The sequence below is a fragment of the Metabacillus mesotrionivorans genome, assembly GCF_052171315.1.
In the GTDB taxonomy this organism is placed as follows: Bacteria; Bacillota; Bacilli; order Bacillales; family Bacillaceae; genus Bacillus_P.
This window is the reverse complement of record NZ_JBQMFF010000005.1, coordinates 57672-115342: the sequence shown is the minus strand read 5'-3', so window position 1 is coordinate 115342 and position 57671 is coordinate 57672. Positions and strand designations below refer to the sequence as shown.

Sequence of the window (57671 nt, the reverse complement as noted above, 5' to 3'; positions counted from 1 at the left end):
TCGAATCCACTGCAGCCGCCGCACAGGCTTTTACCTCCCGGAACAGCTGGCCGCTGTCCTGTTCATAAGGGGGGATGCTCTCCATCACGCCGTAGTGGAGAAAGTACGGGGTAAAGCTCTGGTCAAAAAGAAGATTCTCGGGACAAACAATAAGATGTATGCGTGAAAGTGAGTGATTTTTTACCTTTTTTACCAGCTGGTAGGAAAAATTCCACTTGCTTCGTTCATCTTTTTTATTTAAACTGGAAAAACCCAAATAAGTTCTAGGCGGCTGAACATGAACCCTCAATTCATCTTCAGCCAGTGTTACATCACGCTTAATCGACGGATCCATTTCTTTGATCATTTCGATCTCTGATACATGATCAAGCTTTACTTTTTCTGTTTGAAAGACGAATGTATAGCCGTCTTTCTCTTTTTCGATGACAGCATCAAGCTGCTGCTCCAAATATGCCGGTTTTTTTTCTGACATTGAGAATGACTCCTTCATAGGATTTCAAATCGGTCTCCTGTTGTAATTCCGCATTCTACAAGCTTATGGTTGCCTGATAGGACAATTTGCTTATTGGGAACGCGCACCCAGTACCCTTCTCGAGGTGGGTCAGAAATGCATTTTGCCTGCCACACAATATCCACTGCTTTTTTCACAGAATGATAGTTCGACAGCCTCAGATCAAATGTTTCTCCTGTATAATGCTTCAAATCTATCGTCACTTCTATATACATGCCTTTTCACCTCAAAAATGAAGAAGCGCCTTCATCTAAAATAGAATCGGCGCTCCTTTTTAGCACTTCACTAAATTGTCTTTCAGATGCTATTAGCCGCGGATTTGGCCAGCAATGTTTGCATCCGCTTCTTGAAGAGCGTGTGCTGTTTTGTCCAATTGTCTTGAGATATCTTCTACAAGATTCTGCATTTGCACGAAAGAAGGCTTAAGCTCCTCGTACTGGTCTCTGAAAGCGTTGCTCGCTTCCCCTTCCCACATAGCCTGAAGCTGACCGATCATGCTGTCAAGACGGCCGATCATTAGACCAAGTTCTCCACCCTCGTTGCTGTAGCGTTTTGACATATCGACAAGTTCTGCTGGTGTTACGCGAATAATTCCTGACATCATTATCTCTCCTTTTACATGAATTTACATTAATTGTATAAACAAAGACCATGAAGGTCAATTGTTACTTGGGTGATACTAGTAAAATGGTACAAACTATCTACTAATATGTAAGAGAGGAAAAAAATCTCACTACTAGTAAAATCTATTTATAAATACCCACTATTAAATGGATAATAAACCTATATTAAGGAAAAAATTTAATAAAAATTCCAGTTTGTAGTTGGTAAGTCCTTTTTGCTTTCTGATCCTTAATGTCTTATTTAGTGGAATAACGTATTAGACTAGCTCACTGGTTCTTTTTTATCATAGCGGATTGTCACGCTCTGAGTGCGGATTTCTTCTATTAAAGAAGCGTATTGGTTCGAAAGCATGTGATTCATGTAGGTATACAGATTGACAGCATGTTCATTCTCCCGCTGAAGCTGACTCAGCTCTTTAAACACTTCATCAATGAACAGGGCGGAGCTGCCTGCCAGTTCATTTGTGATATATGAAGTTAGAGCTGCATCTTCAGAAGCGATTTGGTTCAGCTGGGCATTGATATGATCTGCTTTGTGAGGATGTTCCGAAATCGAATCATACCGGTGCCTTTTATTGACCTGGTTCATCAAAATAACCCCTTTCTATCTCAGCTCAAAAATGGCGGCAATGTCCTTTTCTTCATCAAACATTTTTTCAATCGAGGTTTTAATGGAAGTCACAAGCCTTCTTCCTTTATCAAACTGATACTGAAAATGATGCACAGCTTCCTCCATACGGTCAGCAAATGCAGAGGGGAGAGGCGGGATGTGCTCATGGACCTGAATGCTGCTGATCTCTGAGTCCTCAAGGTTAAACACACTCCTGAAAGCGCGGGGGTTTGTCTCCATATCCTGAATCTGATTGAGCAGATGTCTTTTTCTCGTCTCAAAATCATCAAGAAATACGGCATCATAGGCAGCCCGATATCGCTTAAGCGATTCCTCCCGGGCTTCATAGCTGTCCATGCCCCTCTGATAAATCCGTACCGAAGAGGAAAGATTCACTTCAATTTTCTTCCCGTCTGCACCCGTCTTATAAAGAATAAGATTTCCGCCTTCATAGCGCCTTCCTTTTTTCGCAAGCGCGTTTGAAACCTGCTGCAGGCTGTGGCCCTCGACAGCTGCCCCGAAATCAAGCTTCGCTCTGTCAATGGCAGCAAAGATCTTGTCGAATCTGTCCATTAACCCGTTGATCTTTGAATGGATTGCTTCAAACCGTTCCGTCATATCCTTGATATTTTCATAGAAGGTAAAGGGATTAAGAGTAAGCAGCTCCTCCATCGTGCTCATGCTCATCAGATCTGTTATCATCGAACGGATTTCAATCACATCACTCTCCATGCCCGCGAGCTCACCCTCAATGACTGAAATCTCTTCACTCGTTAAGTCCGTGAAAATACTGAGAATGACCGGTATATTTTCAGCAAGCACAGGCAGCTGCTCGATGAAATCTCTTAAACTTACAGCCATCTCATCAAACTTCTTCATCGTCTCCCAGGCAGAATCCAGCGTATCAACAGGATTGTCCGTGATGCTGAAACCCTCCCACTCGTCCTTTAAATCCTGCATCAAAACAAGATCAATTCCCGTCATCGCCTTAATCAGTCCGTCGTAGCCGCCTGCCTTGTACGCAGGGGCGTACTTCACAAGGAACTTCTGCATCTCATACAAATCCTCATCCGATAGATTCGCAATCCGCTCTCTGATACTCTCAAACTCAGGATTCGAATCCAGCATCGTCCGGCTCCCCAAATCCAAAAATCCGCGCAGCTCAGAAGCAGCAAAGAGCATATCCTCCTCATTCGTAAGGTGGTGGATGTTCTTGCCTTGTTCTTTGTAGTAGGATTCGGCGAAGGCTTTCAGGTCTTTTGGGGGGATGGTGTAGATTTGGTCGAAATCCCGCCTGTTAAATTCAAAGAAATTAGCCAATTCGTAATAAAAGTCTCTATCTAGCTTAGCCAATTGATATGCACTTGGAGGAGCATCATTTATTGCATATACATTATCAAATAAATTATTATTCAATAGGTGCAGCATTTGTATTAAATTACCTCCAAGAGAGTGTCCAATGCCTATGTTTTTTAACTCAACAGAAGTTTTACTTTTAATTTCGCTCGTTACAATTTTATTAAATAAAGAAGCGTGTCTATACTGATTAGTAGTTTCACCAGTATAAATGCCTAATGCATTGTAGATCCAATCAAGTGGGGCATTGTCTTTTAGATCCTTCTCGTTATGTTCACTTCCGCGCGTAATTGTATAAGCTTGGTTAATTCCTTTTTTTGCATCATAAAAGTGTATGATTGTACCATCAAATCCAGAATCAAACTCCCCATTAAGATACTGTTTTTTATACTCTTTTGAATGGTATACTTTAATATTTTGAGGCGGTTCGATACCGGTTTCTTCGATTAATATCCTTCTAATATCTTCCTCAGTTATAAGGGTGCCTCCCCCTCCATATTCTAGCTCTGCAATCCTCGCTCTAACTATGTCAGTATTTATTATTTCCACTGTATTAGAACCCACGTTTCCACCTCAATTTAAAAAGGTAATTGATTCCATCAAGTCCAACGTCTTAATTTGTTCTTCTGTCAGATCCAAATTACATCCTTTATCCGTTTGGAGACAACTAACTGCATTTGTAAAACTTACAGCTTGATTACTTTTTTTGGATTTTACATATCCAAAGACTTCGTAGAAAGATGTATTACCATTTTTTGATTCGTTGATCTTTGATGCAAAATAGATTGTTTTATCATCAAATTCTTTTTTATTGTAGTTTCCTTCATAATTTACACTGTCGGAAATTAAAGATAGGTTTGCTTCTACTTTTTCTGTAACAGGCTGGTTTTCGTACGTATTAATAATAGAATAAGTTGTATTTTCTTCTTCATCATCCGCACCAAAAATTATATTCTCGAAATGTTCTCCTTCTATCTCATAAAATGATTGATCTGTCGTAGCCCCAACTGGAAATTTCATAGTATAGCCCTTTGTTTTTGATTCAAATAGGTAATATCCATCTTCAATTTCCTCAGCTGAATTTAAAAATCCTCTAGTAAACTCATCTTTAAAAGCTTCTGTCTCAGGCATAGATTGTTGTTCTACTTTACCGTTATCCTTTTCTTTACTCATTCCGCAGCCTCCTGTAAATGCAAGCATGGTCGTTAAACACAGCAGTAATACTTTTTTCATTGTGTGTGCTCCTCTCCGGAGATGAAATTTAATATAATGTGAAGTTGCTTGGTCTGCTTTAGGCGTCTTGTTCAACTAACCTGACGTTTACTTCTGTTTAATTGTTTCATCCTTTATTTAAAGATAAGTGATTTCACGATCTTCTCAAAGATTTCATTTCTATTATTAGAATCGAGGCCGCAGCTCTTTTCCTGATCTGTACAGCCTCCATTGAAATTGAGCGATATTGCTTTATCTGTCCCTGTATCCTCTATATAAGCTAAGTGAGTAACAGCTTTTTTCCCATAACTAACTTCTTCTTTGGCTGCATAATAAATATCATGTTCTTTACCAGATTCTTTCCTGTACTCACCTGTATAGCCCGCCATATCAGATAATACATTTAACTTTGCAGAAATATTATTTGTCGTCTTTTTATCTTCGAAAATGACTTTTATGTAGTAGGAATAATTCTCTTCCTCCTTGTCTTCGCCAATTGTAAATGCTTCAAATGAATCTCCGTTAACCTCGTACTCTATATCTGAGATCACTGCATTAACGGGAAAAAGCATGGAGTACGCTTCTGTCCTTGACTCAAATGTATAAAAACCTTCTTCTGTTTCTTTATTTGATTTCATAAACTCCCGAGTGAATTCATCTTGAAATGCTTCTGTATCAGGGATTGATTCTTGATTCATTTTTTCACTTTTTGAACCAGAACTTAACCCGCAGCCGCTTGTAAAAGCTAATAAGATAATGAGGTATAACACTGTCATTTGTTTCAATATTATGGCTCCTGTGTATTATTGATAAAATTTCAGGCTTAAATTTTTTCTCATATAAACTTAATAGATTCCGTTACTCTTTTTATTCTATCTTTTATTACAAAAGGTGATGGTTCACACGATTTTGGTTCATCAATGCATCTTCCAGAAAATACAAAGCGGATACCCTTATCTGATTGATTGGATACGATATAAGCATTATAAAAATACAGCCCGCTATCACGATCATTATATTCCCCGTAATAGATGGTCTTATCGTCAAGTTTATAAGGTGTATACTCACCGCTGTACCCTGTTGCAGCTGACAATTGCTTAGTAAACGTCGAAGTGTTTTTAGCATGAGGGGTTTCTTCAAAATTGATTGTGATAAAATACGTTACGTTCTCTTGATCTATTTTTTCCGCAAAACTGAGTGCCTCATAATCGGTGTCAATCTGTTCGTAGTCTCCTATGGATATTTTCCTATTTTCAGGGAAAAGCATTGTATACCCCTTAGTCTTTGACTCAAACGTATAGTATCCTTCTTCTGGTTCTTTCGTTGATTTTATAAACTCTCTGGTAAATTCATCCTTGAACGCTCGAGTTTCAGGTAAAGATTCCTGATTTTCTCTTCCGCTTCCCTGTTCACTATTCATTCCGCAGCCGCCTGTTACAGCTAGTAAAACAAGAATAAACACCTGTAAGATTCTCTTCAAAATGTCGGCTCCTGTCATGATAAATAAGTTCCTATATGAATGCTTACTCAACAAACTCGATAGAATAAAGTATTTTATTAATCCGTTCTTCTGTTTTTTTCGTTATCCGCTCACAGCTTTTCTCTTCAACAATGCAGTTGCTTACATAGGAGAAGCGAATAGCTTTATTAGAAGCAGTGGATTTTACATAAGCCAAAAGGTAATAATATTCTTTATTTTTAGGACCATCATCTGAAAGGTAGATGACTTTATCTCCCTTTTCTATTCTCTTATATTCCCCTTCATAATCAGTACCGCTGGAAAGCAACTTTAATTTCGTATCAATTTCATCTGTGATTTCATTATCTTCGTAGTTTAACTTAATAAAGTATGAGATTTTCTCACTCAATAGTTCTTCTCCAAAGGATAAGCTTTCAAGTTTATCTTGCTCTGCCAAATAGTCACCTACTGATACTGTAGCATTTTTGGGAAACAAGATTGTATATCCCTTCGTCTTTGACTCAAGCGTATAGTATCCTTCTTCTGTTTCTTTCGTTGATTTTATAAAATCTCTAGTAAACTCATCTTGAAAGGCTTCTGTCTCAGGCATAGATTCTTGATTTGCTTTCCCGTTATTACTTTCTTTACTCATTCCGCAGCCGCCTGCAAAAAGAAATAAAAGAATGAAGAACAGCATGATGATTCTTTTTTCCATTATGATATGGCCCCTGTCAGAAGAATAAGGCTGCTTCACTTTAATGAATGAAAGCAACAGATTCCATTAAGTCTAAGGTATTCATTTTTTCTTTGGTTACATCAACCCCGCATGTCATTTCTGTTTTTAAACAGCTGACAGCGTTTGTGAAGCTTACAGCCTGATCACTGTCAGCCGATTATGCATATCCGAAGATTTCGTAGAACGCTGTCTCACCATATTTGGACTTGCCGGTTTTTTCAGCGTAATAAATGGTTTTGTCAGGGAGTTCTTCTTTGAGGTATTCGCCGCTGTAATTCACGCTGTCAGAAATCAAAGATAAATTTGCTTCAATTTCAGCTGTAACGGGCTGATTTTCGTAGGTCAAAAACATTGAAAACGTCGTATTTTCATCTTTGTCGTCAGCACCGAAGAGCATATTTTCAAAATGGTTTTCATCTATTTCATAAAACGCCTGACTTAAAGTAGCATTTTCGGGAAAATTCATTGTAAAACCACCCGTTTTTGATTTGAATAAATAGGATCCTTTTTGTGGTTTAGTGTCGGGATCAATAAAACTACTGGTAAACTCATCCCTTATTGCATCACTTTCTTGCCGGGGTTTTTGTGCTGTTTCAACGCTTTTGCGGTCTTCTCCTGATTGACATCCGCCTGTAATCACCAGCAGAATCAGGCATAGGAATATGGCTCTAATCAAAATAACGGCTCCTGTCAGTAATGAATCTGCTTATCATTTAAACTCTATTGATTCCGCAATTCTTTTTATTTTTTCTTTTTCTCCTGGACCGGGTAATTCGCACGAAGTTCCTTTATCTAAACACCTGCTGTGGTAATTAAGGCTTACTGCTTTATCAGATACATCAGAATTTATATAGGCTACGTATGAATAATAACCATCTTCTCCATTTCGTTTTTCTCCAAAGTATATTGTCTTTTCACCGCTTGTGTATTCTTTGTAGTCTCCTCCATAACCTGACACATCTGAAAGGATTCCAAGATTTATTTGAATATCATCTGTATCTGAACTGTCTTCAAAATTTACCGTCATAAAGTATGAAATGTTCTCTTTATCTACCTTTTCACTGTAGCTTAGAGCCTCATATGAACTTTTAATCTGTTCATAATCCATAGTAGAGATCTCTGCGTTGACCGGGAACAGCATCGTATACCCCTTGGTTTTTGACTCAAAGGTGTAAAATCCATCTTCTGCTTCCTCCGTTGACTTCATAAATTCTCTAGTAAACTCATCTTTGAACGCTCTAGTTTCAGGTAAAGAATTCTGATTTACTCTGCCGCTTCCCTGTTCGCTATTCATTCCGCAGCCGCCTGTTACAGCTAGTAAAACAAGAATGTACACCTGTAAGATTCTCTTCAAAATGTTTGCTCCTGTCATGATAATATGTGATCACTTACTCAACAAACTCAATAGAATCAAGAATCTTATTGATCCGTTCTTCTGTTTTATTAGTCATTAGCTCACAGCTTTTTTCTTCAACACTGCAGTTACTCATATAAGTGAAGCGAATAGCTTTATTAGAAGCAGTGGATTTTACATAAGCCAAAAGGTAATAATAATCTTTATTTTTAGGACCATCATCTGAAAGGTAGATAACTTTATCTCCTTTTTCTATTTTCTTATATTCTCCTTCATAATCAGTACCGCTGGAGAGCAACTTTAATTTCGTATCAATTTCATCTGTGATTTCATTATCTTCGTAGTTCAACTTTATATAATATGAAATTTTCTCATCGACTAATTTGTCCCCAAAAGATAAACTCTCCAAATTATCTTGCTCTGCCGAATAGTTACCTATTGATACAGTAGCATCCCGGGGGAACAAGATTGTGTATCCCTTCGTCTTTGACTCAAACGTATAATATCCTTCTTCTGTTTCTTTGGTTGATTTCATAAATTCTCTAGTAAACTCATTTTGAAAAGCTTCTGTCTCAGGCATTGAAGCCTGATTTACTTTGCCGTTACCCTTTTCATTACTCATTCCGCAGCCGCCTGTAAATACAAGCATGCAAATCAATAAAAGCTGAATGTTTATTCTCAAAATGTTAACCCCTGTCGAGTTGATCTTAGAACTGAATCGACTTCATCATCAGCAGTGCTCTTTCCTCTTCAACTTGCTCATTAATCTCGCATGGTTTATTTGCTTTTCTGCATGTCGTCTCATAAAAGAAGTGAAGTCCTTCTTGATCCTTTTGCGAATGAATATAGGCTAAATAACCGTAGAACTTCACCTTCTTGTTTGTTTCATTATGGGTGAGTTCTTCGTTGCCCTTACCATAATAAATAACGTTGTCCCCAGCTCTGATTTCTTTAAATTCCGACTCGTATCCAGTGTGCTCAGTCAGTAATTCAAGGTTAAATTCAATATCTCTGGTGGAGGGTTTATCTTCATATGTAACCGTGAAATATCTTGATAGATTTTCCTCATCAACACTTTCACCAAAATTAAATGTTTCAAAATAATCATCTTGATAATCATGGGCTGCAGATGAGATCGTTGCATCTACAGGAAACAGCATTGTGTATCCTTTTGTCTTTGACACAAACGTGTAGTACCCTTCTTCTGCCTCATCAGGAGACTTGATAAAGTCACGTGTAAAGTCGTCCTTAAATGCCTCTGTTTCAGGGATCGACTCTGGATTCGTTTTTTCACTTTCTGAACCACTACTGATTCCGCATCCGCCTGCAAAAACAAATAAAGGAATGATGAACAGCATTGTTGTTTTTCTCATCACAATAAGGCTCCTGTCAAAAAATAGTGAGCGGATCTGCATGTCAGTTAAACTCTACTGACTCTACGATTCTTTTTATTTTTTCTTGTTCTTCTGAACCGGGTAATTCACAGGAATTTCCGCCGTCTAAACAGTTACTGTTGTAAGTAAGGCTTACTGCTTTATTAGAACCATCAGATTTTATATAGGCTATATATGAATAATACCCTTCTTCTTCATTTCGTTCTTCTCCAAAGTATATTGTCTTTTCACCGCTTGTGTATTCTTTGTAGTCTCCTTCATAGCCTGACACATCTGAGAGGATTCCAAGATTTATTTGAATATCATCTGTATCTGAACTGTCTTCAAAATTAGCCGTCATAAAGTAATGAAATGTCCTCTTCATCTACGTCCTCGCTATAGCTTAGAGCCTCATATGAAGTTTTAATCTGTTCATAATCCATAGTCGAGATTATCGCATTTACTGGAAACAGCATTGTATACCCCTTGGTTTTTGACTCAAAGGTGTAAAATCCATCTACTGTTTCTTCAGTTGACTTCATGAATTCTCGTGTAAATTCATTTTTGAATGCCTCTGTTTCAGGGATGTATTCCTGTTTTTCAGCTTTGCCAGCAGAATCCGTCCCGCAGCCGGCTGTCAAAGTTAGCATAATGGCCAAGTTCAGTTTTATAAACTTTTTAATCATAGATTCTCCTGCCAGAAGCCGGTTGGACTGTACATTTCAATTGAACTGAATGGAATGCACAATGTTCGTCAGCCTCCGATTTAATTCATTAGAATTTACACTACATTCTGTTTCTCCGTTTGAACAGCTGCTGTCAAACGTTAAGCGGATTATTTGGTCTGTGTCTTTCGCTTTTATTACGGCTATATAATAAAAAAGACCTTTTTGTTCATTATTTTCTCTGGCAGAATAGACTATATTATTATTGAATTCTTCTCTTTTAAAATCTCCTTTGTAGCCGGAGGTAATGGTCAGCTGTTCCTGATGTACATCAATGTCATTTATGTTTGGAGCCTTTTCATACGTTAGTTTTATATAATAAGAGGTATTCTGATTTTTCATTTTCTCTCCAAGACTTAATGTCTCGTATTTGTCTTCATGAGATTCGAAATCACTTTCAGATACTATCGCATGTTCCGGAAACAGCATCGTATATCCATTCGTCTTTGACTTAAATGTGTAGTACCCGTCTTCCGTTCCCCCACCTTCCTTTATAAATTCCCGCGTAAATTCATCCTTAAAAGCTTCTGTATCAGGCACTTTCTCCTCTGAGCATCCCGCAGCAAACAAAATAAACAATATAATATAGAAATAACGCATGATAGTCTCCTGTATTATAATTTCCTTAATTTACAATTTACACCTACCAATTCCCCAGTGGCGGGTGTGATGAAACTCCTTTATTATCTCTTTTTTCCAGAAATGAGAAAATCCCGCATTGTTCCTAAAATGCGGGATGGGACTTTCTTCTTTAGTTTCGTTTGAATTCGATCGGGCCTTCGTCCATTTTGAAGGTGCCGTCCGCATAAAGCATGGGGGACCGTTCGGATCCGCTTTTTGAATAGGTTTCAACGTGGCTGACGCTCATGCTGGCAGGATCCGTGAAGTCCAGGTGGGCAATGGCGACCCAGTAGGAGAACCAGTTTTTGCGAAAGAGAGGGGCTGTGACGACCTGGCCCTGGTGGTTGTCGACGACTGCCCGCGCTTTCATGGATTTGAAGCTGCCGAAGCCGTTTGAGATGGCGCTGTATGCGGCAAAAAGGGCGTAGCGCAGCTCTTCAGGTTTATGAATGATAATCGTTTCGCTGCCCGCCAGTTTTGAATCGCCGTCAAGCGTGATGAAAGGTGCCTGGTTCGCCTTGCCGAGTTCCTTATAGTAGACTTTTCCGGACTCACCGTTTTTCAAGACGTAAAAGCAGTAGAGGTCAAGGTCTTTTTTGCTGTCCCATTTGAGGACAGTTGTGACTCTGGCTGATTTTTTGATGGAAACGGTCTGCTTTTTTTCAAGATTGATCTTAAGGGGCTGGACGGGTTCGGGCTCTTTAGCAGGCGGTTCCTCTATGGCGGCTGCTGCTTCTTCCTGCGGCTCGTCTTTTACCTCAATGCCGAAGTTTGCGCACAATCCTTCCAGGCCATTGTGAAAGCCGCTGCCAATGGCGCTGAATTTCCACTCTCCGTTATGAGCATAAAGCTCACCTGCCACAATGGCCGTTTCAAGCGAAAGCTCCTCTCCGCATTCAAATCGGATAAGCTCGGCACCGGAGGCGTCTGCAACCTGAAGATAGATGCCGCTCACATCCTTGAAATGATGGCCGCGTTCAGCCCCCTCGTGAATGGTCAGTGTAAACGCGATTTTCCGGACATCATCTGGGAGGGAGGAGAGGGAGATTTTCACTTCTTCCTGACTTCCTCCGCTTCCTGCAGAGTGCTCCACTGCTCCGTTTCGGCTGAGCTGCTGTCCGTAAAAAATAAAATCCTCATCTTGTCCGCATGTGCCGTTTTCCCCCAGCAGAAAAGCTGCTCCGTCAATTTCCATGTCCGGATTTGCTGATCGAAAGCCCAGCCTGACCGTCAGACGGTCAATCTGTTTTCCTTTCGTGACATCCGCTTTTTGTCCCCTTTGTACAAGCACGTTTTCTCCTCCTATTTATCTGCAAGCTGTAAAAGGGATTCTTTTACTGTCTGCACCCCTTTTATACAGTCCGGCAGAGAGGTCCACTCTTCAGGAGAGTGGCTTTTTCCGTTTTGGCTCGGCACAAAAATCATACCGGACGGAACGTATTTTCCAAGTGTCATTGCATCATGCCCTGCACCGCTCGGCAGTGAGAGCGTAGAAAGGCCGCTTTTTTCTGCCGCTTGCCGGATGATGTCCTGAATGTCATCCGGGACAATGACCGGCGCAATGGAAATGCCGTCTCTGATTTCAACTGTCAAACCGCGGGATTCTGCAATGGTCTGTGCGGCTTCCTTCATTGATTGTATCACAGCATCCCGGGCCTCACGGTCGATATCCCTTACATCTGCCACTGCTTCTGTCCGGCCGGAAATCACGTTCGTGCCGTTTGGAAAAACGTTCAGTTTGCCGACTGTCGCAACAGCCGTTTCGCTGAATCTGCGAGGGATTTTTTCAACAGCCAGAATGAATTCGGCTGCTGCGGCTACTGTATCTTTCCGGAACTCCATCGGCGTGTTCCCTGCGTGGTCCGTTTCGCCGATAAACGTGAAGGATGTCCAGGAAGGACCGGCAATGCCGCTTACAACGCCGATGTCCTTCCCTTCTGATTCAAGCCGTTTTCCCTGCTCGATGTGAAGCTCAAGGAAGGCATAGATTTGTTTAGGATTTCTGACGTCCCCTGCTATCCTTTCAGGCTGATGGCCGTTCCGGATCATTTCATCATATAAAGAGTGACCCTGTTCATCGTGAAAGGTTTTGTAATCCTCAGGGCCTGCTTCTCCCATCATCGTCCTGCTGCCGAATATGCCATTTTTAAACCTGGCTCCTTCTTCATCCACAAAAACCGCGAGTTCAATGGAGCGCTTAAGTCTGCCGTTTTTTGCAATGGCCTTCATGGCAAGCAGGCTGCTCAGGCAGCCGAGCGGACCGTCAAACGCACCTCCGTTCGGCACGCTGTCGAGGTGAGAGCCTGTCATCACAACGGGAAGCTCAGGCGATGTTCCGCGAAGGGTGCCGAACAGGTTGCCCACAGCATCCTCCCTAACCTCAAGGTCCGCTTCCTCCATCCAGGATCGAAACAGCGCCTTTGCTTTGTTTTCTTCATCTGTATAAGGAAATCTTGTGACACCGCCCTCTGGCGTTTTTCCTATTTCAAAAAGGGCTGACAGTTTTTCTGCAAGCTCCAGAGGATCAATTCCTTCATAATAAGGGGTCTGATCCAGTTCCTTCAGCAGTCGTTCTTTTGAAAACATGCGCTCAGCTCCTATTGTTTATTTTAAAAAGATATCAGCACCCGGCCCGAGCGGAATGCCGAGGTAGTACCAGGCGATAAAGAACAGGATCCATGCAATACCGAAAAAGATCGTGTACGGAAGCATCACGGAGATAAGGGATCCGAGACCCATGTTTTTATCAAACTTTTTGGCACCTGCAAGAAGGATGGCAAAGTAGGCAAACATCGGCGTGATCGGGTTTGTGATGCTGTCCCCGATCCGGTAGGCCACTTGTGTAAAGGCGGGGTCATATCCAAGAAGCATGAACATCGGAACAAAGACAGGTCCGACGATTGCCCATTTAGCTGAAGCACTAGCGATAAACAGGTTCAGCGTTCCGCAAAAGAGAATAAATCCAATCAGCAGCGGCAGTCCGGTAAGTCCGAGGCCTTTAAGAACATCAGCTCCCGATATGGCCATGATGATTCCGAGGTTGCTCCAGTTGAAATAGGCAATAAACTGGGCCGCGAAAAAGGCAATCGCCATGTACATGCCCATTGTGCCGAGCGATTTGGCGATTTCCTGTGCAATGTCCTTATCCGACTGGATGGATTTCGTGGCTATTCCATAGGCAAGAGCCGGGAACAGGAAGAGACCCATGATGATCGGAACAAGGGAATTCATAAACGGTGATATAATGACCGCACCGTTTTCTCCTCTCAGCCAGCCGTTTTCAGGAACGATGGTGACGGCAACAAGCAGCAGGAAAATAAGTGTCGCAGCACCCGCATAGCGGAGCCCTTTCGCTTCCTCAGGGGACAGCTTGTCCATCGGCATGCGGGGCCCCTTATATTCAGGCAGCCGCGGTTCAACAATTTTTTCTGTGACCCAGATGGCGAGCGGCACAAAAAACACACACGAACCCGCGAGGAAGTACCAGTTCATCGCAGGATTTGTCTGAAAGTCAGGGTCTACAATCTCTGCGGCAGACTGTGTGAAGCCTGCAAGGAGGGCATCAAGCATATTCACAATTAAATTTGCACTGAATCCTCCCGCGACAGAGGCATAGGCAACGACCATACCAGCTATCGGATGCCTGCCGACACTCATGAACACTAGCGCAGCGATCGGAGGCAGCATGATAAATCCTGCATCCCCTGCCATATTGGCAAGAAGACCTGCAAATACGATTGAAAACGTAATAATCCCCTTTGGCGCTCCGAGAACGAGCTTTCGGAGAAGAGCTGAAATCAGTCCGACACCTTCTGCAAGCCCAACCCCAATCATGGTCACGAGCACAAGACCAAGCGGCGGGAATTCCGCGAAATTTTTCACCATATTCGTCATGATTTTCTGGAAGCCTTCCTTGGTAAGAAGACTGACAGCCTCAACCGTTTCCTTCGTGGCAGGATTCACTGCCTTTACACCCAGTACAGCTGCAAGATGTGAGGCGAGAATGACAATCACCGCAAACAAAATAAACAAGGTGACCGGATCGGGAAGCTTGTTCCCTGCTTTTTCCACTCCGTCCAGCATCCGGTTAAAGATGCCGCGGTTCTTTCTGTTTTCTACTGATGATGTAGCTGGTTCCATAGACATCCTCCTGAATACTGAAAATTTTAATATTTCTTATTATAAAGTTTTCTTTTGCATACGCAACCTTGAAAAGCATTTACGGAAGCGCTTAATCGCAGCTCCCCCAACGGAGCATATTCTTTTTGAAAAATTCTGCTTCATTTTCAAAAATATAGGGTAGAAAGTAGGATAACAGATACAACACAAGAAAAGGGGAATTTGGGATGGAACAGAATCACACGATGATGCAGTTTTTTGAATGGCATGTCAGACCGACCGGAACGCATTGGAACAGACTGAAAGAGCTTGCGCCTGAGCTGAAGGATAGGGGCATTGACTCGGTATGGATTCCGCCTGTAACAAAGGGGCAGTCCGGGGATGATGTCGGATACGGCGTCTATGATCTGTATGACCTCGGCGAGTTTAATCAAAAGGGCAGCGTCCGTACAAAATACGGCCTGAAAAAAGAACTGATCGCCGCCATTGAAGCGTGCCATAATGTCGGCATTAATGTATATGTAGACCTCGTCATGAACCACAAAGCCGGTGCTGATGAGACCGAGCTGTTTAAAGCCATTGAAGTGGACAGGGAAAACCGGACCGAGGAACTGTCTAAGCCTAAAAATATTGAAGGCTGGACGAAATTCACCTTCCCTGGAAGAAAAGGAAAATATTCTGATTTCGAGTGGAACTTCGAGCACTTCAACGGGACAGATTATGATGCAAAGAATGATAAAATCGGTGTATTCAAAATCGTCGGCGACAACAAAGACTGGAATGACAATGTCGACAGCGAGTTTGGAAACTATGACTATCTGATGTTTGCAAACCTTGATTATGACAATCAGGCCGTACAGGATGAGATGATCTCTTGGGGCAAGTGGCTGGCGGATACACTGAACTGCAACGGCTACAGACTCGATGCAATTAAGCACATCAACCATGAATTTGTTCACCGGTTCGCAGAGGAATTGTATGAAGACCGCGGCGATGACTTCTTTTTTGTCGGGGAGTTCTGGAAATCAGACTTAAAAGCATGCCAGGATTTCCTTGATAAAATCAATTACAATATGAGTCTTTTTGATGTGTCTCTTCATTACAAGCTGCATGAAGCTTCAAAGTCAGGGAAGGATTTTGACCTTTCAACAATCTTTGAGGATACGCTTGTAGGATCACACCCGGAGCATGCGGTCACATTTGTTGATAATCATGATTCACAGCCGGATGAAGCACTCGAGTCATGGGTGGAGGACTGGTTCAAACAGAGTGCCTACGCGCTGATTCTGCTGCGTGAGCACGGTTACCCGTGCGTATTTTACGGCGATTACTACGGAATAGACGGCGATAACCCTATAGACGGCAAACGGGAAGCCATTGATCCGCTCCTTTACGTAAGGCAGACAAGAGCCTACGGCGAGCAGGAGGATTACTTCGATCATCCGAACACCATCGGCTGGGTCAGACGCGGTGTAGATGAATTTGAGCGTTCCGGCTGTGCGGTCGTCATTTCAAACGGAGATGACGGCGAAAAACGCATGTGCGTCGGTGAACACCATGCGGGCGAGGTTTGGGTCGACATGACCGGCACGCGCGAAGAGCACATTACCATTGAAGACGACGGCTTTGCGGTATTCCCTGTGAATGGCCAGAGTGTATCCGTCTGGGCTCGACCGGAAGAAGATGTAGAATAAATATGAAAACAGCCGGTCTCACTTGAGACCGGCTGTTTTTTGGAAGTTATTTGGAAAATTTCAAGTAAATCTGTATGCACTTCAAGTAATATGCCTTGTTTTTCATGTAATACTGGTTCTTTTTCAAGTAAGAAGGGGATTTTTCAAGTAAATGTATCTCTGCGGCCCAACTGAGCAGATTTTCGTGCTAAACCGCGTCCAAAATCATTGTTACCTTGAAAAGATCGCCATCAACATCAATTTCAAGCTGGCCTCCATGCAAATCGACAATTGATTTGGCAATCGTCAGGCCCAGGCCCGATCCTTCTGTATGACGTGATGAATCTCCGCGCTTAAACCGTTCAAACAATTCATCGGTATTCTCGCTCAGTTCGTATTTCGTCACATTCTTAAAAGAGATGACCGCCTGGCTGCCTGACTGCTTCATGGTAATATAAACGCGCGTGTTTTCCATAGAGTATTTCAGAATATTTCCAATCAGATTTTCAAATACTCTCCACATCTTCTGCCCATCGACTACCGCATAAACCGGTTCATCCGGATACGTTACCCGAAAATGCAGCCCTGATTCACCGATCGCTTCGTTGTACTCTGCAAGCGCCTGCTGAAGCAACTGGGAAACGTCCACCTTCTGCTTGATGAGCTCGATGCTGCCGCTTGCCATCTTTGAAGCTTCAAATAAGTCCTCAATCAAAATCTTCAGGCGTTGGGACTTGCGGTCAATGATTTCTATATAGGAGGCTCTTTCATCCTCGGTTAAAGCAGGATTTTTCAAAAGATCGGTGTAGCTGATAATCGAAGTGAGCGGTGTTCTGAGATCATGGCTTACATTAGTAATCAGCTCCGTTTTCAGACGCTCGCTTTTCACCTGCTTTTGCTGCGATGTTTTCACGCCGTGCTTTAAAGCATTCATATTTGACGCAAGTGCAGCGAGCGCCGACTTCCCTTTTACAGGCAGGTCTGTTTCCAGGTTACCGAGCATAATCTCATTTGAGTTTGCAACAATCTGATTAAAATAGCCGATCCGCTTAAACATAAACAGGACAGCCGGAATGCCGATCAGGATGAAAGCAGGAACGTAAATGAGCACAAAGGCAGGCTCATAAAGAACGGCAACGACGCCGATACCAAACCCAAATACAATGCCAAGCAGAATAACCAGCTGAATTCCAACTTTTTGAATGAGAAAAGCATCTGCAATCGCTTTTGACATCCTGTAAAGAAGAGTCGTTTTCCATTCTTTTTTCAGATTTCCTTCGATTCTAACTTGGTGGACAAGAAGGAAGGATTGAATGATCAAAGCAGAGATGAAGCATGCTCCTAAAACCAGAAAGATAAAGGAATAGAGCCATTCGTATCCATAGCGGAACGGATAGTAGTCGATTACTCCAAACAGGGAAATTAAGCTCCCGATAAGCGCAATTCCGGCAAGCAAAAATCTGACATCCAGCGGCAAGCGGTTATACCTGTCAGACCAGACGCTTTTCAGAATCGGATCAAACAGACGGCGTCTCTTTAAAAGGAGGACACTGATCATCAGTGCCAGCACTCCGCTTATAGAGTGTGCATAGTAGATCGTCTGTGATTTTTGAAAATCACGAAGTTCAATCATGGTTACACTGTCTGACGGTGCGTTTTTAGGCAGGGCAATCTGGCCGGTAAATTTTTTCTCCTGCAGGCCGTCAAATAAATTCATTACTTCTCCGCTGCCGAAATAGTTGAAACCATCAGTCGAATAAATATATCCTCTCGCTCCCGAATAGTTCTCAACATGATACATGTCTTTTTTAGTTAAGAATGCTTTTGGATCATCCTTGGCGGATAATGGCAGGTTCGTGTAAATCTCTTCTGAATCTATACTTTTTAAATAATAGAAAAATTCCTTTTTAGTTGCTTCAAATTCCGGTTTAGGATCTTTATAGATTTCTTCAAAAAACCGGTCAATTTCTTTCTGTTTTTCCGCCAGAATCTTTTCCCTGACATGCTCATCATCTTTGAAATTCATGGTGATATCCGCAATCTTTTTATTCTTTTCTTCCGTCAGGACTTTTTCCACCTCGGTGTTGCCGTTTTCCTTGGCGGCTGAAATATCCGCATCATACTGTCCTTCAATATTCATCATCTGCTCGCTTAAACTTCCGTATCTGTAGCGGTGTTCATCGATTTCTTCCGCAGAAACGGTGACGTTCTTTTTTGCTTCTTCTTTTGTCAGACCGTTCAGTTCATATAAGCTTAAAAGATTCGCAAAGTAGTTTACCCGTTCCTGATATTCAACAGATTGAAAATAGTTCTTGAATAAGTATCTGTCTCCGTTTCCTATAGCGGAAAACACACCGCTGATTCCGTAGGTCAGCACCATCATTACCAGAATGAATGCCATACTATTTTTCCATTTTGTACCCAATTCCCCATACCACCTTTAAATATCTAGGATTTTTAGGATCAATCTCAATCTTCTCCCTGATTTTGCGGATATGGACAGCAACCGTTTTTTCGGCGTTGTAGCCCGGCTCATTCCATACGCGCTCATAAATTTCATTAATGGAGAACACGCGCCCCGCATTCAGCATCAGCAGCTCGACAATGCTGTATTCAATGCGGGTCAGCTTGACGTTCTCGCCGTTTACAGTGACTTCTTTAGCTGATTGATCAAGGGTCAGTCCGTTCAAATCAACGGTCTTCTGTGCACCTTCATAAGTGCCGAGTGTCACAAAGCGGCGCAGCTGGGATTTGACTCTCGCAATCAGCTCCATCGGGTTGAACGGCTTTGTCACATAATCATCCGCTCCGACCTGCAGGCCGAGAATTTTATCGGTATCTTCGCTTTTTGCACTTAAAATGATGATCGGTATGTTCTTTTTCTCACGGATTTTAAAGGTTGTGGAAATGCCGTCAAGCCGGGGCATCATGATGTCCAGCAAGATAAGATGAATCTGGTGCTCGTTCAGTTTTTCAAGGGCTTCGACGCCGTCTTTCGCCTTGATGACGGTTATGTTTTCATTTTTAAGGTAGATTTCTATCGCATCGCGGATTTCTTTTTCATCATCTACGACCAGTACGTTGTAATTTGTCATTTTTTCTCACGCTCCTTTCAAAAGTATAGCTAAACCGGGTGAATAACTATAGTGTAATTGGAAATTCTTAATAGGCAGTCGTTGTAATGATTAAGAATTTCTTAAGAATCTTGCTGTTTTGTATAAAGTAGTCCGGTTTCTGCTCTACACGTTCCTTTCCGCTCCAGGATTACCGCAGGGATGAGAAACTTTTCAAACTAAAGAAGACGTGTTCCCAATCTCTTCTCTTTTTAATGGCAGGCTGTTTTTATGCTGAATATAAATCTCAAATTGCACCTGTTCCCTTGCACTCCAGTCACTTGCTTTCCGCGGGGAGTGCCTGAAGCTTCCTCGCTGCGCTTGCGGGATCTTCAGTGCCCTCTTCATCCCGCAGGAGTCAAGTGCCTTCCGCTTCAGTCCACTGGATTGAAAGCTCTAAAAAGCTTTCCATTTAAAAAAGCCCCTGCAAAAGGGCCTTTCAGCTCTGATTATTCTTTTTCGTCCCTGATACAAAAGGATTTCCGCTCACCCAGAATCTCCATGGATACCCCACTGCCTCTCCGCTGTTGTCAATGCCGATGCGGGGACCCGCCGATATGCTGCCAGGGCTAATGCCGCTTGCTATGTATAATGGACTTTCCCACAGCGGGCGGCCGTAATCCGCTATTGTGATGCCAAGTGCTTTTGTCAGCTTGCCGGGTCCGTTTGTCATGTCGTGGTCTTTTTTAGCTGCAGGGCGTCTTTTTCTCATCAGCTCTTCTCCGGTGACCGGCTCAACTGCCCGGATCAGCACGGCTTCAGGAGCATCCATCTCCCCGCTTACTACGTTCACGAGGCAATGGGTATGCATAACGTAGGTGTAGGCATGTCCGGCATGTCCAAACATGACTTCCGTTCTTGCCGTCCGTCGTCCGCCAAAGCTGTGGGCTGCCCGGTCTCCCGGACCGATATAGGCTTCCGTTTCAACGATCATGCCGGCAGCTGTTCCTTCAGCGCTTTCTTTTACGAGAATTTTTCCCAGCAGCTCCTCTGCAAGCTGCAGTGTCGGCATCAGGAAAAACGATGATTCTACCGGTTCAAATTCCATATTTCTTCCCTCCATCCGTCTGTCTCTCTTACCTTACCCAAAAGATGAAGATTGCTTCAAGCTTTACTGGACCCTATTTTTCTTAATATAATTAATTATCAGTAATCAGCAAAGGGGACAGGATATGATACAGGCAGCCATTATCGGCTTGGGAGCCATCGGACAACGCGTATTGAGCAGCTTTATAAACCATCCGGAAATCAGGATTTCTGCAATTTGCGACCGGAATCCTGACGTTACACGTGAAACATTAGAAAAAACAGGAGATATTCTGTCATTTACTGACCATGTTCTTCTTTTGAAGGAAGCAGATATTGACCTTGTCTACATCGCCGTTCCGCCGAAATTCCATCACCGGATTGCAGCAGATGTGATGCTTGCCGGAAAACATGTACTATGTGAAAAGCCGCTGGCAAACTCGGTTGAGGAAGCAGAAAGTCTGGCAGCACTGGCTGAGGAAAAAGGCATCGTTCACGCCATGAATTTCCCTCTGCTGTACAGTGCAGGCAGCAGCACCTTCGCATCGCTTATAAAAGAAGGCTATATCGGAAAGCTCAGACGCATTGAGCTGAAGATGCATTTCCCTGCATGGCCGCGTCCGTGGCAGCAAAATGAATGGGTTGCGGGCAAAGAGCAGGGAGGGTTTGTGCTTGAAGTCGGGGTTCATTACATTCATCAAATTCAAAGGATCTTCGGACCTGTTACCGTTATGGACAAGTCCGTTCAATACCCCGAAGATCCAAACTCATGCGAAATCGGCATCCTTGCCCGGCTAGAACTTGAAGATGGCACACCGGTCATACTCGATGGACTGAGCGGGATTGCCGGAGACGAAGAAATCCGCTTCACTGCCTACGGAACAGAGGGAACACTTTCCCTGCTCAACTGGGCTGATCTCGAAGGCGGAAAGCTTGGGGAGAAGGTGCTGCCAATTGAAGCAGACGAAAGTCTTGCCGGCTCGCTTGTTTTGGAGCTCACAAAAGCGCTCAAAGGCGAAAAGGCAAATCTTGCAGACTTTCAAGAAGGGCTTCATGCCCAGAGGGTTTTGGAACAATTAAGAGGAGAGTGACCACTCATGAAACAAGAGATCATTGAACGTTTTACATCCTATGTAAAAATCGACACACAATCAAACGAAAGCAATGAATCCTGCCCGTCAACGGAAGGACAGCTTACACTCGGGAAAAAACTTGTGGAAGAACTGAAAGCAATTGGACTGGAAGATGCCGCGATGGACGAGTTCGGCTATGTGATGGCGACGCTTCCGGCCAATACAGACAAGCAGGTTCCGACAATCGGATTTCTGGCGCACACAGATACAGCCACTGATTTCACAGGAAAAAATGTGAACCCTCAGATTCACGAAAACTATGAGGGAGGGGACATTGCGCTAAACGATGAAGTTGCCCTGTCTCCGAAGGATTTTCCGAATCTTGCAAACTATCAGGGACACACTCTGATTACGACTGACGGCACGACTCTTCTCGGGGCAGACAACAAAGCAGGCATCGCCGAGATCATGACAGCTATGGATTACCTGGTGAAAAACCCGGATATCAAGCACGGCCGGATCAGAGTCGCTTTTACACCTGATGAAGAAATTGGCCGCGGCCCCCACAAGTTCGATGTTGCGGCTTTTGACGCCAAGTACGCTTATACAGTGGATGGCGGTCCTCTTGGAGAGCTTCAGTATGAAAGCTTCAGTGCAGCCGGTGCACAAATTACCATTAAAGGCACAAACATTCACCCTGGAACGGCCAAAGGTAAAATGGTCAACTCCATCAAAATCGGCATGGAGCTGCAAAGCTTGTTGCCAGCCGCGGAAGCGCCTGAGCTGACTGAGGGATACGAGGGGTTCTTCCACCTTCTATCTTTCAGCGGAGATGTGGAGCAGACAAAACTGAGCTATATTATACGGGATTTTGACAAGGAGGCCTTCCTGCAGAAAAAACAAACGATGGCAGACGCCGTTGCCAAACTGAAAGAGAAATACGGAAGCGACCGCATCCTGCTCGATATGAACGATCAGTATTACAACATGAGAGAAAAGATAGAGCCGGTCAAACACATTGTTGACATTGCATACAAAGCTATGGAGAACCTGGACATCCAGCCTGTCGTTGAGCCGATCCGCGGAGGAACGGATGGTTCCCAGCTTTCCTACATGGGACTTCCTACACCGAATATCTTTACCGGCGGAGAGAACTTCCACGGGAAATTTGAGTTTATCTCCGTTGAAAACATGATCAAGTCGGTTAACGTGATTGTGGAAATTTCAAGACTGTTTGAAGAAACAGCAGAGTAATAACAAAACGCTTTGGAGTCTTAGCTCCAAAGCGTTCTTCTTTTTAATTTTTGCCGTTTTCTTTTTCTTCACTTTCTTTTTCTCCGGCCTTTTCAGGTGCTTTTTCTTCAGCAGGCTCTTTCTCGTTGCCTTCTTTTTCAGCCGGCTGTTTTTCTTCCTGCTCCTGGCCTTCTTCCTCAGTTCCTTTTTCTTCTTCTAGCTCACCTTTTTCCTCTTCTTCCTCGCCAGCCTCACCTTGCTCTTCACCCTGGCCTTCTTCTTCTCCAGCTTCTTCACCTGTTCCGCCGTCCTGGCCTTCGCCTTCTCCGGCTCCTTCACCTGTTCCGCCGCCCTGGCCTCCGCCTTCTCCTGCTTCTGCTCCGCCGCCTTGGCCTCCGCCTTCTCCGGCTCCTTCACCTGCTCCTGCTCCGCCGCCCTGGCCTCCGCCTTCTCCGGCTCCTTCACCTGCTCCTGCTCCGCCGCCTTGGCCTCCGCCTTCTCCGGCTCCTTCACCTGCTCCTGCTCCGCCGCCTTGGCCTCCGCCATTGCCGGTACCTTTACCTGCTCCGCCGCCTGATAGGTTTTTCACTTTGGCATACGCATAAAGCAGAGACTGAAAGGTTCTGTCATCTACAGCTCCCGTTACCGGCAGACCGTATCTCTTTTGAAAATACTTTACTCCCTGAACTGTTACGCTGTCATATTTACCTGTGATTTTACCGGAATAGCTTCCCACTGATTTAAGCATCCCCTGAATGACAGATACATCTGATCCGCTTGCTCCTTTACCGACCGCAGAGCCGGAAAGAGGCATGCCGACTAATAGGATAAGAGCTAATACAACACTGCTGACTGCTTTTTTTACTGCTGATTTTTTTCTGAACATAAAACACCTTCCATTTCTGATTTTTTAACAACCCTTACTATCCCCAAAAGCGGGTGGATTTTGCACTGAATTTGAAATTTTTTCATGGAAGAAGCTTGACTTATTTTCTTGCGGTCGCTTCAAAATGAGTTCATAATGTCATATGTGGCTTACAATTCCCAATTTGGATATACTTGTGTCTTTTCATGTATAATTATTCACATGTATACCCGCTGTAAATGAACGTTTTTTCGTATTTTATATAGATGACTACTTGCTATGCGCGTGAGCAAACGAAGAGGGAGAATGATCATGACAAACACCATTATTCAGTTTAAGCAGGTCACGAAGCAATACGATAATGACACTGCTGTCCTTAACAATGTCAGCTTTGAGATTGAGCGCGGAAAGTTTTACACCCTGCTCGGTCCATCGGGCTGCGGGAAGACAACAATCCTCAGACTCATTGCCGGATTCACCGAAGCGTCTGAAGGTGAAATCCTTTTCAACGGCAAAAAAATCAACGATGTGCCTGCCAATAAACGTCAGGTGAATACCGTTTTTCAGGATTACGCTCTTTTTCCGCACTTGAATGTTTTTGAAAATGTGGCATTTGGCCTTCGCATTAAAAAAATGAACAGCGCCGACATCAAGTCGAAAGTGAAGGAAGCCTTGAGCTTCGTTAACCTTGACGGCTATGAAAACCGCGAGATCAAGGAGATGTCAGGCGGACAGCGCCAGCGTGTTGCAATCGCGCGTGCGATCGTCAACGAGCCGGAAGTCATTCTTCTGGATGAACCTCTTTCTGCCCTTGATTTAAAGCTGCGGACGGAAATGCAGTATGAGCTCCGTGAGCTGCAGCAGCGCCTCGGCATCACTTTTATCTTTGTCACGCATGACCAGGAAGAAGCACTTGCCATGTCCGATGAAATCTTCGTTCTGGATAAAGGGAAAATCCAGCAGAGCGGAACGCCTACAGACATTTATGATGAGCCGATCAACCGGTTCGTAGCCGATTTCATCGGTGAGTCTAATATTGTCAGCGGCACGATGGTTGAAGACTATCTAGTGGAATTTACCGGCAAACAATTTGAGTGTGTCGACCAGGGGCTGAATCCGAACGAACCGATTGAAATTGTCATCCGTCCTGAGGATCTTGAAATCACGTCGAAAGAGCGGGGGAAACTGCAGGTACGCGTAGATTCCCAGCTCTTCCGCGGTGTTCACTATGAGATCAGCAGCTACGACGCGGACGGGAATGAGTGGCTCGTTCACTCGACGAAAAAAGCGGTTGTCGGGGATGAGATTGGTCTTTATTTTGATCCCGAAGCCATTCATGTTATGAGATTTAATGAAACGGAAGAAGAATTTGATAAGCGCCTTGAGGCTTACGAAGACGGAGAAGAGCATGGAAAATAAGCTGACCCGCAATTTGTACATGGTTCCTTATGCACTCTGGATCGCGCTTTTTGTTATCGCACCGATTGTTCTTGTTCTTTACTACTCATTTATCGATATTGAAGGCAACTTATCGCTCGCCAATTACCAGAATTTCTTTACACCTGTGTATTTGAAAATGACGCTCAGCTCCTTCTGGTATGCGTTTTTAATAACGGCTCTATCTCTGCTGATTTCGTATCCGACGGCTTATTTGCTCACTTATACGAAGCATAAGCATTTATGGCTGCTGCTGATCATTGTTCCTTCATGGATCAACCTTCTTTTGAAGGCATATGCGTTCCTTGGAATATTCGGAACGTACGGTGTGGCCAACAGTTTCCTTGATGCGGTCGGAATCGGTTCTCAGCAGCTGCTGTTTACAGATTTCAGCTTTATCTTTGTTTCCGTTTATATTTTCATCCCGTTTATGATTCTGCCGATTTTTAACTCGCTGAATGAGCTGAACCCGACTTTGCTTGATGCGGCGAGAGACCTTGGTGCATCAAGCTGGACAGCTTTCCGGAGAGTCATTTTTCCGCTTACGATTGACGGCGTGAAGGCAGGCTGCCAGCTTGTATTTATCCCGGCCCTGTCCCTGTTCATGCTGACAAGGCTGATTGCCGGAAACCGGGTCATTACGCTTGGAACGGCGATTGAACAGCATTTCCTAGTTACGCAGGACTGGGGAATGGGTTCGACCATTGCGGTATTCCTGATTATCTTTATGTTCCTGATTATTTTCCTTACCGGAAACCGAAAGCGGGGTATGTAAGTTGGATAAAAAAATATCCCCTCTGTCACGCATCTTTTTAGTGCTGATTTTCATGATTTTGTACACGCCGATCTTCTTTCTTGTCTTTTACTCGTTCAACAGCGGCGGCACGATGTACAACTTTGAAAGCTTCACGCTTGACTGGTACAAAGAGCTTTTTACAGATACAAGGCTATTGATTATCGTGCTGAACACCCTTGTCATTGCGCTTTTGTCCGCTTTAATTTCAACGATTATCGGGGTTATGGGTGCTCTTGCCATCCACTCGTTTAAAAGCAGACAGACCAAAAATACGCTGCTTTCGCTTAATAACGTGCTGATTGTAAGTCCGGACGTAATCATCGGGGCATCATTCCTGATCTTGTTCACGATGGCAGGAATCAAGCTCGGATTTTACTCAGTGCTTCTTTCTCATATTGCCTTCAGCGTTCCGATTGTGGTGCTGATGGTGCTGCCGAAACTGATGGAGATGAGCCCGACGCTGCTCGATGCAGCGCGCGATCTTGGAGCAAGCAGATGGAATGTGATGACAAAGGTTGTCCTGCCGTTCATCACACCCGGTATTTTTGCAGGGTTCTTCATGGCCCTGACGTTTTCGCTTGATGACTTTGCGGTAACCTTTTTCGTGACAGGGAACGGATTCACGACGCTTTCTGTTGAAATTTACTCCCTTGCACGGCGCGGCATCGCCTTGAACATCAATGCGCTGTCCACTCTGCTGTTCCTGTTTACCGTACTGCTTGTGATTGTCTACTACTTCATCACCCAGCGGAACAGACAAAACGGATGGGGGGTTAAAAAATGAAGAAGCTGGTTCGCGTCTTTATTGCCATTGCTCTCGTTTCCGGTATTCTTTTATATGCCATTTCCGAGCTTAACTCGTCTCAGGGTTATTCAGGCGGCAACACCCTGACCATTTTCAACTGGGGGGACTATATCAATTCTGATTTAGTCGACCGTTTTGAAAAAGAAACCGGCATTAAGGTCATTTATGAAACCTTTGATTCCAACGAAGCGATGATGACGAAGATTGAACAAGGCGGGACAACGTATGACATTGCCGTTCCGTCTGAATATATGATTGATAAAATGCGGCAGGAAGACTTGCTGATCCCGCTTGATCACTCAAAGCTTCCGAACTTGAAAAATATTGACCAGCGCTTTATGGACCTGCCCTTTGACCCTGAAAACAAGTATTCCATTCCTTATTTCTGGGGAACAGTCGGCATCGTCTACAACCCGTCCATGATCGGCGGGAAGAAAATCGAGAGCTGGAATGATCTTTGGGATCCGGATCTGAAAAACCAGATCCTCCTGATTGACGGTGCGCGGGAAGTCATGGGGATGGGGCTGAACAGCCTTGGCTATTCCCTGAATGATACGAACCCTGAGCATCTGGAGGAAGCAAAGCGGAAGCTCGATACCCTTACGCCTAATGTAAAAGCGGTTGTCGGTGACGAAAGCCGGATGCTGCTTGAAAATCAGGAGGCGGCGATCGGTCTCGTGTGGTCAGGTGTTGCTTCTGAAATCATGTACGAAAACGAAGCCCTCGAGTACGTTGTACCTGAAGAAGGATCCAATCTCTGGTTCGACAACATGGTCATCCCAAAAACAGCAAAGAACGTGGAGGCAGCGCATCAATTCATCAACTTCATGCTTGATGCCGAGGTGGCTGCAGAAAACACAGAGTACGTAAGCTACTCCACTCCAAACAAAGAGGCACTGAAATACATGCCTGAGGACATGGTCAGCGACGAGCGCTTCTATCCTCCGCCCCAGCTGACGGAAAAGCTTGAAGTGTACGAAAACCTCGGAAAAAAGAACCTCGCTTACTATAACGAGCTATTTTTGAAATTTAAAATGCATCCGAAGTAATTGGGAGAAGCGCCATTCTGGAGAATGGCGTTTTTTCTTGTGGATTAGGGGATGAATACCTCTTTTACTAGCAAAATCTTGGCCATTTATTAGTTGTTTGCGGTCTTGGACTGCGTAAGGCAGCTAAATCATGAACCGGCGCAAATCCGCTCATCCGGTCAGGACGCGTTACTACCGACAATCCGGACAACACAACCAGCTTCGTTCGTTTTACAACCAACAATCATTGCGTTACAACCAACTTTCCTCGTTTTACTGCCAACCCCTTTTTCCACGCACCAAATACCTTTTTTTCTAGCAAGATCTTGGCCATTTGTCAGTTGGTTTGCGGTCCTGGACTGCGAAAATCAGCTAAATCATGGACCGGCGAGGATCCCCATCACCCAAATAAAAAACCGGCAGGAACCACTTGGTCCCTGCCGGCCTACTATTTTCACACCATAATCTTGCAGATATCGTTTGTAAACTCTACCGGATCTTCGATTGTCAGTCCTTCGATGAGGAGGGCCTGGTTGAAGAGGAGGTTTGTGTACAGCGCCAGTTTTTCTTTGTCGTTTGCGTATGCGTCTTTCAATGAGGCAAAGACGTCATGGCTGCTGTTGATTTCAAGGATTTTTTCGGCCTTGATGTTCTGGCTGTTCGGCATGGCTTTCAGGATTTTTTCCATTTCGGTTGTGACTTCGCCTTCTGTCGCGATGCAGACAGGGTGGCTTTTCAGACGCTTTGAGATGCGAACGTCTTTTACTTTGCCGCCGAGGATGGTTTTCATCTCTTCAAAGAGCTCTTTATTGTCCTGTTCTTCTGTCTCTGTGCTCGTGTCGCTGTCATCTGATTCAATGCCGAGGTCACCGCTTGAGATGGACTTGAATTCTTTTTCTTTATAAGACATGAGCATGCGGATCGCAAATTCATCGACTTCGTCTGTGAAATACAGGATATCATAGCCTTTATCTGCCACAACTTCCGTCTGCGGAAGCTTTTCAAGGCGTTCGTGGCTTTCGCCCGCTGCGTAGTAAATGTACGGCTGTCCTTCTGGCATCGCAGCTGCGTATTCATCAAGCGTAATCAGCTTTTTCTCTTTTGAAGAGTAGAACATGAGAAGGTTTTGAAGGTCTTCTTTGTTCGCTCCGAAATCACTGTACACACCGTATTTCAGCTGTCTTCCGAAAGACTTGTAGAACGTTTCATATTTTTCCCGCTCATCTTTCAGAAGGGTTTGAAGCTGGCTCTTAATCTTGTTTTTAATGTTTTTTGCAATGAGCTTCAGCTGGCGGTCCTGCTGCAGGATCTCGCGTGAAATGTTCAGTGACAGGTCCTCTGAATCAACCATTCCTTTGACAAAAGAGAAATAGTCAGGAAGAAGATCTGCGCATTTTTCCATGATCAGCACCCCGTTGGAGTACAGCTCAAGCCCCTTCTCAAACTCTTTGGAGTAGTAGTCATACGGAATTTGCTCCGGAATGTAGAGAATGGCATTGTAGCGCACAGCACCGTCTACGCTGATGTGGATATGCTTAAGCGGTTTATCAAAGCCGTAATGCTTTTCGTGATAGAAATTCTCGTAATCTTCATCCGTCAGCTCGTTTTTGTTTTTTCTCCAGATCGGCACCATGCTGTTGATCGTCTGTTCTTCGACCGTCTCTTCAAACTCGTCTTCGCTGCCGTCTTTTTTCTTGCTGACCGTTGAATCCATCTTAATCGGGTAGCGAATGAAGTCCGAGTACTTCTTAATGATAGCCTTCAGGCGGTACTCTTCCAAAAATTCATCATAAGAGTCCTCTTCTGTGTTCTGCTTGATGCTGAGGACGATTTCCGTGCCGACTTCCTCTTTTTCGCACGGCTCGATTGTATAGCCGTCCGCACCGTCAGAATGCCATCTGTATGCTTCGCTTGCGCCGATTGTTTTCGTTGTAACCGTGATGGCATCAGCGACCATAAACGCTGAGTAGAATCCTACCCCGAACTGGCCGATGATGTCATGCCCGTCCTTCAGCTCATTTTCGCTCTTGAATGCAAGAGAACCGCTTTGTGCGATGGTCCCGAGGTTGTTTTCAAGCTCCTCTTTCGTCATTCCGATTCCTGTATCCGCAATCGTGAGTGTGCGCTTTTCCTTATCTGCGCTCACTTTTATGTAATAGCTGCTCTGATCAAATGACAGGGTGTCATCTGTTAAAGCCTTGTAGTAGATTTTATCAATCGCATCACTCGCGTTTGAGATCAGCTCGCGCAAAAAGATTTCTTTCTGGGAGTAAATCGAGTTAATCATCATGTCTAATAATCTCTTAGATTCTGCTTTAAACTGCATTTTTGCCATGTTAAAAATCTCCTTTCAGCTTTTTTAGCACTCATCACCTTAGAGTGCTAACCCACTAAATAAATAACATATATTCCCGTTTCATGTCAATCATCAAATCAGGCAATCCGGTTTACACGGCTGATTTAGTTTGTTATATTAGTTACTTAAGGTAACTGTTACTCATGGTAACTATTTTAAGCGGGGTGTTTTCCATAAAAACGTATCAGAAATTTTTTCAGCAGCTTCTCCTTTTATACAGACCGTTTGAAAACAGGCTGAATTTGGAGCTGGCAAAGCATGATTTATACAGGGCCCAGTGGTCTGTTCTTCATTATTTGTCCAATTACGGGACGGCAACGCTTGTCGAGCTTGCCGATTATCAGGGTGTTGAAAAGCCTACAGTGACGCGCACCATCAGCAAGCTTGAAGAGCTGAACTATGTTGAACAGGTTGCCGGAAAAGATAAACGCGAGAAACGGATGCAGCTGACTGAAGCAGGACAAAAGCTGTATGAAAAGGTCCGGATCACCATTGATGAATATGAGCTGGACATTCTGAAAGGCATCTCAGAAGAAGAGCAGCTCGCGTGCATCCGGGTGATGGAAGACATCCGGAAAAATATTAGAGAGTAAGGTGAAGACCGTTGAATAAATCAAAACTGTGGACGAAGGACTTTATCGTTGTTTCGTCCATTAACTTTTTCTTAACCCTGATTTTTTACTTATTAATGGTGACCATCGCGGTGTTTGCGGTGGATGAATACCATGCATCAACAAGTGAAGCCGGTCTTGTGACAGGCATTTTTATCATCGGAGCGCTGATTGGCCGGCTGTTCATCGGCAGGCTGATCACAAGTTTCAGCCGGAAAAAAATTCTGTATACCGGGCTGATTCTCTTTACGATTACAACTTCTTTTTACTTTTTTGAACTTGGACTGGGCTTCCTTTTGGCTAACCGCCTTCTGCACGGGATTACCCTCGGCATGGCAAGTACAGCGACGGGAACGATTGTGGCACAGATCATTCCTGCCTCAAGAAAAGGGGAAGGAATCGGGTATTACAGCATGAGTGCGACGCTTGCTACAGCGATCGGGCCGTTCATCGGGCTTTATCTGAGCCAGCATGCGAGCTTCCAGACGATTTTCATGTTCTGTGTCGCGCTTGGCATCCTCAGCCTGCTTATCGCTTTTTTCGTCACGATTCCCCCTCTTGCAGGCCAGCCAAAGCATGCTGCCGTTAAAGGGTTTAGCCTTTCAAGCTTTGTTGAGCCCCGGGCATTGCCGATTGCTTTTATCACACTGGCTGTGGCGTTCTGCTATTCGAGCGTTCTGTCCTTTATTAACTTTTATGCGATGGACATTGACCTTGTCAGCACAGCGAGCTTCTTTTTCATCGTTTATGCTGCAGCTGTGCTTGTGTCGCGTCCGTTCACAGGCAAGCTGCTCGATCAAAAAGGGGCCAATTATGTCATGTATCCGGCGTTTGTGCTGTTTGCAGCAGGACTGTTCCTTCTAAGCACGGCGAGCACGAGCACGGTGTTTCTTCTCTCCGGCGTTTTGATCGGACTCGGATTTGGCAATATGCAGTCTGCCACGCAGGCGATTGCGGTTAAACTGACGCCTCCGCACCGGATGGGGCTTGCCACGTCCACATTCTTCATCTTTTTAGATGCGGGACTCGGGTTTGGGCCTTACCTGCTCGGGTTCGTCATTCCGGTTACAGGCTACAGCACGCTTTACGTCATCCTCGGATTTGCCGTCATGCTAAGCATTGCGCTTTACTACATGCTTCATGGAAAAAAAGAGCACGCGGCACCTGCTGAGGTTCAGGCAACTCTTTAACAGGCACCCTTTATAGGGTGTCTTTTTTTTGCATGATGGAAAATGTCCAAAATTTGCTATAAACTTGAAGTATCTGAAATCTATCTGAGTGGTGAGGCAGTTGTTTAAACTTTTATTAATTGAAGATGATCAGTCCCTTTTTACAGAAATAAAGGAACGGCTGAATCAATGGTCGTACGACGTTTACGGCATAACGGACTTCAGCAGGGTGATGCAGGAATTCTCGGATGTGAAGCCGGATCTTGTGATCATTGACATTCAGCTGCCGAAGTTCGACGGGTTTCACTGGTGCCGGATGATCCGTTCTCATTCCAATGTCCCGATCATCTTTTTATCCTCACGGGATCACCCGACAGATATGGTGATGTCCATGCAGCTTGGAGCCGATGATTTTGTCCAGAAGCCCTTTCACTTTGATGTGCTGATCGCGAAAATCCAGGCCATCCTGCGGAGGGTTTATAACTACAGCACTGAACAGGTTCACCTCAAGACGTGGTGCGGTGCTGCGGTTGATTATGAACGGAATTCCGTAACTAATGATCAAGGGACCGTCGAGCTTACGAAGAATGAAATGTTCATTCTGAAGCTTTTAATTGAACAGAAGAATAAGATTGTAAGCAGAGACAAGCTGATCAACAGTCTCTGGGATGATAAGCGGTTTATAAGCGACAACACGCTGACGGTGAATGTGAACAGGCTGCGGAAGCGCCTTGAGGAGATTGGACTCGGAAGGTTTATTGAGACAAAAGTGGGACAGGGCTATGTGGCCCTGGAAGAGGAAACTCTATGATCCGTGTTTTTTTGAAAGAGCGCATAAGCTGGATTCTCTTTTTTGCCGCGGTTCATCTTCTGTTTCTGTTTATTTCGTTCATTGACAATGCGGTTCCGTTTAAGAGTGTATTGTATATCGTCTTTTTATCCCTTCTGTCCTTTCTTGTGTTCCTGGCTGTCCGCTATCAGAAAGAAACGGCCTTTTTTAAAGCGCTCCAGGACAGGGAAAAAAATCTTGATGTGACAAGCATTCCGGTACCCGGCAGCGCTTTTGAAGAGCTGGTTGAGGAGACGTTGGTTGATCACACCGAGCTTCTGAAAAAAGACGCGCAGCGTCACTATATCTCTCTTGAGCAGGAAAAAGATGACCTTCTGTCCTGGATTCATGAGGTGAAAACCCCGCTGACGGCGATGCACCTGATGATTGAACGGATGGAGGACGGACAAACGAAAACCAATTTAACCTATGAATGGCTCCGCATTCACCTGCTGCTCGACCAGCAGCTCCATCAAAAACGGATCCCGTTCATTGAGAACGATCTTTATATAGAGATGATTGATCTTGAAGATGTTCTCTTCACCGAGCTGAAAACCCTTCAGGCCTGGTGTATCCAAAAGGGCATTGGCTTTGACATAGAACTCCTGCAGCGGGAAGTACTCACAGATGCAAAGTGGTTTGCGTTTATCCTAAGGCAGATCCTGACGAATGCGGTGAAATACAGCGGGGCATCTGACATTGAAATTAGGAGCTATCTTGAACATGGAAACGCCAAGCTTGAAATCAGGGATTTTGGCCGTGGCATTGAAGCGAGGGACCTGCCCCGGATATTCGATAAAGGATTCACCTCCACCGCCAATCATCAGGATCAGGCGGCGACCGGAATGGGCCTTTATTTGGCCAAAAAAGCAGCGGCTTCGCTTCTGATTGAGATTCAGGCGGCATCCGTTCCGGGTCAGGAGACGGTCTTTACTCTTTCCTTCCCGAAAAAGAACGATTTCGCAGCTGTCATGGGCATGTGACAACAATGTCACATGCTTTCTTTATTTGTTCGCACAATAAAAGGAAAAGATGCTTTCCCCTTTTTATACTAAAGGTAACGATTAAAGAGGAGGAACACACAATGGCCATTTTAGAAGCAGCCAAACTGCAGAAAAGCTATGGTAACAAATTTAATAAACAGGACGTGCTGAAAGGCATTGACCTTTCAATTTTAGAGGGTGAATTCGTGAGCATCATGGGAGCATCCGGCTCCGGCAAAACCACGCTTTTAAACGTCCTTTCGTCCATTGATAAAGTAAGCGGGGGCACAATCCGCATTGAGGACAAAGAGATGACAGGCATGAAAGAAAAGCAGCTGGCTGAATTCAGGAAGCACCATCTCGGGTTTATTTTTCAGGAATACAACCTGCTCGACACGCTGACTGTGAAGGAAAACATTCTGCTGCCGCTTTCTATTTCAAACGTACCCAAGAAGGAAGCAGATCAGCGATTTGAAACTCTTGCAAATGAACTTGGCATTGCAGAATTGAAGGACAAATACCCGAACGAGATTTCAGGCGGTCAAAAGCAGCGCACATCTGCAGCCCGCGCATTTATCCACGAACCGAGCATCATTTTTGCGGATGAACCGACCGGAGCACTTGATTCCAAATCAGCTGCCGATCTGCTGAACAAGCTGACAGACCTGAACGCCAAGCGCAAAGCGACCATCGTCATGGTCACGCACGATCCCGCTGCGGCAAGCTACTGCAGCCGCGTCATCTTTATTAAGGACGGACAGATCTACACGCAGCTGAACAGGGGCGGTCAATCAAGACAGGATTTCTTTAAGGACATTATGAAAACGCAGGGCGTTCTGGGCGGTGTGCAGGATGAGCGTTAATCAGCTGATTATAAAGAATTTCAAAAAGAACCTGAAGAACTACTATCTGTATATTTTTGCGCTGGTCGTCAGCGTGGCCCTGTATTTTTCGTTTGTCACCCTTCAGTATGACCCGTCCATGGATGCCGTAGAAGGCTCAATTAAGGGGGGCGCAGCCATAAAAACAGCTTCTGTGCTCCTCGTTGCCATAGTCACGATCTTTCTGCTCTATGCTAACAACATTTTCATTAAGCGCCGCAGCAAAGAAATCGGGCTGTTTCAGCTGATTGGGATGACAAAACATAAAATCTTCCGGCTGCTGACCGCTGAAAACTTCATGCTGTATTTCGGATCTCTTGCCCTTGGTATTTTTGCCGGATTTGCCATCTCCAAGCTTGTGATGATGATTCTCTTCAAAATTACAGGTACAGATGATGTGGCAAAGCTCCACTTTTCAACTGAGGCCCTAGTTCAGACATTGATCGTATTTACGGTCATTTACACGCTGATTATGCTGATGAACTATCTTTTCATCAAGAGGCAGAGCATTCTCTCACTCTTTAGAGTGCTGTCATCGGCAGAAGAGAAAGTGAAGAAAATGACCGCAGTTGAAATCATTATTGGCCTTTTAGGCATGGCCTTGATTGCTGCAGGGTACTATGTTTCCTCGAGACTTTTCGGAGGAGACTTTAAATCGACAACCGCCCTGTTTCTGGCGATGATTTTTATCTTAGGGTCCGTTATTTTAGGAACCTACTTCTTTTACAAAGGATCTGTCAGCTTTATTTTCCATCTGATCCGCAAGAAAAAAGGCGGGTATTTGAAGGTGGATGAAGTCCTGTCCCTTTCATCCATTATGTTCCGGATGAAATCAAATGCCATGCTGCTTACCATCATCACAACCGTATCCGCTCTTGCCATTGGATTGCTTTCTTTAAGCTACATTTCCTATTACTCAGCTGAGGCGACGGCCAAAAGCCAGGTGCCTTCTGACTTTTCTTTTACGGACAGCAAAGATGCTGAACAATTTGCTCAGGCATTGAAGGAAGGCGGAATCTCCTACAAAGAGAAGAGCACGGAAGTTGTCCTGGCGGATTTTAATGTAAAAGACATTATGCTCACTAAGCTTGAAGGAATGAATTTTGATCCAAATACAATGACTCTTGCTGTAATCAGTGAAAAATCCGCCAGCAAAGAGCTTTCTAAGGACGAAACGCTTTTCACCGGATACAGTGACCTGCTGCAGAAATTCATGCCGCTTGAAAGTGAAGGAGACATTACCCTTCTTGGAAAAACGGCAAAAATCCCTCAGACGTATTTAGGGATGGAAAAAGAAACATATATTTCCTGGTACTATACATCCGGCGGCATGCCCACGGCCATTGTAGATGACGCTGTGTTCAAGCAGCTTCAAAAAGACCTGGATCCTGAGCTGCAGCGGTCGACTTCGACGCATATCGCGTTTGACATAAAAGACCCTCAGAATAAAACGAAAGCAAATGATCTGTTCCTTTCGATGAAAATGAATGAAAATGCGCCGAACGACTCTCAGCTTGAAACACTCAACACCCAAAAACGCACCATGGGTCTTGCCATGTTCATCGTCGGGTTCCTTGGTCTATCATTCCTTGTCACGTCAGGATGCATCCTCTACTTTAAACAAATGGGCGAAAGCGAAGAAGAACAGCCAAGCTACACGATTTTGCGCAAGCTCGGCTTTACACAGGGAGACCTGCTGAAAGGCCTCCGTGCAAAACAGCTTTTCAGCTTCGGCATTCCGCTTGTAATCGGCCTGCTTCACAGCTATTTCGCTGTCCAGTCCGGCTGGTTCCTGTTCGGAGCCGAAGTGTGGACGCCGATGATCATCGTGATGGTCCTGTATACGGTGCTCTACTCAATCTTTGGTGTGCTGTCTGTTCTTTACTCCAAAAAAGTAATTAAAGAAGCCTTATAAGAAGAACCTCCGGGTGGCCGGAGGTTCTTTTCATTCGTTCTCAATTCCAAAGCAGCGTCTTAAGTCAGCAGCATTCTTCAAAACACTTGCCTGACATGATTCTGTATGACTTCCCGGTTCAATGTTGATATACACCAATGCATCACTCATGCCTTTTTCTCTCAAAAGTGCGATTCCTTTTAAAAGATTCTCCTCATTGTAGTTTTCTGTTAAACTCAGTCCGATTGATTGCTCGTAGTACCTCTCTTCGTCTTCTTCAAAACTCCTGCTGAGAAACGAGAGACCCGAGAGTCCAAATGGTTCCAGCTCCCTTTTAACAGACGTTTCAAAGGTGTGATGGAGTCTGAAGGTCTGCAGATATGTTTCAAGAACATTCTTCAGCTCCTCTGTCTCACTGTCGCTGTAGGCAAGTGTCTCAATGGTTTCACCCGGTTCTTCTGTCTCCATGTTCAAAGACAGACTGTAAGGTACATCCTTTATCATCATCTCGGACATTCCGGTAAGCGCATCCATGATCTGTCCGGCATTTGCGTTTTCTGCCCTTATTTTCCCGCTTGCTTCAATTGTTGACTCAAACCCTTGGCCAAGCTTGATTTCACTGATTCCATTCTCCTCGAGTATGCCGGCAAGCTTCTGATACTCTTCATTTTCTTTCAGGAGAGATTTATGCTTTTCGGAAACGTAATAAACATGAAATTGAGTCAGTTCCCCAGTAACGGACGCACTGAAAGTCAGATCATCCTCCGTTTTCAGCGTAAGATCGTAGGTATCTCCGAAAAGTGATGCGAGAACTATAACAATTGTTGAACCATAACCCTGCTGCTCTTCTATTTTGACTGTTTCTGCTTCAACGCCGTACAGCTTTTCGACCTGCTGCTCCGTATAAGCTGCCGCTTCTTCTTCTTCTGACCCGCAGCCGGCCAAAAAAAGGACAGCGAACACAGGAAGGATGAGCTTTTTCACAAGGTGAGCCCCTCTCATATTGGGATGTTTATCCAAAAGTATAGCTTGTATTTGAGGGGGCGTCTATCATCCGTTCTTTTTTATAACAGGTATCCAGATCTCACTCTTAAAATCCGGTGATGTCGTATCCTTCTGCTCGTTCCAGAGAATTTCCGGACCCTCTGCCAGCTCATAGGACGAGGATGGAAACCACTCCGAATAGACGCGGCCCCATATCTCCTGAAGCGTTTCCGGAAAGGGGCCGCACGCTTCAAAAACAGCCCATGTCAAAGCCGGAACCTTCAAGTAATCAAGGTGACCAGGAATCTCTTTTGTCGTGGCTGCGCCAATATAATGATCGAGCTCGCCTTTTTCCTCCATCCTTCCTTCTGAAAAGTTTGAAGATGCGCTTATAATACCGAATGGCTCAACATTAGAAAGGTCTTTTAATTCTTGAATCACATCCATGGTCAGGCTTTGCCACATCGCGGCAATCTCAGGGTTCACCCCGTTGAATATAATGGGTACTCTTTTTTTGATGCCTGCAATGTGAAAAGCTTCTTTTTCTTCTACACGGTACTTCATTTCACTGCCTCCCTTAATGATTAACTGGAAGGTCATCCTCGGAAAAGCTTTAAGCGTACGTCTGCCTGTTCTCGCTTCAGACGGTGTCAGCCCATGCAGCTGCTGAAACGCCCGCGTGAATGAGTCCGGTGAAAGATATCCATACTTGATCGCTACATCAATCACTTTCATGCCTTTGTCCCTCAGCTCAAATGCCGCAAGGGTCAGCCTTCTTCTCCGGACATATTCAGTAAGAGAAATACCGGAAAGAGATGAAAACATCCGTTTAAAATGGTACTCCGAACAGAGCGCAATCCGGGCTGCTTCCTTATAATCAAGCTCTTCTGCCAAATTTTCCTCAATGTAAGCCAGTGCCTCATTCATGTGTTGGAGCATTCCCATCAGATGACCTCCTTTGATAATAGATTAGCAGGCATGCCGTCCATGGCCCCGATTTTTTCGCGTTCAGTTTTGCAGGGTTTTTATTAGTGTTACAAAAAAACTCCCTCCCCATAAGGGAGAGAGCAAGGACTTACTGATTTCCGCCCAATACCTGCTTTGCCATTTGCTTGTATTCTTCCAGTCCTGATTTCTGCGCAAACTCAGCAATACCAATTGGATATGCTGCAGTTAATTCAATAATGTGTTTTTCCATGTTGGGCCAAACATAGCCACCCGCTTTTTCATAGTGGAAAATGAGATCGTTTAGAGCCTGTTCTCCAAAAGTGCGAAAGTGGGGTACAAAATCATTTGCGGGATCTGTCACAGAAGCCTCTGTCCAGTCGATAATACCGGTCACTTTAGCAGATGCATTGATTAAAATGTGACCCGCATGAAGATCACCATGAACAAGGCACGTTTCAGCAGGCCACAGCGTGTCGTCGTTCACCCATTCCTGCCACCTTTTCCACAGCTTTTCATTCACATCAAACGAGGCTCTTACGTTTTCCATTCGTCTCATCATATTCTTTCTTGCCTCTTCAGCGGTTTCTACTGGTAAATTTGCCGTTTCAACTGCTTTTCCGCCAATCCGGTGAAGCGATACCATTGCCTCTGCAAGAGTTTTTGTAAATTCAGACGGCACATTCTTTTCATCAATTTCCCACACATAAGCCATTGCCTCGTGATCAATGGTCCCCGCAGGAACACCAGACAACTGTCTGTAAGCAATTAATTCATCCGTAAATACGCGCCACTGCGGAGCTTCAACAGCAATCCGAGGCACAATTAGATCCAACGTGCGTTTTTCCTTATCCGCAGATGCCAGAACATCTTCTCTTCTCGGAAAGCGCAAAACCCATCTTTCCCCATCTGCGTCCTCTGCAAAAACGACAAGAAAATCAAGTCCTGACTGATTAAATATCAATGAATCCTCTTTAACATGAATAGCATGTTTATGTGCAATCTCTATCACTTTATTTTTGTTCATACCGGCTTCTCCTTTTGATTTGTATTTGATATAAATACAGACAATCAAAGAGGAAATGGTGATAGAAAAAGAAGCCTATCCAGGCGCAGTCATGCCCCTTCTTATTATGCAAATCGCTGAATAAAGGTTTCCCTAAGCAGGCAGACCACTTCCATTTACTCTGCGTGCGTGCAGAGCCTTTGATTGTATGCTAGCAAGCGTTCAAAGCCTGGAATCGAAGTCTAATAGATGCTGTCATTGAGAAAACCTCCATTTCCTGAAAGATAGATTTAACATAGCACACAGATGAGATCAAATCAACGAGTGGAGGCGTGATCATAAAGATTCATAACCGTGACAAAAACACACCAGCTGCAAGCCCCGAACGAATGGCATGCTCGGCCTTAGAGGCAGAGGATTTGCTGTCTCCCTTACATGCATCTCCTCCGATAAGCAACGGTTTGTTCACTCCCACATTCAAAAAAGGACGTTCGATCTGCTGAGTAGCCTGAGCATAGCGCCATCTTTTCACCTGAACGCTGAGCAGGTCAGGTTCATCGCCTAAAACGGTGCGAATCGATGGCATCGCCTGTGCCAGAATCTCTTCATCTGGCAGATCGTAATGCCGCGCTGACCACATATTATCCATATGAACCGTTAATGCGCCGGTTTCACTGATGCCTTTTGCGCGATTATCAGCCATCCAGGATATCACACCCGGGACAGGCTCCTTTTTATAGGAAAGACCTGATTCTCCGGAAAGCTCCATTAAAACGGCAAGGCAGGGTACGTATTTCACGCTTTCAAGCTCGTTTCGCTGTACGGCTTTCAGCTGCACATTTCCCGCATCAAGAAGCTTCAAAGTTTGAGGGAGAGGACAGGTCAAGAAAAGGGAGCGGGCCTTCACTGAAAATGGCTCGTTCGTTTTCCTATTCAATCCTTCAGCTGCATAATACTCTCCGTGATCCATGATTCTTTCAACCTCAACCTCACACTCAACACGAAGACCTTCAGCCACCCGCTTTGCCAGTCCGTTCATGCCCTTATCAGCCATAAACCTTACGGCGTTTTCCTCAAACCACGGCCGAATCCAGCTGCGCTGCTGCCAGTCTTCCAGAAGATCCTGGCTTTCCCTGCTGGAAACAGAAAGAAACTGGGCGCCATGATCAAACGTGCCGCCTCCAATCCTCCTGGTGGCAAACCGGCCCCCGGGTCTCCTGCCTTTATCAAGAAGAAGCACCTTGCTGTCAGACAGCTCCTGCACCTTTTGGGCAGCCGTCAGACCGCTGATTCCCGCTCCGATGATTAAAACATCTTCAAGATTCATGAAGCACACTCTCCTTTTTGCTTTTGGTTTTATTATAGGAGAGTAGAAGACTGGGGCAAAATTAGAGTGTTTTTTTGAAGCCTGCAGACTGCTTTACCACTTTTTCAGCCCGATCCCTCCTCGAAAAAATCGCCAAAAATCCAATACCCAAAATCAAACAGGAAACCCCAGTCCACGAAAGCAGATCCAGCTGTTCACGAACCAGCACCACCCCAAGTATGGCGGCGGTCAGGGGCTCTGCCAATGCCAGCGTGACGGCGGTCGATGAAGGAACGTGTACGAGAGCTTTGGCAAAAAGAAGATACGCAGCGCCAGTCGCAAGCAGGCCTAGGTGAAGACTCACGGCCAGCCCGCCAGGCTCAGTCATCCAGCTCATATCATAGAAAAAGAGAACTGGAGATAAGAAGACAGCACTCAGCGTAAAGACGACAGCCACAACCGACAAGGATGATGCAGTGTGCACTAGCCCCTTGCTGACCATTGTATAGACAGCAAAGGAAAGACCGGCGCCAAGGGCCATGAGTATGCCCGAAGGATCTGCATTTGCGGCACCTTTATTGAAAAAGAGCAGAAAGCACCCGATGATGGACAGCAACGTCGAGATCCACCAGCCTTTTGAAGGCGTTTTTCTAAGCAGCAGCCACTCTAATGCACCGGATAAGAGAGGAGCGCTCCCGATGGCGATGACGGTTCCGACAGCCACTCCTGTCTGCTCCACGGCGGTAAAAAAGAGCGGCTGATAGGCGGCCATGCACAGTGCAGCCGCAACGGTCACTCGAATGGGCCAGTTCCGAATATTTAATTGTCCAATCAGCAGGGCGACAAGCAATAAGGAAAAACCTCCAACCGCAAGCCGCGCTGCCCCGACAGCAATTGGATGCGCGGCATCCGGTGCATACGTCTGTGCCGTGCCCGTTGTTCCCCATAGTACCCCTGCGAGCAGCACCCACAGAGGAGCAAGCTTTTCTTTCATCCCAATCACTCCAATAAAAAAGACCTTACCTTCATCATAAAGAAGAACAGAACGTTTTTCTTTACAGAGAGTAAGGTTCTTTTTAGCCGTTTTGCCTGAAGGTTTTCGGAGAGACGCCTTCGCGCCCTGTAAACCATCTCGTAAACGAAGAAACGTGCTCAAACCCAATCTCTTCGCTGATGCGGGAGATGGATATGTCCGTTCCTGAAAGCAGCCGTTTTGCTTCCTTCATCCGCAGCTCTGAGAGATAAGCCTTTGGACTTTTCCCCGTTTGCGCTTTAAACCAGGCAGCATAATAATTCGGATGATAATGCTCAATCTCTGCCAGCATTTCCAATGTTACCGGACGGTTATAATGCTCATGAAGCCAGGCAATGGAAGGCGGCAGAGTCTTGTGAAGTTTCTGTGTCACGTATCGCGTAAGCTCGCTCAGCCCCGACCTGCTGCCGGCCGCCTCTTCCAGCAGCAAAAAGCGGATGGCGGACCACTGCTGATCCAGATTCAAAAGTAGACTGTCCGTTTCATCCGGCAAATAGTACGCTGGAATATCCAAAATCAAAAATTCATTCTTATCATTGGAACGGTACACATGATTGTATTCAGGCGGTATGTAAAAGCATGAGTCTTCGCTTAAATAGATTTGCTGACGGTCTGTCCGGATCTCAAGCGAACCCTGCAGCGGAAAAAGAAACTGCCCAAAGTCATGTTTATGGGAATGAAACTCTCTCGAATAGGTTCTTTTTTCGCAAATTACCTGCCTGCCGCTTTCCATGCTGCACCACTCCTTCTCCCACTATTATATAAGAAACATCCAAACTGGAGTCCACCCCCAAAACGTTTTATAATGTGACATATTCCAATGAACGGGGTGTCAGCATATGCAGCTTCAGCAAATCGCCTATCAGTTTGATGACTATCCTTCTCTCTTGTTTGTACCGGCAGGCCGCAAGTATCCGGAGATCCGCTCCATCGGGCATAAAGAGGAGCGGGCGGCACTGTCAAGGCTGCAGGAGGCAGCCGCGCAGGAACTCCAGTCAGTTCCTGAAGAAGAGATGACCCTTTTGAAAACCTTTCTCGGAACAGACCGGCCTTCTATTCCGCTTCCGGTCTACAAACAGGAACGGCTCTATCCGCACCTGATCAGGCCTGAAATGTTTCTCTGGAAAAAACATTCCGTTCAGCGCGGACTCCCCATCAACAGCATCTATTTTTATCCGGAGGTCTATGGCACCTTATCAGCTCAAGACCTCTCCAGGCATGTGAAAAAAGTGGTGCAGGAGTACCTGTTTTGCGCAAGGCTGAATAAATTTGAACGCAAACACTGGCTTGAGAAAATAAGCACTGCCTACACGCAGCATCCTTTGATCAGGCTTGCATCAAGCAAAGAGGCTGTTATATATGCGGTCGAAACCATGAATAAATCTTCCCTGCTCGGCGTCCTGAAATATCCGGAAGATATCGCCTATTGGCGGCACCGCGTCGAAATTGTCATGAGGCCGTACCGCAGCATTCCGAAAGCCTGGCAATGGACGGTCTGCAGCCACGAAAAAGAGCTTGCGCTGCATGCGGATACAGATTCGATTATCAGCACATGCAGCGCCTGCCGCTACTCGGTTTCCTTTCACGTTTCAAAGGATGAGGCTGCCCTCCCGAATGAAGTCAATATCCCACAGGCAACAAAGCGAATCGCAACCATCGAACGGCAGTTTAACGAAATCGCGGTTCAATCTAAGGAAACGATGGAGAAGCTTTACGCTTTAAAAGAGATCCAAACCGATTTGGAGCAGCACGCTCCAATCATCAAACAGATTCAAGACCTTCAATCCCGGCTTGACGACACATCGGAAAACCATCCTGCGACAGCAATCTATACAGAGATTGAGCAGCTGGTCTTTCCTGATGCGATTGAGCCTGACTTGCTCAGTCTATCAAGCATTTCTGTGCCCGATGCATCCGTCCTTAAAAAAGCAGAAGCCTGGAAAAAACAGCTCGCACATGACCTTGGAGAAAGCCTTGAGCAGCATCTTGAAACACTTCAGGAGCTCGCCGAAAAACACAAGCCGCGGCCATATGATATCATCTTTGAAATCAAAGGTTTCCAGCTGCTTAGATCGGAATACGAAAAAATCCAGCTTTTCCTCCAGGAAGAGACTGTCCCAAACCACATGCTCGTGCAGATCCTGAAAGGGGAAGCCACAAGCAAAATCCGGCGCAGCGGCTTCCATGAAGCTGAAGTCTTCGGTCTTTTAAACGAATGGCCGGCGAAGTATATCACAAAAGCCATCATAAAAAGCTGCTGAGGTCATCAGCAGCTTTTTACTTTAGATTTTTCTCCTGTCTCATGACATAAAGCCACATGGACCCGTACGTCACAAAGAGCAGCAGGAGAAACACGGGTACAGATAAAACATCGCGTATCAGCATCTCGCATCCTCCTTTACTTTAGGTTTCCCCATGAAAACGGGAAGAATAAGTAAAAAAGAACGACGGATAAAACAGATATCAAAATAGCAATAGAAGGTTTCCTGTAATGAACTGTCAGAACAAGAAACAACATCAAATTAAGCGGGATATTCAGCCATCCGTTCCACCCGTTGTCATACACATACATGCCTTTATGGGAAAAAATCCATTCAAGCGCGGAGTAAAAGGCCGTCCAGACCGCTACGTAGATCCACTGATTTCTTTTTTTAGCAGGAAATCTCTGAAGATAAATAATCAGCCCCATCGGACAGATGAAAAAGGTAAAAGCGGCATTAATAATGGAATGGTTCAGCCATTCTGCCGTCACCCCTCTGAATGCCCAAAGCGTGTGGTCGTAATAAAAATAATTGTACGTCATATTCACGACAATAAAAAAAAGCACCGTCGGATACTGCTTTTCCCATTGTTTCCAGTCGATAAATTTATAAGCAAATAAGATCCAGACTGCGATTACAAGCAAAAGATACATCGATTCACCCCAAACGTTTGATCATACTTGCATTCTTAACGCATTACGGGGGTTGTATACTTACTCACAGCAAAAAGGTGCATTGCCCCGGGCAATGCACCTTTTCCTGCTTATAGTTGTCCAAATCCCCTTGTTTTTGGGGTCCTAGCTATAAACGAGTTCTTTTTTTTTCACAAGACCAAGCGTCTGTCCGGTCGATTCCTCCATTTTGCGGAAAATCTCAGGATGATCCGAGAGGGACAGGCCGTAGGAAGGAATCATTTCCTTCAGCTTCGGCTCCCATGCTGTCATATACTGCGGGAAGCATTTTTCAAAGACCTCGAGCATGACATGAACAGCCGTTGAAGCGCCAGGAGATGCTCCAAGAAGGGCAGCGACAGAACCGTCTGCAGCACTGACCACTTCTGTACCGAACTGAAGCGTTCCTTTGCCGGCATCTGTATCTTTGATGACTTGAACGCGCTGGCCTGCAACGACGATATCCCATTCTTCGTTTTTGGCGTTCGGAATGAATTCGCGCAGTTCATCCATGCGTTTTTCATGCGACAGCATGACCTGCTGAATCAAATACTTGGTCAGTGCCATTTCTTTCACGCCTGCAGCAAGCATCGTCATCAGGTTGTTCGGCTTGACGGAGCTTATCAGGTCAAGGTTTGAACCCGTTTTTAAGAACTTCGGCGAAAAACCCGCAAACGGTCCGAAAAGCAGGGATTTTTTCCCGTCGATGTACCGTGTGTCAAGATGCGGAACCGACATCGGCGGAGCGCCGACCTTTGCCTTTCCGTAAACCTTCGCATGATGCTTTGCGATAACATCCGGATTTTTGCAGACGAGGAACAGTCCGCTGACAGGGAAACCGCCAATTTGCTTCGACTCCGGAATACCTGTTTTCTGCAGCAGATGCAAACTGCCGCCTCCGCCTCCGATAAAGACGAATTTCGCCCGGTGGCGCTCAACCTGTCCGAAACCGTTCTTCACTTTCAGTTCCCATGAACCGTCACGCGTGCGCTTTAAGTCCTCCACGCTGTGCTTGTAGTGGACCTCCACATTTTTTCTCTCCAAATGATCAAAGAGCATACGTGTTAAAGCCCCGAAGTTTACATCCGTACCGGAGTCAATTTTCGTCGCTGCAATCGGCTCGGACGATGTACGGCCTTCCATCATAAGCGGAATCCATTCCTTCAGCTTTTCATGGTCGCTTGAAAATTCCATCCCGTGAAACAGAGGGTTGTCTGATAACGCTTCCAATCTTTTCTTCAGAAACGCGACATTTTTTTCCCCTTCTACAAAGCTCATGTGTGGAATCGGCATGATAAAATCCTCAGGACTTCGGATCAGATTCCGTTTGACCAAGTAGGACCAGAACTGTCTTGAAAGCTGGAACTGCTCATTTACCTTCACAGCCTTGCCGATATCAATCGATCCGTCCGCTTTTTCCGTTGTATAGTTAAGCTCGCACAGTGCAGCATGACCCGTACCTGCATTGTTCCACTCATTTGAGCTCTCTTCACCCGGACTTCCGAGTTTTTCAAATACTTTAATGTTCCATTCTGGCGCTACCTCTTTCAGCATCGCTCCAAGCGTTGCACTCATGACCCCGGCACCAATTAGAACTACGTCTGTTTTGTTCTTTAAGCTGCTCATACTACCCATCCTTATCCCCTAAATTTGCAAAAACGAGCAGGCTCCCGCATAAACATGCAGGCAGCCACCTTTGAACATACACAAGTCTTCTGAATATCAGTTTATCACAGTCTATTATGAATAGATTAAATTTTACTATTATCTGATAATTATAAACCATTTCCGGTCGGTTAAAAAGGATAAGTTCTCAGCGGATGTGGATTTCCCCAATTATTGTATGATTTTTTCCGGCAAAAAAGACTTATTCGGACACCCGCACCGGGAAACCGAGATTTACATATATTGTTTATTCTGAAAATTCATGTATACTGTATCTAAATGATATATATCTTTTAGATAGGGTGAACAGAATTGAAAACCTACAGCGATACAACCTATGCCATTCTTGGTATTTTAACGACAGACTGCAGAACCGGCTATGATATAAAGCAGCTGATTGACAGGAGTCTGACCCACTTCTGGAAAATCAGCTACGGGCAAATCTATCCGACCCTTAAAACCATCGTCGAAGAGGAGCTGGCAACCGTCACGATCTCCTCTCAGCCGTCGAAACCGGAGCGAAAGGAATATCATCTCACGGCAAAAGGGAGAGAAACACTTAAGAACTGGCTTGAGGAACCGATCAAACAAATTCCTGCAGAGCGCAATGAAATTCTGCTCAAATTGTTTTTCGGCCGGCATCAGTCCAAAGAAAACACGGTAACGGTTTTACAGGATTATAAGACAAACCTGGAAGCCCGGTACCTTACATATACAAGCATCGAAGAAAGCATTACGGCCCATAAAGATCACGCAGAAGATGCCGTCTTTTGGCTCTTCACACTGGATTACGGAAAACGAATGACAAAGGCTGCGATTGAATGGTGCATGTTTACTATTGAACAGCTGATGAAAGAGGAGGAATAAGAATGGCTCAAAAGGTGAGTGCAGGGAGGTACACGACAGACAACCACGAGAACATCGTTGTTTTTCTGATTGGAATGAGGGTTAACAAGCGGCTCGCCCTGCACAAGTGGCTTCCGGTCTTTTTTGCCATGCCGGGAATGATCAGAGAGCTTTATATGAACAAGAATGAATTAGGCTTCCTGTCGATGGAAAGCTATTTCGGGCTGAGAACAACGGTCATGATTCAATATTGGCGCTCAACAGAGGATCTGCTCGCTTATGCAAGAAGCGAAAAGCACATGACGGCATGGAAAAACTTCAATCAGAAAGTCGGCAGCAATCCTTCAGTCGGCATATACCATGAAACCTATGAAGTAAAAGCCGGAAACTACGAATCGATCTATGGAAACATGCCTCCTTACGGCTTAGGAAAAGCACTCAACGTTATTCCTGTTGAAGCAAGCCGCGCCTCGGCAAAACAGCGGCTGATGAAAGCCGGAACTACAACCACCTCCATCTAAACGGAAAAGAGGCTGCATGACAATTGTCTTGCAGCCTCTTTTTATCAGGTCAGGGACCTTTTTCTCGATGAATACAGCACATAAAGCAAGATAAACCACACAGGCGTCAGCATCAGCGCCGGACGCGTCTCATCCGCTACAAGCATCACAATCAGAATCAGCCCGAACAGCACCAGCACGGCATAGTTGATGAACGGCGCAAACGGAGCCTTGAATACGGATTTCGCATGCAGGTCCCCTCGGGTTCTCCGGTATTTAATGTGACAGATCAGAATGACGCTCCACACCCAGATAAAACAGATGGCGCTGATTGTCGTCACAATGCTGAATGCCTGCTCGGGAATCAGCTTGCTTAGAAGCGCACCCGCTGACACAACGGCAGCCGACAGCCACAGCGCGTTGCCGGGAACATGCTGTTTTGTCAGCTTCCTCATGGAGGACGGCGCCTGGCCGCGTTTGCTCAAAGTAAACAAGATCCGGCTTGTCGAAAACAGGCCGCTGTTGCAGGCAGATGCTGCAGACGTCAGGACAACAAAATTAATGATTCCTGCTGCAAGCGGAATGCCGATCAGGCTGAACGTTTTCACGAACGGACTCTCAGAAGCGTTCAGCTCCGTCCATGGATTGATGCTTAAAAGAACAACCAGCGCACCGACATAGAAAAACAAGATCCGGAACGGGATTTTGTTGATGGCAGAGGGAATGTTTTTTCTCGGATTGGACGTTTCCGCAGCAGACACACCAACCAGTTCCACACCTACAAACGCAAACACAACCATCTGGAACGATAGCAGGAATCCGGTCATGCCGTTTGGAAACAGGCCGCCGTGCTCCCACAGATTGCTTACCGAAACAGTTCCCGCATCTGTCTTGAACCCCATCACAATCAAGATTACCCCAATGACGATCAATCCCAGAATCGTCACTACCTTGATCAGTGCAAACCAAAACTCGAGTTCCCCAAAAAGCTTCACCGTCAGCAGATTGAGCCCAAGCAGCAGCAGAAGGCACACAATTGCAGGAGCCCACTGCGGAATGTCATACCAATACTGCACGTACACACCAACCGCAATGACATCGGCCATCGCCGTCATGATCCAGCAGAACCAGTACGTCCACCCTGTTACAAATGCCGCCCGCGGCCCAAGATAATCCTCCGCAATATCCGTAAACGACTCATACCCCGCCTTTGACAGCAGGAGCTCCCCAAGCGCCCTCATCATGAAAAACAGTGCAATCCCGACAATCAAATAAGCGAAAATAATGGACGGTCCCGCAAGCTGAATAGCCTTGCCCGACCCTAAAAACAACCCCGTTCCAATCGTTCCGCCTATTGCAATCAGCTGCACATGGCGGTTCGCCAAATCTCGTTTCAACTCCTGCTGTGCCATTTGTGAATTCCTCCTTCTTAGATGTAAAAAACCCAATAAAAAAAGAGACGGGAAGACTCCCAATCTCTTTTTGAAGAATACCAAAATAGCATTTGCCGCCCGAAAAACGGGTACACCAAACTCTAAATCTATACTCTTCTGTCCTTTTGCCTGAGATTGTGAACCCTTCGGCGCCGCTAAAGCGGTCTCTCCAGAAGCTGCTCCGGCTGTAGTGTGATCCACAGCCATCATAGCCTGCTCTATTAAAATTTAAGTATTTCTGAATAATGCTTAATTGTAGGGGGTGCTGCCTTCCTTGTCAACAGTCCTGCAATCACAGGGAGAATATCCCACATTCTAATTGATAATTATTTTCATTGACAACCCGTCATATTGAGGATAAATTAATGATAATGATAATTATTATCAAATAAACTGGTACTAAGGAAGGAACGACAAATGAATACAAGACGCAAATTTTTAACACTGGCTCTTTCTATTATAGCTGTACTTATGATTGCGCTTGCAGGCTGCTCAAGTGAGCAATCAGGCACATCGGAAAAATCTTCTGAAAAGAAAGCTGATTCAAAAGGGGAAGATACACAATACCCAATCACGATCAAGCATGCATTCGGTGAAACGGTCATTGAAGAGAAGCCGGAACGCGTTGCAACCATTTCATGGGCAAACCATGATGTTGCACTTGCTTTAGGTGTGGTGCCGGTAGGTTTTTCAGCAGCAAACTACGGCATTCAGGATGACAGCGGAATGCTGCCATGGACGAAAGAAAAGGTGAAAGAACTTGGAGAAGACAATCCGAACATCTACCAGGATACAGACGGATTAGACTTTGAAGCGATCTCTGACTCACAGCCGGATGTGATTTTGGCAGCCTACTCAGGCATCACGCAGGAAGAATACGATACATTAAGTGAAATCGCACCGGTTGTAGCTTATAAGTCAGCCCCTTGGGTTGCTTCATGGCGCGAACAGGTCACCTATAATGCAATGGGTATGGGAATGGAAGAGGAAGGCAAAAAGCTGATTGCCGATACAGAAAAACTCATCCAGGAAAAAGCAGGCGATCACCCTGAACTTAAAGGGAAGAAAGCGGCATTCGTCAGCATTTCAGCTGATGATCTCTCCAAGTTTTACATATACACTCCAGCTGATCCGCGCGGAGAGTTCCTGAGCGAGCTTGGGATGGAATACCCTGAAAGCATTACGAGCCAGCTTAAGGATGAAGACGGTTTCTATCTTGAATTAAGTGCAGAGAATGCGGATATGCTGAACGGTGCTGAAATCCTTGTTTCATATGGAAATGAAAATACGTTAAAAGCCTTACAGGAAGACCCGATCCTTGGAAAAATTCCTGCGGTTCAAAATGGATCTGTTGTCATCATCGGAGACAACACTCCGCTCGCTGCGGCCGGCAATCCAAACCCGCTTGCAATTGAATATTCCATCGATGAATACTTAACATTACTTTCAGAAGCTGCAGGCAAAGTAAAGTAACATGATGAACCAGTCCGTTACAGAAAAGAAGCAGCTGATGGTACCCAGACATTTCATAAAGGTTTTGATTTTTTCCCTCATTTTGCTCGGCTTATGCACAGCGGCTTCTCTTATGTTCGGGTCCCGTACGGTTGGATGGAAGGAACTCATGGACGGTCTGTTCCATCCTGACGTACAGTCCCACGGAGCAAATGTTGTCCGCCAGAGAATCGCACGGACGGTATTCAGCCTCATGTGCGGCGCGGCCCTTGGCATCTCAGGAGCCCTCATGCAGTCTGTCACGCGCAATCCGATTGCAGATCCGAGCATATTGGGAGTAAACACAGGGGCGGCACTCTTTGTCGTCTGCGGCATTACCTTTTTAAATATCAGTACGGCAGGCCACTATATCTGGCTTGCACTTGCGGGGGCAATCATAACGGCCATTTTTGTATTCGGAATCGGTTCAATGGGGAGTGGCGGAGCCACGCCCCTTAAACTCGTTTTAGCGGGTGCGGCCACAAGTGCAGCCTTATCATCGCTTGTGATGGCCATCATGATTCCCCGTTCAAGCGTCATGGATCAATTCCGTTATTGGCAGGTAGGGAGCGTCGGGGCAGGAAACTGGGACTCGATTTCTCTCTTTATTCCCTTTCTTCTCGCCGGAGTGCTTATTGCAGTTTTGTCGGCTCCTGCACTTAATGCACTTGCTTTAGGTGATGAAGCTGCGTCAGGTTTGGGCGTGCGGACAGGCACGCTCAGGCTGTTTGCTGCTTTTGGAGGCGTTCTGCTGTGCGGTGCAGCAACAGCTCTTGCAGGTCCGATCGGCTTTATCGGTTTACTTTCCACTCACGTCATACGGCTCGTCATCGGTCCTGATTTGCGGTATGTCATTCCGATGTCCGCTCTTTCAGGGGCCATTATTTTAACGATATCTGATGTGTGCGGAAGGCTTGCCGGAAGACCCGGCGAGCTCGAAGTCGGCGTCGTGACAGCCTTTATCGGGGCTCCCATCTTAATTCTACTAACTATGAAAGCGAAAATGCGTGCCTTATGATGAACGATACGATCAACCTTATTATGACAGGCAGAAAAAAGAGACGGCTCCGGTTCATCCTCGTGACTTCCCTTCTGGCAGTCATTGCGCTTGCCCTTTGCTGCGCCATGCTCATGCTCGGGAATACGATTTATCCCGTTCAGGATATCATACGTGTCCTGCTGGGGGAAAAAGTACAAGGAGCCACATTTACAGTAGGCACACTCCGGTTCCCGAGGATGATTGCAGGCTTGTTTGCCGGTTTTGCTTTCGGCGCTGCAGGAGCAGTCTTCCAGACCATGCTGCGAAATCCTTTAGCGAACCCGAATGTCATCGGGATCACCGCGGGTTCAAGTGCAGCCGCCGTTTTTTGCATCGTTGTCCTCCATGCAAGCAATACCGTTGTCAGCATTGCTTCTATCTTTGGCGGCCTTGCAGCAGTGCTCGTTATTTTCCTGTTATCAAAAGGCTCCTCTTTTTCAATCGGCAGGCTGATCTTAATCGGCATCGGCATTCAGGCCATGCTTGACGCTGTGATTTCCTATCTGCTTCTGATCGGCCGGGAGAACGACCTTCCTGCTGCAATGAGATGGCTGAGCGGAAGTCTCAACGGTGCAAAGATGGAGACCCTCTATCCTCTGATTATCGCTGTTTTGGTGTTCACTCCCGTCCTTGTAGGACTCGGAAAGCGTCTGGACATGCTTGAATTCGGGGAGGAGGCTGCGTCATCACTAGGCGTGGACACGGATAAAACAAGACTTGCCCTGATCATCAGCTCTGTCCTGATCATTGCGCTTGCTACCGCTGCAACAGGACCGATCGCGTTTGTCGCATTCCTTTCCGGACCGATCGCAAAAAGACTGACAGGTGCCGGATTTTCACCGATTATTCCGGCAGGTCTTACAGGCATCATCCTGGTGCTCGCATCTGACCTTGTTGGACAGTTTGCCTTTACTGCCAGGTACCCAGTCGGCGTCATCACCGGTATCCTTGGAGCGCCGTACTTAATTTACCTGCTGATCCGAATGAACCGGAAAGGAGATTTATAATGAAACCGGCACTTACCTTTAAATCTGAACAAATCTCGGCTGGATACGAGAACAACCTTATCCTTCATGATGTCAGCCTCTCGATTCCAAGCAATAAAATCAGCATCATGATCGGAGCGAACGGCTGCGGAAAATCCACCCTGCTCAAAACGATGGCAAGGCTCATTAAACCCGTTTCCGGGCAAGTCACTCTTAACGGAAAACCCATCAGCAAGATCCCGCCAAAACAGCTTGCAAGAGTGCTCGGGCTATTGCCCCAGTCCCCAATCGTCCCTGAGGGGATAACTGTTGCTGACCTGGTCGGACGCGGAAGGTACCCTCATCAGACGTTTCTGAAAGGCTGGACAAAAAAGGACTATGAAGCCGTCGCCGAAGCCATGGAAATCATGAACATCACCGAATTTGCCGACCGCAGCATCGACGAGCTTTCAGGTGGCCAAAGACAGCGTGTCTGGATAGCCATGGCTCTCGCACAGCAAACGGACATCCTGTTTCTCGACGAACCGACAACCTATCTGGATATCACCTATCAAATTGAAATTCTTGACCTGCTGACAGACCTGAACAGGAAGCACGGGACGACCATCGTCATGGTCCTCCATGACATCAACCTGTCCGCCCGTTATGCCGACCACATCTTTGCCCTTCAGCAGGGACGGCTTGTCGCAGAAGGCGCACCGGCTGAGGTCATCACAAGCACACTGATCAAAGACATCTTCGGCCTCAACTGCACCGTCATACCGGACCCTGTCTCGGGCTCTCCGTCTGTGGTGCCGATCGGACGCCATCATGTGAAGAGGGAGTGCAGTGTGTATTGACGGTCTTTTAAAATGACGAATCGACTGAACAAAAAAAGGAAGGAAACCGCTAAGCAGAGGTTTTCTTCCTTTTTTAGTGGCTACAACATACAGAGGGCCTAAAACACTACTTGAACAATATCTGGCTCTCTGCCTCGTTTTGTCAGAATAACAACAGCTTCATAATCGCTTTTCCATTCAACAGAAATCTCATCCGGTATTTTTGTTTTCACTATGCTTTTGTTACCGTAGTTGATTCTAATGGAAGGGGAAGGAAAATCGTCTCTTTTGACAACCTCGATTGAGTTTACCTGATTAGGAGATTCACTTACTTTCAACCGGGTTTCCTGAGGGGATAAAACGTACCAGGCCGCTGTTGCAAGGGTCAGGATTCCTAAAATGACGGCAATTAAAAAACACCCGATTTTGGTGAAAAGCTTCGTTTTTTCCCGTTCTGATTTGTCATTGTCATTCCAATCCATAGCCTTGTCCTTTCTTTCCATAACTTGATCTTCTAAAACAAAAAAGCCACAGCCGTTTTACTGTGACTCTGACGTTTTTTGATTCTTATCCGCAAAATATGCTGCACACAAAAGGAATAGTATTCCCAGCCCCCATCCAGCTATCGTTGAATAATCAAACAAACCCTTTGCTGCTACTCCGCCCGTAATGGATGCTGAAAAAAGCATAAGAAACATGACGGTATAGTTTTTCTTCATTAATCCGCTCACCTCTTACCATAATTATACTATTAATTAGAGTAAAACCAACCTTTTTTGGCTGGGTGAAGTGTAAAGGGATAAACGAAATGGCAATTAGTCAGTGGTTTCTCTTTACGTGCAGGTATTCTAAATTCCTTCCTCTCCCCCAAGCTCCTCAAAGGTCCTCCTGCTAAACTCCTTATACGGCGAATCCGGCATTCCCTCAAACCGCTCCACAGCTGTCCTTGCAGCCACCAAAGCTTTTTCTGAATCCCCCAGCTTTTCGTAGCACATGGCTTTGTATGTATCCCTCAAGTAAAATTGGGACAAATCAAACGGGTGGTGATGATAAGGCGGAACTTCCGCCAAATCCAAATAGCGGATGGCTTCTTCATATTCCTGAAGACCATGCAGGGCTTTCCCTTTTTGGAGGAAGAACCATTCTTTGAATTTCAGGCCTGTTTCTGCTTTCTCCAAGTGCGGATTGATCAGATCAAGCGCCGCCCGGTAATCATGTTTGACCAAAATAAAAGATTCAATATGAAACAGCTGATAGCTGAGAAAGGAACCTTCATCCTCCGAGAATTCAGCATACTGCTTCAATTTCATGATGTAGTAGGTATACAGCTCTGTATCCTCAGCCATCAGGGCAGAAGCAGCTGCCATCCGGTACAGATCATCAATCAGGTAATACATTTTATTTTCTTTTGAAAAGGCGATCGCCTCATTCATCACGCGTTTTGCAGACATGGTATCTCCGACTGCAAAGTGCATGATGGCTTCATGATAATCGAGATCAAGCCTTGTGATCGGGTCGATATAGGCAAACCTTTTTTCGATTTCTTTCCGCTCAAAAAGCAGCACCTTCAGCGCCTTTTCGTAATGGTGCCCGATAAAGTGGACGATGCTCCGGAAAAGACCCGTGCTTGCCCTCTTTTGTGTCAGGTTCATCTGTTCATAAAGCGCGGTCGCTTTGTCAATTGGTTCCTTCCACTCTTTTTTCTCGCTGTACATGCTGCGGCCGTACAGTTCCAGCAGCCTTGCCGCTTCATACCCCTGCTGCAGCTTATGGACATGCGGTTCAATCAGCTGGATGAGCTTTTCATATTTATCAGCCGGATCTTCCTTGTTCGCGCTGTATATTCTCTCTGCCTCATCAAGCACTTCTCTCAGCTCAACCACATTCACTTCATTCACAAGCTGGGACACATCCACCTCAAGCCGCTTCGCAATATAGGCCAGGCTTTCCATGGACGGATTCGCTTTATTGTTCTCGATCAGGCTGAGCATCCCTTTTGTAAGTTCGGATCCCGCAAGCTCCGCAAGTGTCAGTTTTTTCTGCTTCCTCAGCTTTCGTATTCGTTCGCCAATCATGGTTAACACCCCAATTTTTCTAATTAGTTTAATTTTATTAAACTTTTCCTTGAAATGGAAGAGCAGGATGCGTTATAATTTGTTTAATTAAATTAAACTTTTGACGCTTGGAGGATTTTAAATGGATGAAATAAGAAAATTGAAAATGGCAACCTACCATTTGTTCACCTTTACCATCAGCAAGCTCATCTCAACGTTCGGCGCACAGGTGTATGCCTTTGCGATCAGCTTTCACATCCTGCAGGTCACGGGATCGGCCACAAGCTTTGCCGCAAACCTGCTCTGCAACATTCTGCCTCGGACGCTGATTTCACCCTTTGCAGGCTACGTCGCAGACAAATACTCACGGAAAAAAATCGTCATCCTCGCACAGATCTCGACCACCCTTGCCATCAGCGGACTTCTTTACGTCAGCCTGACACACGGACTTTCATTGACCGCCATCTACATCACAACAAGCATCCTTGCCATCGCATCCACCTTTTCTTCCGTCACGTTCACATCCTCCATCACCGGCTTAGTCGACGAAGCACGCATCCAGCGGGCCATGTCACTCAACCAGATGGCCATGTCCTTCGCCGCAATCGGCAGCCCGGCAGCCGGCGGATTGTTATATGGAGCCGTTTCAATGGAGACCTTTCTGATGATCTACATCGCCGCTTCCATCATAGCCGTACTTCTTGAATCCACCATGAATTTCACCCTTTTTGCAAAGCGCAAAACCGAAGGAAAGACCAAAGAATCCATGTGGCAGAGCATGAAAGCAGGCGTAAGCTATTTGAAAACAAAGCAGGTGCTCATGACCATGATCTGGCTCTGCCTCATCGTGAATTTCCTGTTCGGTTCTTTTGAGGTAGGCTACTCCTACGTCCTGATTGAAAAACTGAACCTTGCGTCCCAGCATTTCGGATTCACGCAGGGAGCCTTTGCCGCCGGCATGCTTGTCCTATCAATCTACTTCTCAGTCCGAAAAGAAGTCAAGTACCCGTTTCTCGTTTCAAAACGCGGCATACTCGCCATCGGATTCATTCTCGGAGCCACTGCGCTGCCGCTCATGATTGATTTGTCCTACTGGTCCATCTTCACCTTTTACATGATTCTGATGTTCAGTTTCGGCGCCATGATCATCATCATCAACACACCTATTCAAGTCATGATGCAGAAAATGATCGATGATGACTATAAGGGACGCGTCTTTTCCCTTATTGAAACAATGGCCATGGCCCTTATGCCGCTCGGAATGATTCTATTCGGATTCCTGTACGACGCCGTACCGGGCCAGTACATCCTGCTTGCCTCGGCAGCCATCCTGCTCGGAGTGGTTGTCACCCTGGCAAGACCGAGCGTTGTAAAGAAGGTGCATCCGGAGCTCGATGGGGAAAAGAGAGTGCTGTCTGAAGCCGGGACGGCTATATAAAAACAGGGACCTGACCCTCAGTGCGTTAACGTGCTGAGGGTCAGGTCTTTTTATCTATAAAGTGGAAATTTTTGTCCGTTTTTGTCCTTTATATGAAACTCTCCTTTAGAAAATAATGTATAATGAGAGATAGAAGTTATAAAATTAGTAATTTATACCCAAAAATGACACCAGCGGGTGATTGCATGTGTAAATTCATGAAAAGCGAAAAGGGAGTTACCTTGATTGAACTGATCAGTTCCATTGCCATTTTATCGATTATTTTGCTGAGCTTTATGTATTTTTTTATTAACTCGGCTCAGTATAACGGGGTTTCAGCAGATAAGATGAATGCTGCCAATATTGCGAGGGAAGTACAGAAGGATTTTAAAGAAGATCCGGACAAAAACCTTGCATTGAAGAACCTCATTGCCTACTCAAGAACTTCAGCCGCGACGACCATTTCAAAAGCCAGCTACCCCGATTTGCAATTGACGCAGGACATTCAGGATAACAGTGGACTTCTGACATTAACCACGACGAACCAAACCTTCACGGTGGTCGTCAAAGTGGATACAACAAGTGACCCCAACGTAGATCTGTCCCTATCAAAGCTGCACGTCCAGGTAAAAAAAAATCAAAAGGTAGTATCAGAAACCTATACGTACTTCGAAAACTAAAAGCGAGGGAACAGGATGCGCACACACCTCCAAAAAAATGACGGATTTACCCTCATTGAACTGCT

At 45.4% G+C, this 57671-nt stretch carries 59 protein-coding genes and 1 riboswitch (2 of these 60 cut by a window edge); of the genes, 23 read left to right on the top strand and 36 right to left on the bottom strand.

Annotated features, from left to right (window positions below; translation table 11 throughout):
* The 19 genes from essB to ACTSEZ_RS14735 all read right to left on the bottom strand — a co-directional run.
* Positions 1-472: the 5' portion of a type VII secretion protein EssB gene (gene essB, locus ACTSEZ_RS14825; RefSeq protein ID WP_369734967.1), read on the bottom strand. It extends 863 nt beyond the left edge of the window; 472 of the gene's 1335 nt are visible here — the first part of the coding sequence; its start codon is at positions 470-472; its stop codon lies beyond the left edge, outside the window.
* A gap of 14 nt (positions 473-486) precedes the next feature.
* Positions 487-726: an ESX secretion system protein YukD gene (yukD, locus tag ACTSEZ_RS14820; RefSeq protein WP_029283122.1), complete on the bottom strand. Its 240-nt coding sequence runs from the start codon at positions 724-726 to the stop codon at positions 487-489.
* Positions 727-818: 92 nt separating this feature from the next.
* On the bottom strand, positions 819-1112 hold the full coding sequence (locus tag ACTSEZ_RS14815; protein WP_369734966.1) for a WXG100 family type VII secretion target: 294 nt from the start codon (positions 1110-1112) through the stop codon (positions 819-821).
* Between the two features lie 284 nt (positions 1113-1396).
* The gene (locus ACTSEZ_RS14810) at positions 1397-1723 is read right to left on the bottom strand and encodes a hypothetical protein (RefSeq protein ID WP_369734965.1); all 327 of its coding nucleotides are present in this window, start codon (positions 1721-1723) and stop codon (positions 1397-1399) included.
* 15 nt (positions 1724-1738) lie between these two features.
* Positions 1739-3649, bottom strand: a complete 1911-nt coding sequence (locus tag ACTSEZ_RS14805; RefSeq protein ID WP_369735136.1) for a DUF6792 domain-containing protein — start codon at positions 3647-3649, stop codon at positions 1739-1741.
* Positions 3650-3673: 24 nt separating this feature from the next.
* The gene (locus ACTSEZ_RS14800; RefSeq protein ID WP_369734963.1) at positions 3674-4333 is read right to left on the bottom strand and encodes a YvcA-related protein; all 660 of its coding nucleotides are present in this window, start codon (positions 4331-4333) and stop codon (positions 3674-3676) included.
* 113 nt (positions 4334-4446) lie between these two features.
* Positions 4447-5088: a YvcA-related protein gene (locus ACTSEZ_RS14795; protein ID WP_503129029.1), complete on the bottom strand. Its 642-nt coding sequence runs from the start codon at positions 5086-5088 to the stop codon at positions 4447-4449.
* Positions 5089-5147: 59 nt separating this feature from the next.
* Entirely contained in the window at positions 5148-5792 is a 645-nt protein-coding gene (locus ACTSEZ_RS14790) for a YvcA-related protein (RefSeq protein ID WP_369734959.1), read from the bottom strand.
* 43 nt (positions 5793-5835) lie between these two features.
* A complete protein-coding gene (locus ACTSEZ_RS14785; RefSeq protein ID WP_369734957.1) occupies positions 5836-6486 on the bottom strand; it encodes a YvcA-related protein in 651 nt (216 codons plus the stop codon).
* 178 nt (positions 6487-6664) lie between these two features.
* Entirely contained in the window at positions 6665-7183 is a 519-nt protein-coding gene (locus ACTSEZ_RS14780; RefSeq protein WP_369734956.1) for a YvcA-related protein, read from the bottom strand.
* A gap of 33 nt (positions 7184-7216) precedes the next feature.
* A complete protein-coding gene (locus ACTSEZ_RS14775) occupies positions 7217-7861 on the bottom strand; it encodes a YvcA-related protein (RefSeq protein ID WP_369734955.1) in 645 nt (214 codons plus the stop codon).
* 34 nt (positions 7862-7895) lie between these two features.
* Entirely contained in the window at positions 7896-8483 is a 588-nt protein-coding gene (locus tag ACTSEZ_RS14770; RefSeq protein ID WP_369734954.1) for a YvcA-related protein, read from the bottom strand.
* A gap of 85 nt (positions 8484-8568) precedes the next feature.
* Positions 8569-9234: a YvcA-related protein gene (locus tag ACTSEZ_RS14765; RefSeq protein WP_369734953.1), complete on the bottom strand. Its 666-nt coding sequence runs from the start codon at positions 9232-9234 to the stop codon at positions 8569-8571.
* Positions 9235-9277: 43 nt separating this feature from the next.
* A complete protein-coding gene (locus tag ACTSEZ_RS14760) occupies positions 9278-9619 on the bottom strand; it encodes a YvcA-related protein (protein WP_369734951.1) in 342 nt (113 codons plus the stop codon).
* Positions 9585-9920: a YvcA-related protein gene (locus ACTSEZ_RS14755; RefSeq protein WP_369734950.1), complete on the bottom strand. Its 336-nt coding sequence runs from the start codon at positions 9918-9920 to the stop codon at positions 9585-9587. The genes ACTSEZ_RS14760 and ACTSEZ_RS14755 overlap by 35 nt, the downstream gene beginning before the upstream one ends.
* Before the next feature lie 36 nt (positions 9921-9956).
* Positions 9957-10559: a YvcA-related protein gene (locus ACTSEZ_RS14750; RefSeq protein ID WP_369734949.1), complete on the bottom strand. Its 603-nt coding sequence runs from the start codon at positions 10557-10559 to the stop codon at positions 9957-9959.
* 151 nt (positions 10560-10710) lie between these two features.
* Entirely contained in the window at positions 10711-11871 is a 1161-nt protein-coding gene (locus ACTSEZ_RS14745; RefSeq protein WP_369734948.1) for a TerD domain-containing protein, read from the bottom strand.
* Between the two features lie 11 nt (positions 11872-11882).
* Entirely contained in the window at positions 11883-13166 is a 1284-nt protein-coding gene (locus tag ACTSEZ_RS14740) for a Zn-dependent hydrolase (RefSeq protein ID WP_369734947.1), read from the bottom strand.
* Positions 13167-13184: 18 nt separating this feature from the next.
* On the bottom strand, positions 13185-14720 hold the full coding sequence (locus ACTSEZ_RS14735; protein WP_369734946.1) for an AbgT family transporter: 1536 nt from the start codon (positions 14718-14720) through the stop codon (positions 13185-13187).
* A gap of 206 nt (positions 14721-14926) precedes the next feature.
* On the opposite strand from ACTSEZ_RS14735, the gene ACTSEZ_RS14730 reads away from it, so the two are divergent.
* Positions 14927-16393, top strand: coding sequence for an alpha-amylase (locus tag ACTSEZ_RS14730; RefSeq protein WP_369734945.1), 1467 nt, complete (start codon positions 14927-14929; stop codon positions 16391-16393).
* A 187-nt stretch (positions 16394-16580) separates the two neighbouring features.
* On the opposite strand, the gene ACTSEZ_RS14725 is transcribed toward ACTSEZ_RS14730, so the two are convergent.
* The 3 genes from ACTSEZ_RS14725 to ACTSEZ_RS14715 all read right to left on the bottom strand — a co-directional run bounded on the left by ACTSEZ_RS14725 (position 16581) and on the right by ACTSEZ_RS14715 (position 20533).
* Complete coding sequence (locus ACTSEZ_RS14725; protein ID WP_369734944.1) at positions 16581-18797, bottom strand: sensor histidine kinase; 2217 nt, start codon at positions 18795-18797, stop codon at positions 16581-16583.
* Complete coding sequence (locus ACTSEZ_RS14720) at positions 18775-19467, bottom strand: response regulator transcription factor (RefSeq protein ID WP_282033599.1); 693 nt, start codon at positions 19465-19467, stop codon at positions 18775-18777. Before ACTSEZ_RS14720 ends, ACTSEZ_RS14725 begins: the two co-directional genes overlap by 23 nt.
* 457 nt (positions 19468-19924) lie before the next feature.
* Complete coding sequence (locus tag ACTSEZ_RS14715; protein ID WP_369734943.1) at positions 19925-20533, bottom strand: DNA-3-methyladenine glycosylase; 609 nt, start codon at positions 20531-20533, stop codon at positions 19925-19927.
* A gap of 124 nt (positions 20534-20657) precedes the next feature.
* Here ACTSEZ_RS14715 and ACTSEZ_RS14710 point away from each other — a divergent pair, with 124 nt between their 5' ends.
* Both ACTSEZ_RS14710 and pepT read left to right on the top strand, forming a co-directional pair.
* Positions 20658-21602, top strand: a complete 945-nt coding sequence (locus ACTSEZ_RS14710) for a Gfo/Idh/MocA family protein (protein ID WP_369734941.1) — start codon at positions 20658-20660, stop codon at positions 21600-21602.
* A 6-nt stretch (positions 21603-21608) separates the two neighbouring features.
* Positions 21609-22838, top strand: a complete 1230-nt coding sequence (gene pepT / locus ACTSEZ_RS14705) for a peptidase T (RefSeq protein ID WP_369734940.1) — start codon at positions 21609-21611, stop codon at positions 22836-22838.
* Between the two features lie 43 nt (positions 22839-22881).
* Here the strand turns inward: pepT and ACTSEZ_RS14700 are convergent, their stop codons facing one another.
* Positions 22882-23703 carry a peptidoglycan-binding domain-containing protein gene (locus tag ACTSEZ_RS14700; protein ID WP_369734939.1) on the bottom strand — a complete coding sequence of 274 codons (822 nt, stop codon included), beginning with the start codon at positions 23701-23703 and terminating at the stop codon, positions 22882-22884.
* 285 nt (positions 23704-23988) lie between these two features.
* Here ACTSEZ_RS14700 and ACTSEZ_RS14695 point away from each other — a divergent pair, with 285 nt between their 5' ends.
* Genes ACTSEZ_RS14695 through ACTSEZ_RS14680 form a run of 4 tightly spaced genes read left to right on the top strand, consistent with a single transcriptional unit; the run spans position 23989 to position 27769 of the window.
* Complete coding sequence (locus ACTSEZ_RS14695; protein ID WP_369734938.1) at positions 23989-25101, top strand: ABC transporter ATP-binding protein; 1113 nt, start codon at positions 23989-23991, stop codon at positions 25099-25101.
* Positions 25091-25894, top strand: coding sequence for an ABC transporter permease (locus tag ACTSEZ_RS14690; protein ID WP_029283071.1), 804 nt, complete (start codon positions 25091-25093; stop codon positions 25892-25894). The genes ACTSEZ_RS14695 and ACTSEZ_RS14690 overlap by 11 nt, the downstream gene beginning before the upstream one ends.
* Before the next feature lies 1 nt (position 25895).
* Entirely contained in the window at positions 25896-26699 is an 804-nt protein-coding gene (locus ACTSEZ_RS14685) for an ABC transporter permease (RefSeq protein ID WP_369734936.1), read from the top strand.
* Entirely contained in the window at positions 26696-27769 is a 1074-nt protein-coding gene (locus ACTSEZ_RS14680) for an ABC transporter substrate-binding protein (protein WP_369734935.1), read from the top strand. Before ACTSEZ_RS14685 ends, ACTSEZ_RS14680 begins: the two co-directional genes overlap by 4 nt.
* 433 nt (positions 27770-28202) lie before the next feature.
* Here the strand turns inward: ACTSEZ_RS14680 and htpG are convergent, their stop codons facing one another.
* A complete protein-coding gene (htpG, locus tag ACTSEZ_RS14675) occupies positions 28203-30083 on the bottom strand; it encodes a molecular chaperone HtpG (protein WP_369734934.1) in 1881 nt (626 codons plus the stop codon).
* 164 nt (positions 30084-30247) lie between these two features.
* Here htpG and ACTSEZ_RS14670 point away from each other — a divergent pair, with 164 nt between their 5' ends.
* The 6 genes from ACTSEZ_RS14670 (at position 30248) to ACTSEZ_RS14645 (ending at position 36492) form a co-directional block, all read left to right on the top strand.
* The gene (locus ACTSEZ_RS14670) at positions 30248-30697 is read left to right on the top strand and encodes a MarR family winged helix-turn-helix transcriptional regulator (RefSeq protein WP_369734933.1); all 450 of its coding nucleotides are present in this window, start codon (positions 30248-30250) and stop codon (positions 30695-30697) included.
* An 11-nt stretch (positions 30698-30708) separates the two neighbouring features.
* Positions 30709-31905: an MFS transporter gene (locus ACTSEZ_RS14665; protein ID WP_369734931.1), complete on the top strand. Its 1197-nt coding sequence runs from the start codon at positions 30709-30711 to the stop codon at positions 31903-31905.
* A 100-nt stretch (positions 31906-32005) separates the two neighbouring features.
* Positions 32006-32695 carry a response regulator transcription factor gene (locus tag ACTSEZ_RS14660; protein ID WP_369734930.1) on the top strand — a complete coding sequence of 230 codons (690 nt, stop codon included), beginning with the start codon at positions 32006-32008 and terminating at the stop codon, positions 32693-32695.
* A complete protein-coding gene (locus tag ACTSEZ_RS14655; protein ID WP_369734928.1) occupies positions 32692-33696 on the top strand; it encodes a sensor histidine kinase in 1005 nt (334 codons plus the stop codon). Before ACTSEZ_RS14660 ends, ACTSEZ_RS14655 begins: the two co-directional genes overlap by 4 nt.
* 101 nt (positions 33697-33797) lie before the next feature.
* Positions 33798-34559 carry an ABC transporter ATP-binding protein gene (locus ACTSEZ_RS14650; protein WP_369734927.1) on the top strand — a complete coding sequence of 254 codons (762 nt, stop codon included), beginning with the start codon at positions 33798-33800 and terminating at the stop codon, positions 34557-34559.
* Positions 34549-36492: an ABC transporter permease gene (locus ACTSEZ_RS14645; RefSeq protein ID WP_369734925.1), complete on the top strand. Its 1944-nt coding sequence runs from the start codon at positions 34549-34551 to the stop codon at positions 36490-36492. The genes ACTSEZ_RS14650 and ACTSEZ_RS14645 overlap by 11 nt, the downstream gene beginning before the upstream one ends.
* 30 nt (positions 36493-36522) lie before the next feature.
* Here the strand turns inward: ACTSEZ_RS14645 and ACTSEZ_RS14640 are convergent, their stop codons facing one another.
* From ACTSEZ_RS14640 to ACTSEZ_RS14615, 6 genes are all read right to left on the bottom strand, one after another.
* Positions 36523-37455, bottom strand: a complete 933-nt coding sequence (locus ACTSEZ_RS14640; RefSeq protein WP_369734924.1) for a hypothetical protein — start codon at positions 37453-37455, stop codon at positions 36523-36525.
* A 66-nt stretch (positions 37456-37521) separates the two neighbouring features.
* Positions 37522-38400 carry an AraC family transcriptional regulator gene (locus tag ACTSEZ_RS14635; RefSeq protein WP_369734923.1) on the bottom strand — a complete coding sequence of 293 codons (879 nt, stop codon included), beginning with the start codon at positions 38398-38400 and terminating at the stop codon, positions 37522-37524.
* A gap of 130 nt (positions 38401-38530) precedes the next feature.
* Positions 38531-39427, bottom strand: a complete 897-nt coding sequence (locus ACTSEZ_RS14630) for a macrolide 2'-phosphotransferase (RefSeq protein ID WP_369734922.1) — start codon at positions 39425-39427, stop codon at positions 38531-38533.
* Positions 39428-39752: 325 nt separating this feature from the next.
* Positions 39753-40733, bottom strand: a complete 981-nt coding sequence (locus ACTSEZ_RS14625; protein WP_369734921.1) for an NAD(P)/FAD-dependent oxidoreductase — start codon at positions 40731-40733, stop codon at positions 39753-39755.
* 61 nt (positions 40734-40794) lie between these two features.
* Positions 40795-41706 carry an EamA family transporter gene (locus ACTSEZ_RS14620; protein ID WP_369734920.1) on the bottom strand — a complete coding sequence of 304 codons (912 nt, stop codon included), beginning with the start codon at positions 41704-41706 and terminating at the stop codon, positions 40795-40797.
* An 82-nt stretch (positions 41707-41788) separates the two neighbouring features.
* The gene (locus tag ACTSEZ_RS14615; RefSeq protein ID WP_369734918.1) at positions 41789-42478 is read right to left on the bottom strand and encodes a helix-turn-helix transcriptional regulator; all 690 of its coding nucleotides are present in this window, start codon (positions 42476-42478) and stop codon (positions 41789-41791) included.
* Positions 42479-42584: 106 nt separating this feature from the next.
* Here ACTSEZ_RS14615 and ACTSEZ_RS14610 point away from each other — a divergent pair, with 106 nt between their 5' ends.
* Positions 42585-44006, top strand: coding sequence for an RQC-minor-2 family DNA-binding protein (locus tag ACTSEZ_RS14610; protein WP_369734917.1), 1422 nt, complete (start codon positions 42585-42587; stop codon positions 44004-44006).
* Between the two features lie 137 nt (positions 44007-44143).
* Here ACTSEZ_RS14610 and ACTSEZ_RS14605 read toward each other — a convergent pair whose 3' ends face one another.
* Both ACTSEZ_RS14605 and ACTSEZ_RS14600 read right to left on the bottom strand, forming a co-directional pair.
* The gene (locus ACTSEZ_RS14605; RefSeq protein ID WP_369734915.1) at positions 44144-44659 is read right to left on the bottom strand and encodes a CBO0543 family protein; all 516 of its coding nucleotides are present in this window, start codon (positions 44657-44659) and stop codon (positions 44144-44146) included.
* A 144-nt stretch (positions 44660-44803) separates the two neighbouring features.
* Positions 44804-46303: a malate:quinone oxidoreductase gene (locus ACTSEZ_RS14600; protein ID WP_369734913.1), complete on the bottom strand. Its 1500-nt coding sequence runs from the start codon at positions 46301-46303 to the stop codon at positions 44804-44806.
* 351 nt (positions 46304-46654) lie between these two features.
* Here ACTSEZ_RS14600 and ACTSEZ_RS14595 point away from each other — a divergent pair, with 351 nt between their 5' ends.
* Together ACTSEZ_RS14595 and ACTSEZ_RS14590 are read left to right on the top strand one after the other, a co-directional pair.
* Complete coding sequence (locus ACTSEZ_RS14595) at positions 46655-47209, top strand: PadR family transcriptional regulator (protein ID WP_369734911.1); 555 nt, start codon at positions 46655-46657, stop codon at positions 47207-47209.
* 2 nt (positions 47210-47211) lie between these two features.
* The gene (locus ACTSEZ_RS14590) at positions 47212-47709 is read left to right on the top strand and encodes a DUF4188 domain-containing protein (RefSeq protein ID WP_369734909.1); all 498 of its coding nucleotides are present in this window, start codon (positions 47212-47214) and stop codon (positions 47707-47709) included.
* Positions 47710-47753: 44 nt separating this feature from the next.
* On the opposite strand, the gene ACTSEZ_RS14585 is transcribed toward ACTSEZ_RS14590, so the two are convergent.
* Complete coding sequence (locus tag ACTSEZ_RS14585; protein ID WP_369734908.1) at positions 47754-49100, bottom strand: amino acid permease; 1347 nt, start codon at positions 49098-49100, stop codon at positions 47754-47756.
* A gap of 128 nt (positions 49101-49228) precedes the next feature.
* Positions 49229-49304: riboswitch (glycine riboswitch) on the bottom strand.
* Positions 49305-49538: 234 nt separating this feature from the next.
* Here ACTSEZ_RS14585 and ACTSEZ_RS14580 point away from each other — a divergent pair.
* Genes ACTSEZ_RS14580 through ACTSEZ_RS14565 form a run of 4 tightly spaced genes read left to right on the top strand, consistent with a single transcriptional unit; the run spans position 49539 to position 53476 of the window.
* Positions 49539-50594, top strand: a complete 1056-nt coding sequence (locus tag ACTSEZ_RS14580; RefSeq protein ID WP_369734906.1) for an iron-siderophore ABC transporter substrate-binding protein — start codon at positions 49539-49541, stop codon at positions 50592-50594.
* Between the two features lies 1 nt (position 50595).
* A complete protein-coding gene (locus ACTSEZ_RS14575) occupies positions 50596-51630 on the top strand; it encodes a FecCD family ABC transporter permease (protein ID WP_369734905.1) in 1035 nt (344 codons plus the stop codon).
* Positions 51627-52658 (top strand): FecCD family ABC transporter permease, encoded by a 1032-nt coding sequence (locus tag ACTSEZ_RS14570; RefSeq protein ID WP_369734903.1) that lies wholly within the window; start codon positions 51627-51629, stop codon positions 52656-52658. Before ACTSEZ_RS14575 ends, ACTSEZ_RS14570 begins: the two co-directional genes overlap by 4 nt.
* Entirely contained in the window at positions 52658-53476 is an 819-nt protein-coding gene (locus ACTSEZ_RS14565) for an ABC transporter ATP-binding protein (RefSeq protein ID WP_369734902.1), read from the top strand. The genes ACTSEZ_RS14570 and ACTSEZ_RS14565 overlap by 1 nt, the downstream gene beginning before the upstream one ends.
* 98 nt (positions 53477-53574) lie before the next feature.
* On the opposite strand, the gene ACTSEZ_RS14560 is transcribed toward ACTSEZ_RS14565, so the two are convergent.
* The 3 genes from ACTSEZ_RS14560 to ACTSEZ_RS14550 form a co-directional block, all read right to left on the bottom strand.
* The gene (locus ACTSEZ_RS14560; protein WP_369734901.1) at positions 53575-53958 is read right to left on the bottom strand and encodes a hypothetical protein; all 384 of its coding nucleotides are present in this window, start codon (positions 53956-53958) and stop codon (positions 53575-53577) included.
* 36 nt (positions 53959-53994) lie between these two features.
* On the bottom strand, positions 53995-54174 hold the full coding sequence (locus ACTSEZ_RS14555; RefSeq protein WP_369734900.1) for a hypothetical protein: 180 nt from the start codon (positions 54172-54174) through the stop codon (positions 53995-53997).
* A gap of 129 nt (positions 54175-54303) precedes the next feature.
* Positions 54304-55530 (bottom strand): helix-turn-helix domain-containing protein, encoded by a 1227-nt coding sequence (locus ACTSEZ_RS14550; RefSeq protein WP_369734898.1) that lies wholly within the window; start codon positions 55528-55530, stop codon positions 54304-54306.
* Between the two features lie 121 nt (positions 55531-55651).
* Between ACTSEZ_RS14550 and ACTSEZ_RS14545 the strand changes: the two genes are divergently transcribed.
* From ACTSEZ_RS14545 to ACTSEZ_RS14535, 3 genes are all read left to right on the top strand, one after another.
* Positions 55652-56947, top strand: a complete 1296-nt coding sequence (locus ACTSEZ_RS14545) for an MFS transporter (RefSeq protein ID WP_369734896.1) — start codon at positions 55652-55654, stop codon at positions 56945-56947.
* A 197-nt stretch (positions 56948-57144) separates the two neighbouring features.
* Positions 57145-57606 carry a prepilin-type N-terminal cleavage/methylation domain-containing protein gene (locus ACTSEZ_RS14540; protein WP_369734895.1) on the top strand — a complete coding sequence of 154 codons (462 nt, stop codon included), beginning with the start codon at positions 57145-57147 and terminating at the stop codon, positions 57604-57606.
* A gap of 15 nt (positions 57607-57621) precedes the next feature.
* Positions 57622-57671: the start of a PulJ/GspJ family protein gene (locus ACTSEZ_RS14535; protein ID WP_369734893.1), read on the top strand. 427 nt of this gene lie beyond the right edge of the window; only the first 50 of its 477 coding nucleotides appear in the window; the start codon lies at positions 57622-57624; the stop codon falls past the right edge of the window.

Bases quoted from the DNA above. Each gene is read 5' to 3' on its own strand.
- yukD (WP_029283122.1), bottom strand. From the start codon at position 726: ATGTATATAGAAGTGACGATAGATTTGAAGCATTATACAGGAGAAACA.
- ACTSEZ_RS14815 (WP_369734966.1), bottom strand. From the start codon at position 1,112: ATGTCAGGAATTATTCGCGTAACACCAGCAGAACTTGTCGATATGTCA.
- ACTSEZ_RS14810 (WP_369734965.1), bottom strand. From the start codon at position 1,723: ATGAACCAGGTCAATAAAAGGCACCGGTATGATTCGATTTCGGAACAT.
- ACTSEZ_RS14800 (WP_369734963.1), bottom strand. From the start codon at position 4,333: ATGAAAAAAGTATTACTGCTGTGTTTAACGACCATGCTTGCATTTACA.
- ACTSEZ_RS14795 (WP_503129029.1), bottom strand. From the start codon at position 5,088: ATGACAGTGTTATACCTCATTATCTTATTAGCTTTTACAAGCGGCTGC.
- ACTSEZ_RS14785 (WP_369734957.1), bottom strand. From the start codon at position 6,486: ATGGAAAAAAGAATCATCATGCTGTTCTTCATTCTTTTATTTCTTTTT.
- ACTSEZ_RS14770 (WP_369734954.1), bottom strand. From the start codon at position 8,483: ATGAGTAATGAAAAGGGTAACGGCAAAGTAAATCAGGCTTCAATGCCT.
- ACTSEZ_RS14765 (WP_369734953.1), bottom strand. From the start codon at position 9,234: ATGAGAAAAACAACAATGCTGTTCATCATTCCTTTATTTGTTTTTGCA.
- ACTSEZ_RS14760 (WP_369734951.1), bottom strand. From the start codon at position 9,619: ATGAAGAGGACATTTCATTACTTTATGACGGCTAATTTTGAAGACAGT.
- ACTSEZ_RS14755 (WP_369734950.1), bottom strand. From the start codon at position 9,920: ATGATTAAAAAGTTTATAAAACTGAACTTGGCCATTATGCTAACTTTG.
- ACTSEZ_RS14750 (WP_369734949.1), bottom strand. From the start codon at position 10,559: ATGCGTTATTTCTATATTATATTGTTTATTTTGTTTGCTGCGGGATGC.
- ACTSEZ_RS14740 (WP_369734947.1), bottom strand. From the start codon at position 13,166: ATGTTTTCAAAAGAACGACTGCTGAAGGAACTGGATCAGACCCCTTAT.
- ACTSEZ_RS14735 (WP_369734946.1), bottom strand. From the start codon at position 14,720: ATGGAACCAGCTACATCATCAGTAGAAAACAGAAAGAACCGCGGCATC.
- ACTSEZ_RS14730 (WP_369734945.1), top strand. From the start codon at position 14,927: ATGGAACAGAATCACACGATGATGCAGTTTTTTGAATGGCATGTCAGA.
- ACTSEZ_RS14720 (WP_282033599.1), bottom strand. From the start codon at position 19,467: ATGACAAATTACAACGTACTGGTCGTAGATGATGAAAAAGAAATCCGC.
- ACTSEZ_RS14715 (WP_369734943.1), bottom strand. From the start codon at position 20,533: ATGGAATTTGAACCGGTAGAATCATCGTTTTTCCTGATGCCGACACTG.
- ACTSEZ_RS14710 (WP_369734941.1), top strand. From the start codon at position 20,658: ATGATACAGGCAGCCATTATCGGCTTGGGAGCCATCGGACAACGCGTA.
- pepT (WP_369734940.1), top strand. From the start codon at position 21,609: ATGAAACAAGAGATCATTGAACGTTTTACATCCTATGTAAAAATCGAC.
- ACTSEZ_RS14700 (WP_369734939.1), bottom strand. From the start codon at position 23,703: ATGTTCAGAAAAAAATCAGCAGTAAAAAAAGCAGTCAGCAGTGTTGTA.
- ACTSEZ_RS14695 (WP_369734938.1), top strand. From the start codon at position 23,989: ATGATCATGACAAACACCATTATTCAGTTTAAGCAGGTCACGAAGCAA.
- ACTSEZ_RS14690 (WP_029283071.1), top strand. From the start codon at position 25,091: ATGGAAAATAAGCTGACCCGCAATTTGTACATGGTTCCTTATGCACTC.
- ACTSEZ_RS14680 (WP_369734935.1), top strand. From the start codon at position 26,696: ATGAAGAAGCTGGTTCGCGTCTTTATTGCCATTGCTCTCGTTTCCGGT.
- htpG (WP_369734934.1), bottom strand. From the start codon at position 30,083: ATGGCAAAAATGCAGTTTAAAGCAGAATCTAAGAGATTATTAGACATG.
- ACTSEZ_RS14670 (WP_369734933.1), top strand. From the start codon at position 30,248: ATGGTAACTATTTTAAGCGGGGTGTTTTCCATAAAAACGTATCAGAAA.
- ACTSEZ_RS14655 (WP_369734928.1), top strand. From the start codon at position 32,692: ATGATCCGTGTTTTTTTGAAAGAGCGCATAAGCTGGATTCTCTTTTTT.
- ACTSEZ_RS14650 (WP_369734927.1), top strand. From the start codon at position 33,798: ATGGCCATTTTAGAAGCAGCCAAACTGCAGAAAAGCTATGGTAACAAA.
- ACTSEZ_RS14645 (WP_369734925.1), top strand. From the start codon at position 34,549: ATGAGCGTTAATCAGCTGATTATAAAGAATTTCAAAAAGAACCTGAAG.
- ACTSEZ_RS14635 (WP_369734923.1), bottom strand. From the start codon at position 38,400: ATGGGAATGCTCCAACACATGAATGAGGCACTGGCTTACATTGAGGAA.
- ACTSEZ_RS14630 (WP_369734922.1), bottom strand. From the start codon at position 39,427: ATGAACAAAAATAAAGTGATAGAGATTGCACATAAACATGCTATTCAT.
- ACTSEZ_RS14625 (WP_369734921.1), bottom strand. From the start codon at position 40,733: ATGAATCTTGAAGATGTTTTAATCATCGGAGCGGGAATCAGCGGTCTG.
- ACTSEZ_RS14620 (WP_369734920.1), bottom strand. From the start codon at position 41,706: ATGAAAGAAAAGCTTGCTCCTCTGTGGGTGCTGCTCGCAGGGGTACTA.
- ACTSEZ_RS14615 (WP_369734918.1), bottom strand. From the start codon at position 42,478: ATGGAAAGCGGCAGGCAGGTAATTTGCGAAAAAAGAACCTATTCGAGA.
- ACTSEZ_RS14610 (WP_369734917.1), top strand. From the start codon at position 42,585: ATGCAGCTTCAGCAAATCGCCTATCAGTTTGATGACTATCCTTCTCTC.
- ACTSEZ_RS14605 (WP_369734915.1), bottom strand. From the start codon at position 44,659: ATGTATCTTTTGCTTGTAATCGCAGTCTGGATCTTATTTGCTTATAAA.
- ACTSEZ_RS14600 (WP_369734913.1), bottom strand. From the start codon at position 46,303: ATGAGCAGCTTAAAGAACAAAACAGACGTAGTTCTAATTGGTGCCGGG.
- ACTSEZ_RS14590 (WP_369734909.1), top strand. From the start codon at position 47,212: ATGGCTCAAAAGGTGAGTGCAGGGAGGTACACGACAGACAACCACGAG.
- ACTSEZ_RS14585 (WP_369734908.1), bottom strand. From the start codon at position 49,100: ATGGCACAGCAGGAGTTGAAACGAGATTTGGCGAACCGCCATGTGCAG.
- ACTSEZ_RS14580 (WP_369734906.1), top strand. From the start codon at position 49,539: ATGAATACAAGACGCAAATTTTTAACACTGGCTCTTTCTATTATAGCT.
- ACTSEZ_RS14575 (WP_369734905.1), top strand. From the start codon at position 50,596: ATGATGAACCAGTCCGTTACAGAAAAGAAGCAGCTGATGGTACCCAGA.
- ACTSEZ_RS14570 (WP_369734903.1), top strand. From the start codon at position 51,627: ATGATGAACGATACGATCAACCTTATTATGACAGGCAGAAAAAAGAGA.
- ACTSEZ_RS14565 (WP_369734902.1), top strand. From the start codon at position 52,658: ATGAAACCGGCACTTACCTTTAAATCTGAACAAATCTCGGCTGGATAC.
- ACTSEZ_RS14560 (WP_369734901.1), bottom strand. From the start codon at position 53,958: ATGGAAAGAAAGGACAAGGCTATGGATTGGAATGACAATGACAAATCA.
- ACTSEZ_RS14555 (WP_369734900.1), bottom strand. From the start codon at position 54,174: ATGAAGAAAAACTATACCGTCATGTTTCTTATGCTTTTTTCAGCATCC.
- ACTSEZ_RS14550 (WP_369734898.1), bottom strand. From the start codon at position 55,530: ATGATTGGCGAACGAATACGAAAGCTGAGGAAGCAGAAAAAACTGACA.
- ACTSEZ_RS14545 (WP_369734896.1), top strand. From the start codon at position 55,652: ATGGATGAAATAAGAAAATTGAAAATGGCAACCTACCATTTGTTCACC.
- ACTSEZ_RS14540 (WP_369734895.1), top strand. From the start codon at position 57,145: ATGAAAAGCGAAAAGGGAGTTACCTTGATTGAACTGATCAGTTCCATT.